Raw genomic sequence first — 48,426 nt, 5'->3', positions numbered from 1 at the left:
AGCCGGAAAGCATGGTCCCAACGATCAGGCACCGCACCCCAAGGGTGGGCGGACATTAATCGGAACGGTGGGCGGGATCAGCTCGGAATCCCGGGCGGGAATTCCTCGGAATGGTGGGCGCGATCACCTCGGAATCCGCAGTATCGCGGGCCGGCACCTGACCTTATGAAGCGGGTCTACATCGTCACCTCCTCGCCAAGCCGCGGCGATGTCGCGCAGATGCTCACGAACGCAACGAATGCCCCCCCGGCGCATTTTGTTCTGTGCTATTGGTTACTCACCACCTACCTGGAGACAGGGGCCGTCGGCTAGGTGATATGTCAACCACAACGCCCAATTTCGCAGGCGACCATCAACCGACACCGGGCGCAGAGCAGCCTCGACCTGAGTGCCAGTCGAACGCCCGCTTTCTGACATAGCGAGACCACGGCGGGAATGGCGGACATCAGGCGCAAACCTGCAAGCGTCAATCGCCAGTCGCCGGGCGCCGCATCGGCTGGCCGGTCAGATGCCTTTTCACTTCGTCGGCCGCAAGCGACTGCAACCGCTCGATCGCTGCGGTCGAATACCACGCAGCGTGCGGAGTCAGGAGCAGATTTGAACAGTCACGTAGGGGCGAGTCGAGCGGTAACGGTTCGGCCTCGAACACATCGAGCGCGGCGGCGCGCAAATGGCCGGATGCCAGTGCGGCAGCCAGTGCCTCAGGGTCAATCAGGCCACCGCGGGCGGTGTTGACAAGCGCCGCGCGATCCCGCTTCCGCGCCAGTCGCGCCGCGCTTACCACATGGTGTGTGTCGGGCGTCAGCGGGCAATGAAGCGTGATGACGTCCGCACGGTCGAACAGCGTGTCGAGATCAACGGCCTCGGCCCCCAATTCTACAAGCAGGTCCTGATCGACATAGGGATCAGCGACGATCCCTTGAAAGCCGAACGGTTTCAGGCGCGCCAACACCTCACGCCCGATACGGCCGAACCCCACGAAGCCCACCGTCGTCTCGGGAAAGGCACGCAGCGCGCCGGCTACGCCGACCGCATCCCATTTCCTTTCGCGCACCGAGCGGTCGAGCGGCGCCACGCAGCGCAACGTCGCAAGAATCAGCGTCGCAGTGTGATCTGCCACCTCGCCAGTCGCATAGTCTGGGACATAGGCCACCTTCACGCCGCGCGCCCGCGCGGCCGCCAGATCGATATTGTCGAGCCCGATGCCATAGCGGACGATCAGCGACCCCGGCGCCAGGCGGGCGATCGCGTCCGCGGTCACCTGGGCAAACTGGACAATCAGCACATCGGTGCCATCGGCGGCCGCGACCACGTCCTCGGCGCTGGTGCATTTTGCCTCGATGAACTCGGCGCCGTGCTCGGCGGCGACCGCGCGCTCGTGCGTCAGGGACGGGAAGGTCGCGTCGGTCACGGTGATCTTCATATTCACTCCTCGTGGAAACCGAAAAATCCAGGCTGCGCTTGATCGGGTCGACCGGCTTCCTCAGTCGATCAGGCGGACGACCTGTTGCTGGACGCCCAGACCTTCGATGCCGAGTTCGACACGGTCGCCCGGCTGCAGATAGACCGGCGGCTGCTTTCCCATGCCGACGCCGGGCGGCGTTCCCGTGGAAATTATGTCACCCGGCTCGAGCGTCATGAAGCGGCTGATGTAGGAGACGAGAAAAGCCACTTCGAATACCATCGTCCGCGTCGAACCGTCCTGCATGCGCTGCCCGTTGACATCGAGATACATGGCGAGATCCTGTGGATCGCCCGCATCATCGTGCGTGACGAGCCAGGGGCCGACCGGACAGAAGCTGTCGAGGCTCTTACCCTTCAGCCATTGCCCTGTCCCTTCGAGCTGGAAGCCCCGTTCGGACACGTCGTGGACAACCGTATATCCGGCCACATGATCCAGCGCGTCCGCCTCGCTCACCCGCGTCGCTCGCTTGCCGATCACGACGCCAAGCTCGACTTCCCAATCCACCTTTTTGGCATCGGCGGGAATGCGGATGTCGTCGGTCGGCCCGCACACCGAGGTATTGGCCTTCATGAACAGGACCGGTTCAGCCGGCACCGCCATGTTGGTCTCGGCGGCGTGATCCGAATAATTCAGCCCGACACAGACGACCTTTCCGACACGCGCTATCGGGCAACCGATCCGCACTCCCGCGGCAACGGCGGGAAGATCCACCGGGTTTATCGCGGCCAGCGCCTCGACGGCCCCACCGAAATCTCCGCCATCCTCGCCCGCCACCTGCGACGCATCCCGAATGATGCCGGCATCGTCGAGCAAGCCGTATCGCTCCGCTCCTTCCGGGCCGAACCTTACAATGCGCATATCTGTCCCTTCCGATTATGACTATTGGCTGATCGGCGAGCGGCTCAATAGGTCGCGCGGCCGCCCGAAAGATCGAAAACCGCCGCCGTTGTGAAGGAGTTCTCCGCGGTCGCGAGCCAGCAGATCATCGACGTCGCTTCGACAATATCGAGCATGCGCCCGCGCGGAATCTTCGAGAGAATATAGTCGATATGTTGTGGCGACTGCGTCATCGCGAGCGCGGTTTTCGCAAAGGCGGGCGTGACCGCGTTGACCGCGATATCGTATTCGGCAAGCTCCTTGCCGAGCGACTTGGTGAGTGCGAGCAGGCCCGCCTTCGCCGAGCTGTAGGCGACCGCGTTGGGGTTTCCCTCCTTGCCCGCGATCGAGCTGACATTGACGATCCGGCCATAGCCCGCCTGCATCATATAGGGCACCACCACGCGGCAGCAGTAAAACGCTCCCGTCAGACCGACATTGACCACGTCTCGAAAGGCATCGGGCGGATATTCCCACGTAGGAACATTCGGGCCGACCAGCGCGGCATTGTTGATCAATATGTCGAGCTGGCCGAAATGATCGACCACTTGCCTGGCGGCCGCCTCGACCCCCCCCAGATCGCTTATGTCGACACGCTGGCGCAGCACCGGCGCGCCATCGCCAAGCCGCGCTCCGGCATCCTCGAGCATCTGGCTGTCCCAGTCCCACAGCGCAACCGAGCCGCCGCCGGCGAGGATGCGCTGCGCGACGCCAAAGCCGATTCCCTGCGCCCCCCCTGTGATGACCGCTACGCGGCCCTCGAAATCATAATGGTTCGCGCCAGCGCGGGCGGCGCTGTCGGCGTGGGCGGAACTATGGCTCTCCATCCAACTCTCATTCTATTAATTGCGTATTGATAGCCTTAATAAGTATTATTATATAGCATGTGTCAAGCCAATATTGAAGGTTCAGAAAGTGATTTTGGGAGCATCAGTGGCCGCATCGATGTCCGATTATCGCAAGCTCGCGCGGCGGCGACTGCCGAAATTCCTTTTCGAATATGTCGACGGCGGGTCCTATGACGAGGTCACGCTACGCCGAAATCGCACCGACCTGCAGAATATGGCGCTGCGTCAGCGGGTGCTTCGCGACGTGTCCAATGTCGATCTGGGTATTGAGCTTTTCGGCCGCCGCCAATCGATGCCGATCGCCCTGGGGCCGATCGGGCTGGCCGGCATGCTCGCCCGCCGCGGCGAGCGACAGGCCGTCGTTGCGGCCGAAGACGCCGGCATTCCCTTTTGCCTGTCGACAGTGTCAGCCTGCTCGCTGTCCGAAGTTGCCGACGCCGCGCGCGCGCCCTTCTGGTTTCAGCTCTATATGATGCGCGATCGCGGCTTTGTGCGCGACCTGCTCGCACAGGCACGCGAGCAGGGCTGCAAGGTGCTGGTGTTCACGGTCGACATGCCCGTACCGGGCGCGCGTTATCGCGACTATCGCTCGGGCCTTGCTGGCGCCTCCGGCCTGAGAGGTGCGGTCCGACGCGGGGGACAAGCACTGCGCCATCCCGGCTGGGCGATAGATGTCGGGCTCTGCGGGCGGCCGCACAGCCTTGGCAACGTCGCGCCGCTGCTCGGTCGGAAAACCGGCCTCGACGATTTCTTTGCATGGATGCGCGGAAATTTCGATCCCTCGGTCACGTGGCGCGATCTGGAATTTATCCGTGGCGCCTGGGACGGACCACTTGTCATCAAGGGCATCCTCGATGCCGACGATGCGCGCGCTGCCGCCGATTTGGGCGCCGAAGGCATCGTGGTCTCGAACCACGGTGGCCGGCAACTCGACGGCGTTCCTTCGACGGCTGAAGCACTGCCCGCCATTGTCGATGCGGTGACAGGAAGGCTGAAGGTTCTCGCCGATAGCGGAGTGCGTTCGGGCCTGGATGTCGCACGGCTGCTCTGCCTTGGCGCCGACTGCGTCTTGCTGGGTCGGGCCTGGGCCTATGCACTCGGTGCCGGCGGCGGAACCGCGGTGCGACACATGCTGACGCTGTTCCAGGCCGAACTGCGCGTCGCGCTCAGCCTTACGGGCGTCAATCGCATCGCGGAACTAGATCGTGAGGCACTCGTCGCCTGATCTCCACGCCATGGCGCTCTATATTCGATCATATTTATGTGCCATAAATCGCACGATTCATATGTTGATGGGCGAGCCGAAATCCAATGAAAGCCGTTGAAAGCAAGGGACTGCATGGCCGTGTGATCCAGGATCTGGGCCAGGCCATATTGTCGGGCGAATTTCCGTCGGGATCGACGCTCCCGGGGCAAGAAGAATGCTGCGCCAGATTGGGTGTCAGTCGCACCGTGCTGCGCGAGGCGCTGCGCGTGCTCGCGGCCAAGGGTCTCGTCGATGCACGACCAAAAGCCGGAACCTTCGTGCTTCCGCGCGAAAACTGGAACTTTCTCGACCCCGACATCCTCGAATGGCGGCTGCGTTCGGAGGATCGCGACACGGTACTCGAACAATTGTACGAGCTGCGCCACATGGTCGAGCCGACAGCCGCCTTTCTGGCCGCATCGCGGGCCAAGCTTCAGGACTTCCGGCGTATGGGCGAAGCCTTTGACGCAATGGCCGCCGCGGGGCGCACCCATGACAGCATCGAATCCGATCTCGCCTTTCACCGCGCGATCATCGAAGCGTCGGGCAACGACCTGTTCGCTTCGTTGGGGCGGGTCGTGGAATCGGCGCTGGTCATCAGTTTCCGGATCGGCGCAGACAATCCCGACGGCACCGAACATTCGCTGGCGATGCACAAGGCGATCCTCGACGCCATCGTCGATCGCAACGGCTCCGAAGCGCGTGTCGCCATGCGCAAGCTGATCGATTATTCGAAAGGCACCGTCGCGCGCGTGTCCGAAGCGAAGGGAAGCGAGGCGCGCCGCCAATCGAAGCGTTGACGCTCCGTCACAGCATGTCGCGCGCGTGCCTGGCGCGTAGCCGCTTTGCAATGACAAGCAACGATGCCAGCGCAATCGGCGTCCAGATGACCATCACGAAGACCAGCGACAAACCGATCTTCGATTTGTCCTGCAGCACGCCCTCGGTAAACCAGCTCACCATAGTTGGCCCGATGAACAGCCCCATGACCGACAGGAAGGTCACATAGACCGCGCCGACGCTGGCACGGAGGGATGCGGGCGTCCCGAGCTGCAGGGCCGCCGGTGCGTATCCCGCATAGGTATAGGTAGCACCCCAGAACGCGATAGACGCGGCTAGGAAGGCGGCGGGGCTGCCCGACAGGATGCCGCCGATCATTGCGGGTATCGAAATGCACAGCGCGATCGCCGGAACCTTCGCATGGGCATCGACCATGCCGCGGTTATAGAGACGCTCGACCAGCCAGCCCATCGCAAGCAGCCCAACCACCCCTGCGCCCCCCTGCGTCGCCCCATAGGCGATTCCGACCGTTTCGATCGGCCAGCCATAGGTCCGCGACATGAACGTCGGAGTCCACACATGAAAGGCGGTGACGATGACATTCACCGAGCCGAAGGCAAAAGGATACCCAAGGTAGAATAGCGGATCGGTACGGATCAGCGCCCATAGCCCGGGCGCCGGCTCCGGTTCGCCATTGGTCGAAATCCCGTTCGACGCCGGCCGACGGTTTTCACGCAGGAGCAGGGCCAGCGGCGCCACCAGAACGGTCAGCGCGCCGACAAGCAGAAAGGTCAACTGCCACGGATAGACATGGCCCAGCAGCGGCAGAATGATCGTGCCCTCGCTGGCAAGCTTGTGCACCAGCCAGCCACCGCCGATGATCGCGAGTCCGCCACCGGCGAAGGCGCCGACGGTGTAAAAGGAATAGGCCGTCGCCAGCCGACGACGCGGCACCTGTTCCGCTATCAGCGAATAGGCGGCCGGCGATAGGCCCGCTTCCCCGGCGCCGAGACCGAGCCGGCTGAGGAAGAATATCAGGAAATTGCTCGCCAAGCCCGAAACAGCCGTCGACAGACCCCAGAAGGCGACGACCGCCATGCACAACCAGCGTTTGGAATAACGGTCCATCAACCGGCCAAGGGGGATACCCGCTGCGGCATAGAAGATACCGAACGCCGGCCCAAGTAGCAGGCCCATCTCAACGTCGGTAAAATGAAGATCGCGCTGGATCGGCTCGACCATCAGCGAAATCAGCGCGCGATCGACGAATGACAGGAAATAGAAGAGCATGAGGACGGCCACAAGCGGCCAGCCCGATAGCAGGCCCCTGGTTTGCGGCTGCGGCTCGCTTGTCTCACTCACTCGCCCGCCCCTCGTCGCCATCGATTGATCCGCGATCCCGTCTAGTCATCACCCGCTCGCTCGCAACCGACTATGATCGATTGCGAGCGACGGGGGTTCGCGTCCTAGAGCTTCAGCGAGGCTGTCAGATAGAAAGCCCGGGGCTGGTTCGGCAGGACCGAAAACAGCTGGTTCGGATCTGCCGACACCTGCGCCGGCGTCAACGTCTGCCGATCTAGCGCGGTGAGCAAACTCCCACCCTTCGCCCAACCCATGATCCCGACGGTGTTGAAGAGGTTGGTGACGTTGCCCTGGACGCTGAAATTGCTGTTCACGTCCCAGGCGAAGCCGATGTCGACCGTGCTGAAGCCCGGCAGATACCATGCGTTCCGGCGGTTGGCAGCGCGCTTGCCGAGATAGGAATAGGTGGCAAACAACGACAGGGCCTCGACCGGTCGATAGGTCGCCGTCGTGCGGGCAATAACCTTGGGATTATTATCCGCCGTTCCCGGCGGAACGGTGCTGACGACGTCGTCGCTCCCGTCACCGATGGGGCCTTGTGTGTAGGTGCTGAATCCCTTCGCTTTCGGATTCTGCAGGGTCAGGTCAGCATGAAGATTGAACTGGCTGCTGATGTCGAAATCGCCTGAAATCTCGACGCCATAGGTTTCCACCTGGCCGAACACCGGCGGCGGCGAATAGTTCGTTCCCGCGTTCGGCGTGCCGGCCTTGTAGGTGAAAGTCTGGTTGTCCGCGATGTTCGAATTCTTGCTCCAGAACGGGAAGGCCTGGATGAACATACCATTGTCGCGGTATTTCAGACCCATCTCGATCTGCTGGATCTTCTCCGCCGACGGGAAAATCGTCGCGATCGCCGCGGGAGTCGTGATGCCCGACAAGATGCCAAAGTCCGGCGCCTTCTTCCCGCTGGTGTAGCGGACATAGGCCTGAAATGCGTCGGAGAATTGATAGGCGGCCGACCCCGAGAAAGCAAAATAATCATATTTGCGCTTGAACGGCAGGCGCGCGCCGCGAGCCGTGGTTGCATTGTCGTATAGCGTCAGCGGATTGCCGTCGCGACCGCCCGTGGTCAGCTTGTTTCCGGTAAACGCCGCGGGCAGATAGGTGAAGTTATCGTAGGTCAGGCTTTCGTAGCGCCCGCCAATGTCGATCGTAAGCTTGTCGGTCGCTTCCCAAGTGTCGCCGCCATAGATCGAGATATCGGTCATCTTCGTGCCGCTCTCGCGAATGGCGAGGCCTTGGCCGATCCCGGCCCAACCCGACGAATCGGTAACGAGATAGACCGAGCCGTCTGGGCGCGTCAGTGTCGTGCTGAGCAGAACCGGACGCGGCTCGAGGGTCATGACGCCGCCGCCAGCGCCCGAGAAGCGCTGATGGAACGTCGATTGATCGAAGTAGGCGCCAATCGACAGACGATGGCGGCCAAAGGTGCCCGATAGCGTCAGCTGGTCCTGAAACGTCTCCGACCGGAAATCCGGCTGATAGGCGAGGCCCGCCATGATCCCGCCGGCAAGGACATTCTGGCTGGGCAGATTGTTCACGACCAGCGTGCGCGTGGCGCCGACCTGCGACACCACGGCGGCAATCGAACCGTCCGGCAGCCGATAGGTGTAGGTGCCATCGATTCCGTTGGTGCTCTGGATCGTACGGATCCCCCCGTCGGCATCGGTCAGTGGCGTCGCGAAATTGACCGCGACCGTGTTCCAGTGCGCCTTGTTGCGCGAAAAGCGGAAGCTGTTGCTGATCTGGATATTGTCGGTCAGGTCGTGGCGCCAGTTCACATCGAACGACACCGCCTTGCTGTTGACGAGGTTCGACCCGTCCCAGTCGCGGATCTCGCCCGTTCCGAAATCGACATAGCTGTGCGGCGACGCCGGCGGCAGCACCGAAGACAGATTGGTATAGGGCGCCAGGATCTTCGGATCCTTGAAGTCGCGGGCGGGAAGCGTCTCGAACCAGCCGTTGTGATCGTTGAGATATTTCGCGCGGATCGTCAGCGAACCACCGCCATAATCCCACAGCAGATTGCCGCGAATCTGACCGCCCTTGTTGAGCTTGTAGCCGGGGTAGCGCGCGCCGTCACTGACCCGATAGAACCCACCGATCGCATAATAAACGTCGCTGTCGCTGATCTGGCCGCCGGTATAGGCGTCGAAGCGATAAAGCGGCGATTTTCCGTCCCCTTCCAAGCCGAGCTTGAACTGGAATTGCGTGCCGGGCGCCGATTTTCCGGTTTTCGAGATATAGTTGAAGATACCGCCGGGCGCATTCGCACCGGTCACCACCGCCGTGCCGCCGCGCAGCGCCTCGATGCGATTGTTCATGATATCGAGGCGGCTGAAATAGTCGGGACCGAAATTGGTCGCGGTGACCGGTTCGACGGGCAGGCCGTCCTCCTGCAGCGACACATAGAAATAGCCGCCTGCGGCCTCAAGCGAGCGGGCAGAGACGCCGCGGGAGAAGACGATATTGCGAATTTCGCCCAACGACGAGTTCACGAAAACGCCGGGCACGCTTTTCAGCGCGTCGGCCGAACTGATCGGTGCCTGGCGCTGCAGGACATCTTCGGTGACAGCGGTGATCGAGATGGGCGCCCGCTCAATCGAAGTCGCACTGAAAACGCCGGTGACGATGATCTCCTGATCGTTCGCCCCTGCCCCCGAATTGTCGTTCGCCTGATCCTGAGCGTGCGCAACGCCCGTCAGCGATACCATCGCCATCACAGATCCGGATATGAGTAGCACCTTACGCAACATGCCTTCCTCCCATTTTGGCCGGCCAGTCGCTTCGGCCGATTATCGTTATCTTAAGGCCGCGCAATTCTCATCGCGCCAGCCATAATGGCATATTGTTTATCTATACACAGATCATTTAATATGCCTAGATGTTTTTTGGCGTCAAGCTGCTCCGCCCGATTTCTTGGCGACATGCCCACAAGATCATGAAAACTGGGAGTCGCGCGTGGCCTTACCGGCCTCGAGCCATGCCAGTGCCTGCCTCCACATCCACGGCGTGAAGCGGTGCGCGACGCCGGCTTCGCGCACGACGACAAGCCGCGACCGGTCATCGGCATAGGGATCGCCCAACCTTTCGACGAACGCCTCGCCTCCTTCCGGCGGAACCTGACGATCCTCATCCCCACAGATGAACAACATTGCCGGACGGTGCCGGTACTGTTCGGCATTGGTCAGCGGGTCGAACCGGCGATAGAGAGCCTGCTGCGCTTCGCCTGCCTCCCCCTGCGGCTCAGCCGAGCCCGGACGCAACCAGTCAGGCGTGGCCAGCGCCGCCGCGACGCGGCCGATCCGATGATCATTGCCTGCCGCCGCTACCGCGATATCGCCGCCCATCGACACACCTCCGATGCCCACATCGGGCTGGATGTCGAAATTCCGGGTCGCCCAGTCGATGACGGCCGACACCTCTTCGGTCGCCGCGGCAAGAATGGGCCAGAAATGACGACGCAGATTGCCGCGGACGCGCTGCTTCATCTCGTCGGGGCTCTCGTCTCGCCGTTCGCCGTGCCGAGGCATATCCCAGCTCAGCGCCAGGAAGCCGCGCGCAGCAAGTTCGGCAAGTTGGGGCACGACATCCTCTTTCGTCCAGCTGAAGGCATGGAGCCAGATGGCCAGGGGTCGTCGTTCGACGCCGGCCGGCTCGACCCAGATGAGCGGGATATCCCCTAACTGCGCGGTTTGCAGATTAGGCATCACTGATCGAGTGCGGCGCGATCCTCCGCGATCCATTTGCCCCACATCTCTTCGTCAGGGCGAAGAAACAGGCTGTTGGCGCGCGCTTCGATCAGGTCATCGACACCGAAAAGCCGCATCAGGCGGCGGTCATTACGAGCGCGTGCCGACTCGACGATACGCTGTACCGACGGTCCATTGTGATTGTCGCGCGTCGGCAGGCCGACACGATTATAATAGGTGCTGAAAAAATAACGCGGCTTGCCCGACGTGTTCGGCGTGCCGCTATGCAGCAGCGAACAATGGGTAAAGACCACATCGCCTGCCTTCACGTTCAGCACGGTCTCTTCGGGATGCGGCAAGACGCGGTGCGCCTCGGATTCGATTGTGACCGCGCGCCGGTGCGATCCTTCGACCACCCGCAACGGCCCATATTCGTCGGTCAGATCCTGCAAATAGCAGATCGCGTTGCAGGCAATCGGACGGACATATTGTGGCCCCTCAGGCATCCACCCCCAGCGATCTCGGTGCCAGAAACTCACCTTACCCTCGGCCTCTTCCTTTGGCTCGGACGGAAACGCCATGAAGGTCAGATTATCGAGTTGAACGAAGGGCCCCATTACCCGTTCGGCAAAATCGAGGACGACCGGGTTATTGACGGCCGGCAGCATCAAGCCGGGCTCCTGCTCCAGCGCGCTGGTGACGCGCAACCGCGGCTCGGGCGCGCCCGGCGGCGTATTGCGGCGCACCATATCGTCGTATCGGTCTTTCCATGCCTGCATTTGGCCGGCGTCATATGCACCTTCAAAAATCGTATACCCGCGCTCGCGAAACTCGGCGATACGTTGCTCCAGGACCTTCTCCGACATCCGCCACCTCTCCTCCGTAGCCGAGCGAAACGATATCAATCATATTATTTTTATCAAGAAAAATGTATATAATATTATTATATGTAGCCGCGCCAACCGGGTATCGTCCCGATCACGGGACATCTCCCTGATCGCCAGACACGCCGCGCCAGGCTGATTCCCATGCTTCCAGGTCGGAGCCAACGGCACTTCCTAAGTGGACTGACGGTGCCATTTGATGGCCGAACCGGCGTGATCGGTGCCCAAGAGTTCGTCATCCGCGCGAGCTCGAATTCCGATTGCACCATTGCATCCGACGGATGCCCAATAATTGCCCTTATTTTTATAGGTTTAATAAGTCGATGGCCCGGATGAGGGATTGAGACCTTTTCGCCTTTGAGCATGTACTCGACGCAGCTCATATGGGCGACGCCACCCCGACGATCCCCAAGACCCGCTTACCAGGCCACGCGCCGACCCCGTCCCGGTATATGGCTGAGCACGCTTCGCATCGCCAGACTGGAGTGGATGCGCGCAACCCCAGGGAGGCGCGAGAGGATATTCTTGTGAATTCCCTCATAGGCGGCCGCACTGACTGCCGACGCCCGCAGCAGATAGTCGGCATCGCCGGTCATGAGGAAACACTCCTCGATCTCCGGGTGCTGGCGCACCGCCTCCTCGAACCGGTTGAGATAAGCCTCGGTCTGCCGTTCGAGCGTGATGCGCACGATCGCGATGACGCCCCCTTCTTCGGGCGTCGCGACGATGGCGGTATAGCCGCGGATCACCCCACTTGCCTCGAGATTGCCGACGCGCCGCAAGCACGCCGAGGGTGACAAACCCACCTCTGCCGCCAATTGGCTGTTCGGCACGCGGGCGTTGAGGCGCAAAAGCCTCACAATATTCCGGTCAATCGAGTCCATGACGCAACATCATTCCTTTTGTTTCGCCGAATATTGCTTCTATCATCGAAATTTGCCGAAATGAACCGCAGTTCGATCACATATTCGAGCGATACTTGCGTAGAAGCGACACCGACCGGATGCACCGGCGGGGATCGAGGACATGGGGATCGCTGGCATAAGCGGAGGCCGACTGCGCATCGACCTGGATGCAATCGCCGCCAATTACCGGCTGATCGCCCGGCGCGTCGGCCCTGCCGAGGTCGGTGCCGTCGTCAAGGCAAATGCTTATGGTCTCGGCGCGACCGAGGTAGCGCAGGCGCTATACAAAGCCGGGTGCCGGCTCCTCTTCGTTGCGCATTTGGGCGAGGCCTTGGCGCTGCGGTCCGTCTTGCCGGACGAAACCAGATTGGTCGTGCTCAATGGCCTGCCGACCGGCGCCGAACCGGCATGCGCCAAAGCCGCCGTCATCCCCGTCCTCAATTCGACCGAGCAAGCCTGCCGATGGGCCGATACGGCGCGGCAAGCCGGCACGCGCCTGCCCGCCGCGCTTCAGTTCGACAGCGGCATGGGGCGGCTTGGGATGGCTGTGGAAGACCTCGCGTCGCTCGCAGCCGACACCGGATTTCACGCGGCGGTCGATATCGCCATGATCATGAGCCACCTCGCCTGCGCCGACACACCCGAACATCCCGCCAATGCCGCGCAACTCGCCTGCTTTCAAGCTGCATCAAGGCTGGTTCCGGGCGTCCCCCATTCGCTCGCCAATTCGGGCGGCGCCTTCCTGCCGCCCGACTTCCATGCCGACATCGTGCGAGCCGGCATCGCGCTTTACGGAGGCAGCCCAAACCGCGGCGGTCCCAATCCCATGCAGCCAGTTGTCGGACTTGAAGGCCGTATCATCCAGATCCGAACGGTCGCGGCGGGCAGCCGCGTCGGCTATGGCCATAGTCATTATTGCGAACGGGAAAGCCGTATCGCGACGGTCGGAGTCGGCTACGCAGATGGATTGCCGCGTTCACTCGGCAACCGCGGCGCGGTATGGCACGGCGGACAGCGGCTGCCGATCGTCGGCCGCGTGTCGATGGACAGCATCACGGTCGACGTCACCACTCTTCCGGCGGACCGCATCAGGGCCGGAGACTGGGTCGAGTTGATCGGTCCGCATCAATCGATCGACAGGTTCGCCGACGATGCAGGCACCATCTCCTACGAGATGCTGACCAGCCTTGGTGCGCGATATGATCGGAGCTACATCGATCAGGCGATGGGCGATCGAGGAGAAATCGCATGAAGGTTGTCGTTCTCGGCAGTGGTGTCATCGGCGTCGCATCGGCCTGGTATCTCGCCGAGGCTGGGCACGAGGTGATCGTCGTCGATCGCCAACCAGGCCCGGCGCTCGAAACGAGCTTTGCCAACGCAGGCGAAATCTCCCCCGGCTATGCCTCGCCATGGGCGGCCCCGGGCATCCCGCAAAAGGCGATCCGCTGGCTGATGATGCGGCACGCGCCCCTGATCCTTCGACCCGCCGTCGATCGCGAAATGCTCGGCTGGCTGTTCTCTATGCTCCGCAACTGCACCAGCGCCCGCTACGCAATCAACAAGGCGCGGATGGTGCGGCTCGCCGAATATAGCCGCGACCGGCTCATCGCGCTTCGAGCCGACACCGGCATCACCTATGACGAGCGAATGCAGGGTACGTTGCAGTTGTTCCGAACCCAAAAGCAGCTCGACGGGACCGCCAAGGACATTGCCGTTCTGCGTGCCGGCGGTGTTCCGTTCGAGCTGCTCGACCGCGAGGGCTGCATCGCTGCCGAGCCGGGCCTCGCCCCATCGCGCGAGAAGATCGTCGGCGGCCTCCGTCTTCCCGGCGACGAGACAGGCGATTGTTTCAAATTCACCGGCGCCCTCGCCGCCATGGCGGCCGAACGCGGCGTTCAATTCCACTATGGCGAAGCGATCCGTTCGCTGGTGATCGAGAGCGGGCGTGTCGCCGGAGTCGAAACCGACCATGGCCGGATCACCGCCGATCGTTATGTTCTGGCGCTCGGCAGCCATTCGGCGGCGTTGCTGCGGCCGCTCGGCCTCAAGCTGCCCGTCTATCCGGTGAAGGGCTATTCGATCACGGTCCCGATCGTCGATGCGGCGCTCTCTCCGGAATCGACGTTGATGGACGAAAGTTACAAGATCGCGATCACGCGGCTCGGCCATCGTATTCGCGTCGGTGGAATGGCCGAGATTTCGGGATACAACAATGCGCTGCCGGAACGCCGTCGCGCCACGCTCGTCCATTCACTCACGGACCTTTTCCCGGGCGCCGGCGACATCGACGCTGCCAGCTATTGGTCGGGGCTCAGGCCGATGACTCCGGATGGGACACCTGTCATCGGCAAAACGCCCTATGACAATCTCTTTCTCAATACCGGGCACGGCACCCTTGGCTGGACGATGGCCTGCGGGTCGGGCCGGCTGATCGCAGATCTTGTCAGCGAGCGTCCGACCGACATCGAGGCTGCCGATCTGTCGATCGCGCGCTATGACCCGCGCTGACTCCCCTCATACCAACCACGAGAAAGGAAATGACATGACCATTACCCGCATCCAGCCCGGCCCGCGCATGAGCCAGGCCGTCGTTCACGGCGACACTGTCTATCTGGCAGGACAGGTCGGTGCACCGGGCGAAAGCGTCACGAACCAGACCCAGGCGGTCCTCGCCCAGATCGAGACCCTGCTCGCCGAAGCCGGTTCGGGAAAGGCAAAGATCCTGTCGGCGACGATCTGGCTCGCAAACATGGCGGACTTCGCAGAAATGAATGCCGTGTGGGACAAGTGGGTCGACGGAAAGGACGCACCCACCCGCGCGACCGGCGAAGCCAAGCTCGCGACGCCCGACTACAAGGTCGAAATCATCATTGTCGCGGCGCGCTGACCCGATCAGGGCGGAGACCGGAAGAAACCGGTCTCCGCTGAACAAGGACGCCGCATCTGATCGACAAGGACGCTCGCCGCAGGCGCTACGACAACGCCCATGCCCTTGAACCCCGTCTCCCGAATGATGAATATGGGCGAGCCATCGTCGCCGCGCCGAAACGGCAGGCCCGGCACGATCTTGGCGAGGTCGGCGACGTTGGAAGCGTATGGAAAGCTGGCCGCCCGGACGATGAAATTCGACCAGTCGCGAACGTCACGCTTTCAGTATCAATCGGCCGATTGGCCGCGCCCACGCCTGTCGTTCGACCAACTCACGCCGGCGGACGCGAGTGCGGCAAGAGCCGCGATGCCGAAGGCGGATGAAGATGCCGTTTCGACGATGGCAGCGGAGAGCAAGATCGACGCGGCGAGCGCCCCCGTGACCTGCCCCGCAAGGCGTGCGGTTCCCTGTACTCCCCCAGCCCAGGCGGCGCGGTGAGCGGGAGCGGCGAGAAACATGGTGCGGTTATTCGGGGTCTGAAACAGTCCAAATCCGACCCCGCACAACACGACGCCAAAGACGTGCCATAATATACCGCAAGCCTGAGTTGCCACCGCCAAGGTCAAAAGGCCACATGCGAGGACGAAGGTTCCCGTGGCACAAAGTCGCGCTGGATGGACGCGATCAAGGAGCCGTGCGGTCACCGGCGTTGTCATGAGAACGGCAAGCGGCCAGGGCGTCATCATCAGCGCAGTTCCCCGCGCCGACAGTCCGAGCCGGTCGTGCAACGCGAAGGGCAGCATCAGCAATGCCAGGCTCATAGCGGTAAAGCACAGCACGGACGCCATCACCGACCGGGAGAAGCGCGGCGACCGAAAGAGCGGCAGCGGGAGAAATGGCCTGGTCCGACGACGGTCGCGCCGGACGAGGAGCCCGAAGCCCGTGACGCCTGCCGTCAGCAGCAACGCGGCCACAAGCATCGATTGCCGCGCGATCCCGGCCGCGACCACAAGAGCCGGAACGACCGCGACATATACCAACAGGCCGGTACCGTCGAGTTGCCCACCTACGCCGCGCCGCATCGGCAGTGCAAAAGTCGCGGACAGGGAGATCCCCGCCAGCAGGACGCTGCCCGCAAAGACGAAGCGCCAGCTTCCAAAACCCAGCAGCAAGGCGCCTATCGTCGGTCCGGCGGCGGAAAGGAGGGCGACCGTCATGGCATTCCAACCGATCGCCCTGCCCAACTCTTCCTCAGCGACGATCTGACGGAGCAGCGCCACGCCCAGTGCCATGATGGCAGCAGCGCCGATCCCCTGAAGCGCACGAAGGACGACAAGAAAACCAAAGCCGGGTGCAAATGAAGCACCGGCGGCGCACACTGCGAACAGGATAGTGCCCGCTACAAAGATCGGGCGGTAACCGAAACGCTCGCCGATCGCAGCGAGCGGCAGCAGCCCGGCAACGAGCGCGCCTTGATAAGCGATCACGAGCCACGCCGCGACCGATGGTGCGACGCCGATACCGTTCGCGATTGACGGAAGCGCGATGTTGACGCTGGATGCGTCCAGCACCGCAGCCGCCATCGCGAAGAGCACGCTCGCAATGGCGACACGGCGGTGCTCCACTGCGGGCAAGACCTGGCTGATCGGCATGAGGGCAGCCTCAGGCCGAAGGAACCCAGACGCCGCCGGCATCGGCGTAGCGGACCATTGCCGTCTCGAGGCGAAGATCGCGCGCTGTAAAGCGGAACTGGATCGCTGGACCGCGGACGCAGAGCGTATCGTGGATATCGCCGGGCAAATATACCTGCACGTCTCCCGGCCGTACCAACGTCGAACCGCGCTTGACGAGGCACGGCCCCATGCCCGGCTCCTCGATGCGAGCATAGGTACTCATTTCCATTTCGCCCTGCAGGACCCCATAGATTACCCAGCTCTGACCGTGATCGTGCGGAACACGATACCGCCCTTCGGCTTCCGTATGCGCGAGCAGGACAAAGCCGTGGACCGGATCTCGGTAGAGCTCACGGCTCTCGGGGCGCTCGCAGCAGAGGTCGGCGAGCCACGCCTCGGTCTGCGGCGCCAGAAGCAGTTCGCCAAGGCGTGCGCTGCAATCGGCAATCAGGTCCGAAGTCAGTGCCCCCCAATTGTCGCGAACGCGACCTGCGAAGAGATCGAGTGCTGTTTCAGTCATGACGAACTCCTGTCTCGTTGTGATCGAGACGGAAGATAGGTCGGCGGTCAGATAGCGGAAGACGCATCATTTGCACTCCATCATTGCGTTTGACGCTATGTATAGATGACAGCCTGTGATAAGGGGCGGACATGAGCGGGCCCGACCTCAATCTCCTTTTCACGCTGGACGCCCTTCTTCAGCAAGGCAGCGTCGCAGGCGCAGGGCGCAAGCTGGGATTAAGCCCATCCGCGATGAGCCGCGCCCTCGCGCGACTACGCACGGTGACGGGCGACCCGTTGCTCGTGCGCGCCGGTCGCGGATTGGTCGCAACGCCACGCGCCGAGGCAATGCGGAGCGAAGTTCACCGGCTCGTCGAAGACGCCCGTGCGATCCTGCGCCCTTCCGATTCCGTCGATCTCTATCGCCTCGAGCGGACCTTCGTGCTGCGAACGAGCGATGGCTTTGCGGAGACGTTCGGCCCTGCCTTGATCCAGCGGGTCGCGGAAGAGGCGCCGCGCGTCCGCATCCGTTTCATCCGCAAGCTCGACAAGGACAGTGCGGGTCTCCGCGAGGGTGACATTGACCTCGAGACCGGCGTCGTGGAGAGCATGATCGGCCCCGAAGTGCGCGCGCAATCACTATTTTCCGATCGATATGTCGGCGTGGTCCGCGCCGATCATCCCATGACCTTGGGCGAGATCACCGCTGAACGCTATGCCGAAGGTCGCCACGTCCTGGTAACGCGACAGGGCCTCGATCTGGGCGCGATCGATGACACGCTCGAAACCCTCGGCCTTGCCCGAACGATCGTCACCACCGTCGATGGCTTCGCCGCGGCGCTCGCGCTGGCGCGGGGTTCCGACCTGATCTCCACCGTTCCCGAGAAACACACGCTCGGACTCCGCGACGGGATGGCGACCTTCGCGCTGCCGATAGAGACTGAGCCTTTCACCATATCGCTGCTTTGGCATCCCCGCATGGAAGGCGACGCCGCGCACCGCTGGCTGCGTCACCTCGTCCGGCAGGCCTGCGACGCGGCACTACGCCCCAGGCCGGACGCATAGGCCAAGACGGCATGGCGCCGCGCGCACGGATCAAATGCAGACGAAGCGCCTTCCACCCGGCGGCGAGGCGCGATATCCCGCTGCCGTCGCCGATGACCAAGGGGCGACCCTGCGCCTTGTCGGAAAGGGGGGAATTGTCATGAAAATGATGCACGGATTATTCACCCAGTTGCTGTTGGCGGTCGGAGCGCCGGTGCTGGCATTCGCCGCATTTCCGGCGGCCGCGGTTGCCGCAGAACCGTCTTTTCAGATCGGCTTCGAACAGGCCGCGATGCCCGATCCGGAGCACGCACCGATCTCCGCGATCATCTGGTACCCAACGACCGCCGAAGCCCGCGACGTGCAGGTCGGACCGGTCGCGATCAAGGCGGCTCCCGGGGCGCCCGTCGCCAGATCAGGCCTTCCGATGATCATCATCTCACACGGCACCGGCGCGGGGGCGATCAGCCATATCGATACCGCGATCGCGCTGGCGCAGGCCGGGTTCGTCGTCGTGACGCCGGCCCACACCGGCGACAATTACGCGGACGAAAGCAACGTCGGCAAGCCGGCGTGGTTCGCGGACCGCTCGCGCCACATCGTCCGCTCCGTCGACTTCATGCTCGGGGACTGGCGTGGAGCGGCGGATATCGACAAGAGCAAGATCGGCATTTTCGGTTTCTCTGCAGGCGCGACGACAGCGCTCATCGCCATCGGCGGCGAACCCGACCTTGGCCGCCTCGCCCCGCATTGCGCGGCAGCACCGGAGTTCGCGTGCCGGCTTTTCCCGGCCCCGGAAGCCACAGCCGGAACGCAATCCTTCTCGCATGACCCGCGCATATCGGCCGCCGCCATCGCCGCACCCGGGCTGGGATTCCTGTTCGGACCCGGCAGCCTCGCGAAAGTAAAGGCACCGGTCGAGATTTGGGCGGGAAGTGAGGACGAGGTCGTGCCTTACGCCAGCAATACCGCGAATATCCGTTCACTGCTGCCACGGACGACCGAGTTCCGCGAAGCGAAGGGTGCCGGCCATCTCTCTTTCCTCGCGCCCTGCCCCGATCCGGGCGCGATGCCCGCGATCTGTGCCGACAAACCCGGTTTTGATCGAATCGCATTTCACTCGGAGATGAATGCGGCGCTGATCGCTTTCTTTCGCACGAAGCTGGCGGTGCGTTGAACGCCTTCATCCCGACCCGAGCACGCTTCTGATGGCAACAGGATCGGCCCGACTTGTTTTCGGGCATCGTAAAACCGATCCGGCGGCGGTATCCTGCCAAGGTGCCAGCATGAGGAGAATTCCATGGACCGGATCGAAACCGAAGCTTCGGGCGGATGCCAATGCGGTGCGGTGCGATGGCACCTCACAGCGGTTCTCGACACATCGCACATCTGTCATTGCCGGATGTGCCAGAAAGCCGGGGGCAATTTCTTCGCCGCGCTGATCGGGGTGCCGCGCGATGCATTGACATGGACGCGCGGTGCGCCCGCGACGTTCAACAGTTCGAACAAGGCGGCGCGCGGGTTCTGCCGCGACTGCGGCACACCGCTCACCTATGACTATCACGAGAGCCGGCACATCAACCTGACGACGGGATCGTTCGACCAGCCCGAACGCTTCCTGCCCAAGGTCCAGTTCGGCATCGAGGCCCGCCTTCCCGTTTTCGACGAATTGCCGCTGACAGCCGAGGGCACGACCGAAGAAACCATGGCCGCCCAAGTCGCGGCGATACGGAAGAGCAACCATCAGCATCCCGATCACGACACCGAAAGCTGGCCTCCCCAAGCCGCATGATCTTGGCCTATCGTTCGAGTTCCAGCAGATATTTCTTGGCATCGAGCCCGCCGGCAAAGCCGGTGAGCTTGCCGTCAGATCCGACAACGCGATGGCACGGCGCAATGATCGAGATGGGATTGCGGCCGTTGGCCGCGCCAACCGCCCGCGACGCGGCAGGGTTGCCGATCTGATGCGCGATCTCTCCGTAACTTCGGGTCTCGCCGAATGGAATGGTCAGCAGTGCCCGCCAGACACGCTGCTGAAACGCGCTTCCCGAAAAGAACAACGGCACATCGAATGCCCGGCGCCGGCCCCCGAAATATTCGCGAAGTTGCCGTTCGGTTTCGACCAGCACCGGGTGCGCGACATCGGCGGCGAGAGCCCCCAACCGGACGCGCCCGGGCCGGTCGTTTTCCCACAATATGGCCGCAAGACCCCTCGCCTCGGCCACAAGAGTCAATTCACCGACGGGCGACCGGATGGTTTTGAAGGCGTGAGTCATGGGTCGATCCTGTCATTCGCTGTCGCGCTTTGGCGACGACCTTCCTATGGCGAATAAGGGGTGGTGATGCGCCCCGAATCTTGCGCCCGACCTCGATAGAAAGCCAGCCATGACTCCTACCGCGAAAATCCTGCTCCTCGGTTCGGGCGAACTTGGGCGCGAGTTCACGATCTCGGCAAAGCGGCTCGGTTGCCAGGTGATCGCGTGCGACAGCTATGACGGTGCCCCGGCGATGCAGGTTGCCGACGAGCGGGAGATATTCTCGATGCTCGATGGCGACGCGCTGCGCGCGGCGATCGAACGGCATCGGCCCGACCATATCGTCCCTGAAATCGAAGCGATCAGGACTGAGGTGCTCGCCGAGATTGAGCGGGAGGGCTTCCATGTCGTCCCGTCGGCGCGCGCCGCGCAGCTCACGATGAACCGCGATGCGATCCGCGACCTTGCGGCCGGCGAACTCGGTCTTGTGACCTCGTCCTTCGAATATGCGACAAGCCGCGAGGAACTGCACGAAGCCGCGGCCCGCATCGGATTTCCGCTCGTCGTGAAGCCGGTGATGTCCTCGTCCGGCAAGGGGCAAAGCACCGTAAAGGGAATCGCGGACGTCGATAGCGCATGGGACTATGCCGCCGCCGGGATGCGCGGTGATCGCCTGCGCGTTATAGCCGAGGCGTTCGTCGATTTCGATTATGAGATCACGTTGCTCACCGTCCGGCACAAGGATGGCGTGACCTTCTGCCCCCCGATCGGACATCGGCAGGAGCGTGGCGACTATCGCGAAAGCTGGCAGCCCGCGTTGATGTCGGATGCCGCGCTGCGGGCGGCGCAGGAGATGTCGACCAAAGTCGTCGACGCGCTTGGCGGGCACGGCATCTTCGGCGTCGAGTTTTTCGTGAAGGGCGATGCCGTCGTCTTTTCCGAGCTGTCGCCGCGTCCGCACGATACCGGGATGGTGACGCTGATTTCGCAGGCGCTATCCGAGTTCGACCTGCACGCGCGCGCGATCCTTGGCCTGCCGATTCCCGTGGTCGAGGTTCCGCAGGCGAGCGCCAGCGCCGTGCTGCTTGCCGACCGCGATGCACAGGATTTCACGATCGCCGGCCTTGCCGAAGCGCTTGCGTCGCCGAACGCCGCGACCGCCATCGACGCCCGCATCTTCGGCAAGCCGGTGACGCGGCCTTATCGCCGCATGGGCGTCGCGCTGGCAAAGGTCGCCGGCGGAACCACCGACGATGCCCGCGCCGCAGCGGTCGCGGCGGCCGGCAAGCTGCGGATAGACTATGCACGATAGCCCAGCGCCTCCTGCCCAAACGCCAACGCTCCGACGCGAACATAGCCAGGGTCAGGACCCTAGGCCGCCCGCACCTCCCCTGCTACACCGCCCGTCATGTCCGATAAGAATCATCTCTATCTGGTCGATGGCTCCAGCTACATCTTCCGCGCCTATCACCGCCTGCCGCCGCTGACGAACCCGAAGGGCGTGCCCGTGGGTGCGGTCTATGGGTATACGACGATGCTCTGGAAGCTCGCCAAGGACCTGCACGATGCCGACGGGCCGACGCACCTTGCGGTGATCCTCGACCATTCGAGCCAGTCGTTCCGCAACGAAATCTATGACCAGTACAAGGCGAACCGGCCCGAACCGCCGGAGGACCTGCGCCCACAATTCCCCCTGATCCGCGACGCGACACGCGCCTTTTCCTTGCCGTGCATCGAAATGGAAGGGTTCGAGGCCGACGACCTGATCGCAAGCTATACCGAAGCGGCGGTGGCCGCCGGCTGGGACGTGACGATCGTGTCGTCGGACAAGGATCTGATGCAGTTGATCCGCGAACCGGCGGGCGATGCGCCGCAGGTCGACATGCTCGACACCATGAAGAACGTTCGGCTGGGGCTGGACGCGGTGAACGAAAAGTTCGGGGTTACGCCCGACCTCGTCGGCGACGTCCTCGCGCTGATGGGCGACAGCGTCGACAATGTTCCCGGCGTGCGCGGGGTCGGGCCGAAGACCGCGACCAAGCTGATCCAGGAATATGGCAATCTGACCGCCGCGCTCGACGGCGCGGAGACGATGAAAGCCAGCAAGCTGCGCGAAAACCTCATCGAACATCGCGCGATGGCCGAACTGTCGCGCATCCTCGTCGAACTGAAGCGCGATGTGCCATTGGTCGACGCGCTCGACGACCTGAAGCTGGGTTCGATTCCACCCGAACCGCTCAAACTCTTCCTCGACGAACATGGCTTCCGCTCCCTGTCGGCAAAGCTCGACCTTGGCGCGACCCCCGGCGGGCCGCCAACCTTCCCGCGCGCGAACGCCGCGCCGACCACCGCACCCGCCGCGCCGTCGACGCCAACGCTGGCGGCGATGCCCGCCATCGATCGTTCGGCGTATGAATGCGTCACCACCGTCGAGGCGCTCGACCGATGGATCGCCGAAGCCCGCGCCGCGCATGTCGTCGCGATCGACACCGAAACGGCCAGCCTCGACAGCGTGACCGGTCGCCTCGTCGGCGTCAGCCTGGCGACCGCGCCCGGAAAGGCTTGCTATATCCCGCTCGGCCACGGCGGGACCGACATGTTCGCCGAAAAGCCCGAACAGATCGCAATGGACGACGCGATCGCGCGCCTCCGACCCCTTTTGGCCGACGATGCGGTGCTGAAGGTCGGGCACAATCTGAAATATGACATCGGCGTCCTCGCGCAGCACGGGCTGACCGTGGCGCCCTATGACGACACGCTGGTGATCAGCTTTGCGCTCGACGCGGGCAAGCATCAGCACGGGCTCGACGAGTTGGCGAAACTGCATCTCGACCACGTCTGCCTGTCGTTCAAGGACATGTGCGGTTCGGGCAAATCGCAGATCAGTTTCGCCGAAGTGCAGCTTGACCGTGCGACCGAATATGCGGCCGAAGATGCCGATGTCGCGCTGCGGCTGTGGAAGCTGCTGAAACTGCGCCTGCCGATCGAAGGCGGAACGCGCGTCTATGAAATGGTCGACCGCCCGCTCGCATCGATCGTCGAAGGCATGGAGCGCGCAGGTATCATGGTCGACCGCGAGTATCTCGCGCGACTGTCCGGCGAGTTCGCGACCGAGATGCTGCGCATCGAAGGCGAAATCCATGGCCTTGCCGGACAGCCTTTCGCAATCGGCAGCCCAAAACAGCTCGGCGAAATCCTGTTCGACAAGCTGGGCCTGAAGGGTGGCCGCAAGGGCAAGTCGGGCGACTGGTCCACCGACCAGAGCGAGCTGGAGCGGCTTGAACGCGACGGCGTGCCGATCGCCCGCAAGATCCTGGAATGGCGCCAGCTTGCCAAGCTGAAGTCGACCTATACCGATGCGCTGCAACAACAGATCAACGCTACGACTGGCCGCGTCCATACCAGTTACAGCCTTGTCGGCGCCCAGACCGGACGCCTGTCGTCGACCGACCCGAACCTACAGAACATCCCGATCCGCACCGAGACCGGTCGCCAGATCCGCGATGCTTTCATCGCGGCGCCGGGCCATGTGCTGATCGCGGCCGACTATAGCCAGATCGAGCTGCGGCTCGCGGCGCACATGGCGGACGTTCCCGAACTCAAGGAAGCCTTCGCCCAGGGGCAGGACATCCACGCCGCGACCGCCATCGAGCTGTTCGGCGAGGTCAATCGCGACACGCGCGGCAAGGCAAAGACCGTCAACTTCTCGATCCTTTACGGCATCTCGCGGTGGGGGCTGGCCAACCGCCTGGAAGTGTCCCCCGACGAGGCACAGGCGCTGATCGCGCGCTATTTCGAACGCTTCCCCGGCATTTCGGACTATATCACCGACACGCTCGAAAGCGTGCGCGCAAAGGGATATACCGAAACGCTGTTCGGCCGGAAAACATGGTTCCCTCGCATCAAGGCCGCCAACCAGAATGAACGCGCGGGCAGCGAACGCGCCGCGATCAACGCCCCGATCCAGGGCACGAGCGCCGACCTGATCAAGCGCGCGATGGCGCGCATGCCGGACGCGCTCGATCAGGCGGGCCTCGGCGACGTGAAAATGCTGCTACAGGTCCACGACGAACTTGTCTTCGAAGCGCCCGAGGGCAAGGCCGAAGCCGCCGGCGAAGTGATCCGCCGCATCATGGCGGGGGCGGCCGAACCGGTGCTGACGCTGTCCGTACCGCTGGAAGTCGAAATCGGCACCGGCAAGAGCTGGGGCGAAGCGCATTGATCGGGGCCCTGTTGCTGTCGGCTGCGCTCGCCGCCGATCCGCTTCCGGCGGCGTCCCCCGCACCCGCCGCAATCGCCGTCCCGATCATCGCCGACACCGACATTCGCGAATATGCCGCGGTTGCCGGCCGCAAGGTCGCGGGGCGTCCGGTCGGCGGGCCCTATCCCAATGCCGACAAGGTGCTGCTGATCGCGCGCGATGGCAAAGGTTATCCGACCGTCGCCGCCAGCATCGGTTTTCCGACACGCCAGTCGCTTCCCGCCCCGCCCGTCGGCACGCTGGCGATCATCCGGCTGCACCAGCGGTCGGAAAACATCGTTCCGGGACCGACTGCCGACGATCTGGCGTTCGTCGCCGCGAACCGGATGTCGCTGTTCGTCATCGGCGAATGGGCGCGACCCGCGCCGATGTGGGAGGTCGCGTGGGTCGATGACGCGGTACGCTATCGCGCTATTGGCGATGTCGGCGAAATCGGACCCTGGCAGGACTGATCCGGCCGCATGTTCGCGCTTCCGGTTGCGGGCGCCGGCTGTCCCCCTTGCCACGCATTGCGAAGCACGAACGCTCCGAAGACACGAAGAACCGCCTAGTCGGGCGGCGCGCCGAAGCGGTTGGAATCGTCGGTTCCCGCACGCACCAGTTCGACGAAAAGCAGCAGCAGAACGAAGCCGCAGCCAATGGCCGCCCAATCCGGACCGGCACTGGCCCGCGCGGCCCACGTCATCAGTTCGGTCGGATCGACCGTGGCGCCCCGGCTCATCTCGGCCAACTGCGCGGGGAGATGCTCGACCATCGCGGCCGTTCGGCGCGCTTGCGAGTGGGTGATCACCAGAATGGCGGGCGGCAGTACGCAAGCCCACCACCCGCTGCGTCCGCGATCGTGGAGCCGCCGCGCCGTCGCCGTGAGCAGCAGCGCAGCCCCCAGCAGGAACAGGCCGATATTCAGAAAGGCCGCCTTGGCCGCGCCCTGCATCTGATATTGGAAAAGCCTTTGGGCAAATTGCGGGTCATTGGGCTCCGCTTTCATCAGCATGTCGAGCGGGGGAAAGGTCAGCACGACCTGTGCCACCATCTGCACGACGATCAGCGGCGCAAAGACCAGCGCGCAATAGATCCAGAACTGCATGCGATCGTCGCGGCCGCGTGCATCGAAGAGGCCGCCAAAGCCGCGACGCGCAGCGCGCACGATCGAAAAATCCGCCATGAAACCTCCCTGCCCGGCACCTCCCTATCCGTCGGGCCCGCGCGTGCCAACCGCGCAAACACCCCGCTTTGGCGGCAAACAGCGGCGACTCGCGTCGGGTGGCGTGCCTCTCTCTTCCCTGCACCGCGCTTTGGTTCTATGACGCCGCCGTGACATCCCGCTGGCATTTTTGCGACAGCGGTGACGAAAGGCATTCATGACGACTCCCCCGGCGGCCAGTGCGCCGATCCGCATCCAGCAGAATTTTCTCGCGCGCCACGAACGCCGCCTGCTCAACTGGATCTGCCCCCGCCTTCCCGCGTGGACGACCCCCGACCAATTGACCGCGCTCGGATTCCTGGGCGCGATCATGGTCGCCGCTGGCTATATGCTGAGCTGGATCGACGACGAATGGCTGGGGCTTTGCCTCGCGGGCTACCTCGTCAACTGGTTCGGCGACTCGCTCGACGGCAGCCTCGCGCGCTGGCGAAAGATCGAACGACCCAATTATGGCTATTTCGTCGATCACAGCGTCGATGCGGTGGCCACCCTGCTGATGGTCGGATCGATCGGGATGAGCCCCTATATGCGGCTCGACGTCGCCTTGATGGCCGTGATCGGATATTTCCTGCTGTCGATCCACACCTTCATCGCCGCGAAAGTCGTTGGGGAATTTCGCCTGTCCTACATGGCCGGCGGCCCCACCGAACTGCGGCTGATGCTGATGACGATGACCGCGCTGATGCCACTGGTCGGCGGCGGCGACATCGGCGGCATCAACTTTTCGGGCTTTGATCTGTTCGCGCTCGTCATCGCCAGCATCCTGATGACGCTGTTCGTCGTGCAGAGTTTCGCAACAGCCCGGGCACTCCGTTCGCGCGGCGCCTGAAGGCCGCCCCTTCCCGAGTCGCGCGGTGATCTCTCCGCCGCGGCCGCGCGTCAGGGCCGCAGCCGCGCCTGCGGATAGGTCCCGAGCAGGCGCAACGACTTGGTCTGGAAATCCAGCTCTTCCAGCGCCCGATCGATCGCTTCGTTCCCCGGCGCGCCGACGATATCGGCGTAGAATTTGGTCGCCGCAAAGCTGCCGCCGACCTGATAGCTTTCGAGCTTGGTCATATTGACCCCGTTGGTCGCGAAGCCGCCGAGCGCCTTGTAGAGCGCGGCGGGAATATTCTTCACCTCGAACACAAAGGTCGTCATCAGCGGCACCTCCGCAGGCGCGCCGGCCAGCGGTTCGCGCGCCAGGACGACGAAGCGGGTCATGTTGTAATCGGCATCTTCCATGCCGGTGCCGTGCAAGGTCAGGCCGTAGAGCCCCGCGGCATGCGGCGGGGCCAGCGCGGCAAGGCCGACCTCGTCGCTGTCGGCGACCCAGGCCGCAGCGCCGGCCGTGTCGCTGTGCGCCACTGGCGAGATATTATGGGCGCGCAGCCATTTCCGGCACTGGCCTAGCGCCTGCTCATGACTCATCGCGCGGGTGACCGGGCCGAGATCGCGGCTCATCAACCCGTAATGGATCGGCAGGAAATGCTCTCCGACAATGTGCAGACCGGATTCGGGGAGCAGGAAGTGAATGTCCGCGACGCGGCCGTGCAGGCTGTTTTCGATCGGGATGATCGCGCGATCGACGCGGCCGTCGCGGACGGCATCGATCGCATCTTCGAACGAATAGCAGGGCAGCGGCAGCGAGTTCGCGTCATATTCGCGCGCCGCAAGGTCGCTGTTGGCGCCGGGAGCGCCCTGAAAGGCAAGGCCGCGGGCGGGATCGGCCAGCGCCGCCGCCTTCATGTCGTCCACCAGCCTTTGTGCCGAAGCCGAGTAACTACCCATTGCCTGCGTCCGCCTGCCTTCCACCCCAGAGCCGCGGCGCATAGCGGCCGCGTCTCACCCGCGCAACCGGCCTCAAGCCATTTCATCCTCTTGCGCCGCGCACCGCGCCCCAGTAAGGGAGCGACCAAATCAAAGAGGCGTCCACGGGCGGGCGCGAGCGAACGGGGCTGCAAGCATGGACAATCGCAACAACACTATTGCCGGCTGGGTACTGTTCGCTGGCATTTGCGCACTGGGTCTGTCGATCGGATCGGGCATGTTGTTCGCCAGCCACAACCCCGAAAAGCCGGGCTATCCGATCGAGGATGCCGGTGGCGGCGAAGGCGGCGGCGCGGCAGCCGTTCCGCTTCCGAACCTGCTTGCCGCGGCCGACGTCGCAAAGGGCGAAGCGGTGTTCGCAAAGTGCGCCGCCTGCCACACCATCAACTCGGGCGGCGCCAACGGCATCGGCCCCAATCTTTACGGTACGATGGGTGAAGCCATCGGCCAGGGCAAGGGCGGCTTTGCCTTCTCGGACGCGCTGAAGAATGTTGGCGGTTCGTGGGACTTCGAAAAGATGGATCACTGGCTCACCAGCCCGCGCAAGTTCGCCAATGGCACCAAGATGTCGTTCGCCGGCCTGTCGAGCGCCGAGGATCGCGCCAACCTGATCGTCTATCTGAACGCACAGGGTTCGAACCTGCCGCTGCCCGCTGCCGAAGCCGCTCCGGCAGCCGATGCACCGGCCGAAGGCGCCGACGCGGCAGCGGCCGATGCTGCGGCTCCCGCCGACGCTGCGGCCGCGCCGGCTGAAGCCAAGAAATAATGCGCCTCCTGCCCGTCGCACTGGCGGGCGCGATATTGCTTGCTGGCTGCGGCAAGGCCGAACAGCAGCCGGCCAGCGACGTCCCCGGCACGGCGGTACCCGCCGAACCCGCTCCGGCGATCGAACCGACGGCGGCGATGGGCGAACAGGTCTTCAAGCGCTGCGTCGCCTGCCACACGATCGAGAAGGATGGACCGAACGGTATCGGCCCCAACCTTCACGACGTGGTCGGCCGCGCCGTCGCCACGCACGCGGGGTTCAACTATTCAGCGGCGCTGAAGGCGAAGGGCGGCAATTGGGACGATGCGAAGCTCGACCGGTTCCTCGAAGCGCCCATGAAATATGCACCCGGCACGCGCATGGCGTTCGCGGGCGTGATCGACGCGGCGGACCGCCGGGCGCTGATCCTCTACCTCGAAAGCCAGAAATAGCATCTCGCTGCCGCGCCGCGGATCACAGCATCAATGATGCTCGGCGTTCGCGTAGAAATCCTGGATGATCGCCCAGGCTTCCTCGGCCGTCTCGACAAACCGGAACAGGCCAAGGTCGCGGGCGCTGACCACGCCTTCTTCGACCAGCGCCTCGAAGTTCACGACGCGCTGCCAGAATTCCTTGCCGAACAGCACGATCGGAATCGGCTTGATCTTGCCGGTCTGGATCAGGGTCAACAGCTCGAACATCTCGTCGAACGTACCGAAGCCGCCGGGGAAAACCGCGACGGCGCGCGCGCGGAGCAGGAAGTGCATCTTGCGAAGCGCGAAATAATGGAACTGGAAGCTCAGCGACGGCGTCACGAAGCGGTTCGGCGCCTGCTCGTGCGGCAGCACAATGTTGAGGCCGATCGATTCGCGCCCTTCATCGGCGGCGCCACGGTTGGCGGCTTCCATGATCGATGGTCCGCCGCCCGAACAGACGACGAAGTTCCGGTTGCCATCGGCATCGCACGGAATCTGGCTGGCGATGCGGGCGAGTGCGCGCGCTTCGTCATAATATTTGGCCTTGGCCTTCAGGTGCCGCGCAATGTTGCGCTGGACGTCGTCGGTCGCGGCCGTCTCGAGCGCGTCGGCGGCGTCGGGTTCGGGAATTCGCGCCGACCCGTAGATGACCAGCGTCGACTCGATCTTCGCTTCGTCGAGCAGCAGTTCGGGCTTCAGCAGTTCGAGCTGGAAGCGCACGGGCCGCAGATCCTCGCGCAGCAGGAAATCCTTGTCCTGAAAGGCAAGCTTGTAGGCCGGATCGGCGGTCTGCGGCGTGGTAGTCGCCTGCTTGGCGAACTGCGCGTCGTCCTTGGCCTTGTGGAAACGCGAACGATGGGGCTGTTTGTCTTTTGTCATTACCGAGCGGCTAGCCGTTTCGTGCGACTTTGCCAAGACACGCCCATGTCTCCACACCGCCGTCATTGCGAGGAGCCGCAGGCGATGCGGCAATCCACAGGGTGCCAGTCAGCCCCAAACTGATGGCTGGAGATTGCTTCGCTGCGCTCGCAATGACGCTGCTAGCGGCAATATCCGTTGCCGCTCATGTCCATGTGGAAATGGTTGTAATGCGCCGCATTATAGTCGGGGCTGAGGACGGTGCCAAAGCGCCGGCACGCAGATTTGTGCAGCGCGCGCAGAAAGTCCTGCGACGTCTTGTCGCCGTTCCAGCCGCCGTCGAGCATGATGCGCCGTCCGTCGGCCAGCACAAAACCCGACACGTCGATCGCGTTCGAAGAGGCATGCTGCGACAGCCGCCCCGAGCGTCCACCGTAGATATTCCGGCAGCTATAGGTGCCATAGGTTTCGATCTTCACGACCTCCTGCCCGAAATATTGCCGCGCCGCGGGCTTCACCGCGAACTGCGCCCAGGCGGCAAAGCTCTTTGCGAGCGGACAGGTCATCGCGCCGAGATTGGTCACCGGCGTACCGATATCGAGCAGCTTGACCGAATCGATCGAACTGCAACCGCCGCCATGATCCTGGTTAGGCAACGGCGTGAAACGTACGCCCGCCTGTTTCAGGTCGAACGCGCACTGCTGTGCTTCGGCGCTGGTGAAGGACGGGGTTCCGACGACCTGCGGCCGGGTCGGCTTGCTGGCTGTCGTCTGCTTGCCGCTCCCCCGTTTCATGACGTCGGGGGCGCCGAAACAGGCCGAAAGAGCCAGCGCCGCGGTGGCGGCGAACAGGACCCGGGGCCTCAGGAAAGACGGGATCGGCATAGGCGTCAATTTATCGACAATATGGTTAACAAGCCGCTAACTTTTGAACTCGGCTCGTCCAGATTTTCGCCCGGCCCACGCAATTTGTTTGACAGTTGCGCGTCCGTCCCTAAAGGCGGCGCCGGGCCACGCGGTCCCAACGCCGCGCGAGCTCTCTGCAAGGAGAGACTATGATGAGTGAAGTGCCGACGCCACAAGTGCGCCCGACGCGCCCCTATTTTTCCTCCGGTCCCTGCGCAAAGCCGCCCGGATGGGACGCCTCCAAAATTTCTGTCGAATCGCTGGGCCGCTCGCACCGCGCCAAGATCGGCAAGACGCGCCTGCAATATTGCATCGACCTGATGCGCGAGATGCTGCAGCTTCCCGACACCCATCGTATCGGCATCGTACCCGGATCGGACACCGGCGCCTTTGAAATGGCGATGTGGACGATGCTCGGCGCCCGCCCGGTCACGACGCTCGCCTGGGAAAGCTTCGGCGAAGGTTGGGTTACCGATGCGGCAAAACAGCTCAAGCTCGACCCGACGGTCATCCGCGCCGATTACGGCCAGCTTCCTGACCTGACCCAGGTCGACTGGTCGACCGACGTGCTGTTCACCTGGAACGGCACCACCAGCGGCGTCCGCGTTCCCGATGGCGACTGGATTCCCGCCGACCGACAGGGACTGGCCTTTGCCGACGCGACCAGCGCGGTCTTCGCTTACGACCTGCCGTGGGACAAGATCGACGTCGCGACCTTCAGTTGGCAGAAAGTGCTGGGCGGCGAAGGCGGGCACGGCGTGCTGATCCTCGGCCCCCGCGCGGTCGAGCGCCTCGAAACCCACACCCCCGCCTGGCCGCTGCCCAAGGTGTTCCGCCTGATGGCAAAGGGTGCGCTGGCGGAAGGCATCTTCAAGGGCGAGACGATCAACACTCCGTCGATGCTCGCCGTCGAAGACGCGATCTTCGCGCTCGAATGGGCAAAGTCGCTGGGCGGCCTCGACGGCCTCAAGGCGCGCAGCGACGCCAACGCGGCGGCACTCGACACGATCGTCGCCGAACGCGATTGGCTCAGCCATCTCGCCGTCGACCCCGCCAGCCGGTCGAAAACCTCGGTCTGTCTGTCGGTCGCCGGGGCGGACGCGGATTTCATCAAGAAATTTGCCGGCCTGCTCGAAAAGGAGGGCGCGGCCTATGACATCGCGGGCTATCGCGATGCGCCGCCGGGCCTCCGCATCTGGTGCGGCGCGACCGTCGATGCCGCCGACGTCGCGGCGCTCGGTCCCTGGCTCGACTGGGCCTACGCCAGCCTTTCGGCCTGACCTTTGCGTTCCCCGGCGAACGCCGGGGTTCCCCTTCCCATTCCGCCACAGATCCCGGCATTCGCCGCGATACGGAGACATAAAATGACCGCACCCAAAGTTCTGATTTCCGACAAGATGGACCCGAAAGCCGCCGCGATCTTCAAGGAACGCGGTATTCAGGTCGATGAAATCACCGGCAAGACCAAGGAAGAGCTGATCGCGATCATCGGCGATTATGACGGCCTCGCCATCCGCTCGGCCACCAAGGTCACCCCCGAAGTCCTGGCTGCCGCGACGAACCTCAAGGTCGTCGGCCGCGCCGGGATCGGCGTCGACAATGTGAACATCCCGGAAGCGTCGAAGAAGGGCGTGATCGTGATGAACACGCCGTTCGGCAACAGCATCACCACCGCCGAACATGCGATCGCGATGATGTTCGCGCTGGCACGCCAGATCCCCGAGGCCAATACGCTGACGCAGGCCGGCAAATGGCCGAAGAACGACTTTATGGGCGTCGAGCTGACCTCGAAGACGCTCGGCCTCATCGGCTGCGGCAATATCGGCAGCATCGTCGCCGAGCGCGCGTTGGGGCTGCGCATGAAGGTCGTCGCCTTCGACCCCTTCCTGACGCCCGAACGCGCCGTCGAACTGGGCGTCGAAAAGGCCGATCTCGACACTCTGCTCGCCAAGGCCGACTTCATCACGCTGCACACGCCGCTGACCGACCAGACGCGCAACATCCTGTCGGCCGAGAATATCGCCAAGGCCAAGAAGGGCGTCCGCATCATCAACTGCGCACGCGGCGGCCTGATCGACGAGGCGGCGCTGAAGGACGCACTGGATAGCGGCCATGTCGCGGGCGCCGCGCTCGACGTGTTCCAGACCGAACCGCCGGCTGCCGATCATCCGCTGTTCGGCGCGCCGAACTTCATCTGCACCCCGCACCTCGGCGCATCGACCGACGAGGCGCAGGTCAATGTCGCCATTCAAGTGGCCGAACAGATCAGCGACTATCTTCTCACCGGCGGCATCACCAACGCCCTGAACGTGCCCAGCCTGTCGGCCGAGGAGGCGCCGAAGCTGCGCCCCTATATGAGCCTGGCCGAAAAGCTCGGCAGCCTGGTCGGCCAGCTTGCGCACGATAATCTGACCACGATCTCGGTCGAGGTCGAAGGGGCCGCGGCCGAACTCAATCTGAAGCCGATCACCGCTGCGGTACTCACCGGCCTGATGCGCCGCTATTCGGACAGCGTGAACATGGTCAACGCCCCGCACCTGGCGCGCGAACGCGGGCTCGACGTGCGCGAAGTTCGTCACGATCGGGACGGCGACTATCACACGCTTGTTCGCGTGACCGTCGCGACAAGCGACGGCGACCGATCGGTCGCGGGCACGCTGTTCAGCAACGGCGACCCGCGCCTCGTCGAAATGTTCGGCATCAAGGTCGAGGCCGATCTCGACGGCCACATGCTGTACATCGTCAACGAGGACGCGCCGGGCTTTATCGGGCGCATCGGCACCGCGCTTGGTGAAGCCGGGCTTAACATCGGCACCTTCCACCTCGGCCGCCGCGCCGCGGGCGGTGAAGCGGTGCTGTTGCTCAGCCTCGACTCGCCGATGCCCGAACCGCTGCTGTGGCAACTTTGCCAGCTTCCAGGTGTGAAGACGGTAAAAGGTCTGAAGTTCTGAGCGATCATCCCCTCCCGCTTGCGGGAGGGGACTATATTGAACTCCCCTTTCCACCCGCCTAAAGGCCGCAATCGATGACCAAGGCCCCTGCCCTGCTACCCGAAGGACTCCGCGATCGCCTGCCCGTGCAGGCGGAAGCCGCGTCGCGCGTGACGCGCGCGCTTGTCGATGCGATGCGCGCGCACGGCTATGGCCGGGTGTCACCCCCGCTCGCCGAATTTCGCGAAACGCTGGGCGGCGATGACGATCGTTCGGCGCGCGACCTGCTGCGCTTCACCGATCCGGTCTCGCAACGCACGCTGGCGCTTCGCCCCGACATCACGCGGCAAGTCGGCCGGATCGCGACCTCGTTGCTGGCCCGGGAGCCGCGCCCGCTGCGGCTTTGCTACGCAGGTCAGATCGTCAAACTGCGCGCCAGCCAGCTCCGCCCCGCGCGCGAAATGCTACAGGTCGGCGCCGAACTGATCGGCAGCGACAGCGTGGTGGCGGCGCGCGAAATCGTAACGGTCGCGATCGACGCCCTCGACGCGGCGGGGATCGGCCCGGTGACGATCGATTTCACCCTTCCCGACGTCGTCGACCTGCTCGCGGGCGGACCGCTGCCCGTCGAGGCCAGCATCGACACGCTGCGCGACGAACTGGACGCGAAAGACGCGGGTGCGCTCGTCCGTATCGGCGCCGACGCCTATCTGCCTTTGCTGCGCGCGACCGGCCCGTTCGACCGCGCCATCGCAGATTTGCGCGCTTTCGACAGCACGGGCGCCCTTACCAGCCGTATCGACGCGCTCGAGGAAATCGCCGCGCCGATCCGGGGCCGCGTGTCGTTGACCCTCGATCCGACCGAGCGCCACGGCTTTGCCTATCAAAGCTGGTTCGGTTTCCAGATTTTCGTCCCCGGCCAGGGCGACGCGATCGGCCGCGGCGGCGGCTACGCCATTCCGGTCGGCGAGGATCGCGAAGAGCCTGCCGTCGGCTTTTCGCTTTACCCCGACCCGTTGATCGACGACGGCCTGGGCAGCGACGACGATGCCGAGCGTCGCATCTTCCTTCCGCTCGCCCACGATCCCGCGCTGGCCGCAAGCCTGCGCGCTGACGGCTGGCAAACGGTTGCGGCGCTCACCGCCGGCGAGGACGCACAGCGCCTCGGCTGCGGCTTCGTCCTCGGCCCCGACGGACCCGTTGAAGCCTAGAAATCCGAAATCCCGAAGCGCGGGATGCCCTGATTGACCCCCGGCGGATCGAGTACGGTCACGTCGAGTTCGACCGGCTCGCCAATCCAGTGTGCGAGGCTGGTATGATCCGCAAGGTCATCGTCGGTCAACGGATGGACGAGCGCCCGAAGCCCCGCCATCTCGATCGCCGCGACCACGGCAGGTCGATGGCTGGCCAGAAAATGCACCTCATATTGCGCAATCGGATGCGGCCCCGCCGCGCCATCGGTCAGCGCGCCCACGAACAGGATCGCGGGGTCGGCGCCAAACTCATCGCGAAGCGAGACGGCTGCTGGCCGCTCGGCGGGATCGCAATAGATATGCGCGTGATAAGGCGCGTCTGGGTTCGTCATACAGGCATCGCCTTCCTGGTCACGTCGCGCCGGACTTGATCCGGGCCTGCTTCATTAAGAGGAGATGGCTGGTCCCGGGTCAAGCCCGGGGTGACAAGCGTCAGGCAACGCCTGGAAGCAACCGAAGGCTCCCCCCAAACCAGCCGCCCGCCTACCGCGCGGAAAACACCCGCTTCAACCACGCATCGACCGTCGCCGTTGGCGCATAGGCCGGATCGCCCAGCCGCCGGTTGATCTCGGCATGCCCCTGCAAGCCTTCGCCCGGAAAGCTCGCTCGCTCGACCTTGCTGCCCCCCGCTGTCAGCGCTTCGCCCAGTGCCTCGGCCTGCCGCACCCCGTCGGGCCGATGGACATGGAGCAGCAGGAATTGCGGCGCATTCGGTGCAGCGGCCTGCAACGTCGGGGACAGCGTCCGCTGCCGCGCGGGATCCGCCCCGAAGGCCTGTCTGTAGGTCGCCTGCATGATCGCCGGCCCATCCTTCATCTGCGCGGGAACGTCATAGGCGGCACCGTCGATCGGGATCACGCCCGCGATACTGGCGAAAGACAGGCCCGCGCCGCGAAGATAGCGCTCATCGGTTCCGACCAGCGCGACCAGATGCGCACCCGCGCTGTGTCCCATCAGCACAATGCGCCGCGGGTCGATGCCCAGACCGTCGGCGCGATCGACCAGCGCCCTGACCGCCGCCGCCACGTCTGCCGCCTGCTGCTCGACCGTCGCACCGGGTACGAGGCGATAGTTGATCGACGCGAAAGCATAGCCCTCGCCCGGATAGTGGACTGGCTTGAACCGGCCGGTCGCATTGTCCTTGCTGCCGTGCTGCCAACCGCCACCGTGGACGAAGACGACGAGCGGCGCCGGCCCCTTCGCGTCCTTCGCGCGCCACACATCAAGGCTTTGCAGCGCGTTGCTGCCATAGGAAATCGCCTCGCTGCCCGGCACCTTCGGCCCCTCGTCGGCACCCATGCGCTCGGCCATCCGATCGCGCACGCGGTCGCGAATCTTCTCGCGCGCACCGCTCGTCGCGACGCTTCCGGCGACCAGGGCCGTCGCCGCGATCATTCCGATCCAGTATCTTTTGCCCATCGATCGACTCCATCGCCTCCCGGCGTCATCGGTGTTGCCCGCAATTGTCGCAAAATCATCCCGCTTTGGGTTGCCTCTCCGGCCAAATCCGCTAAGGCCGCGCCGGGCTCGCGCGGTGGGTTTTCGGGCCGGTTCAGCAGGACAGCATCATGGCAAATGTCACCGTCATCGGGTCGCAATGGGGCGACGAGGGCAAGGGCAAGATCGTCGACTGGCTTGCCAGCCGCGCCGACGCCGTCGTCCGGTTTCAGGGCGGTCACAATGCCGGCCATACGCTCGTCGTCGGCGAACAGGTGTACAAGCTGTCGCTACTCCCCTCGGGCATCGTCACCGGCACGCTGTCGATCATCGGCAATGGCGTGGTTCTCGATCCCTGGGCGCTGCGCGACGAAATCGCCAAGCTGCGCGGCCAGGGCGTCGTCATCAATGCCGACAATTTCGCCATCGCCGACAATTGCGCGCTGATCCTGCCTTTCCACCGCGACCTCGATGCGCTGCGCGAAACCGCCGCGGGCGCGGGCAAGATCGGCACCACCGGTCGCGGGATCGGCCCGGCTTATGAGGACAAGGTCGGTCGCCGCGCGATCCGCGTCTGCGACCTCGCGCATCTCGATAAGCTCGATCCGCAGCTCGACCGCCTGACCGCGCATCACGACGCGCTGCGCGCCGGTTTCGGCGAACCGCCGATCGATCGCGAACGCCTGATCGCCGACCTGTCCGAAATCGCCGACTATGTGCTGGAATATGCGCAGCCGGTGTGGAAGCGCCTGAAGAAGGTCCGCAAGGCCGGCGCGCGCATCCTGTTCGAGGGCGCGCAGGGCGTGCTGCTCGACGTCGACCACGGCACCTATCCCTTCGTCACCAGCTCGAACACCGTCAGCGGCACCGCGGCGTCGGGTTCGGGTCTCGGCCCCTCGGCCGTCGGTTTCGTGCTGGGCATCGCCAAGGCCTATACGACGCGCGTCGGCAGCGGGCCCTTTCCGACTGAACTGGAAGACGAGATTGGCCAGCGGCTGGGCGAGCGCGGGCATGAATTCGGTACCGTGACCGGGCGCAAGCGCCGCTGCGGCTGGTTCGACGCGGTACTCGTACGCCAGAGCTGCGCCGTGTCGGGCGTCACCGGCATCGCGCTGACCAAACTCGATGTGCTCGACGGCTTCGACACGATCCGCATCTGCACCGGCTATCGCCTGCGCGGCAAGATCCTCGACTATTTCCCGGCCCATGCCGCCGACCAGGCCGAAGTCGAGCCGATCTACGAGGAAATGGACGGCTGGCACGAATCGACCGCCGGAGCGCGTAGCTATGCCGACCTGCCGGCGCAGGCGATCAAATATATCCAGCGCGTGCAGGAGCTGATCGAAACCCCGATCGCGCTGGTTTCGACCAGCCCCGAACGCGAAGATACGATCCTGATCCGCGATCCGTTCAGCGACTAGGCAAGGCGGCGGTAGCGGTCGATCTGCCGCAGCCGCCCGATCAGCGTCAGCATCAGCGCAAGCTGGACGAGTCCGGTCGCGAGGATCCCCGTGCCGTCGGGCCCGCCAAGCGCGGGCAGCGCGCGGAGCAGGCTGGCGGTCGTCGAAACCCCGATCGCGATGGCTGCGAAGACCAGTGGCGCACGCATGCCGGATGCCGCTTGCGAATGCCCGCGCCGCCATGCGACGATCAGCGCCGCCGCGCCGACCAGAAAGCCCGCGCCGTCGATCACGCCCAGCAAGGTCGGATGGGAAAAGCTCTGAAGCCCGAGCTGCATCGAGCGCCAGCGCATGAACAGAAAGGTCGCGAGCGCAAGCCAGCCCGCGACGCCGAGCGTCTGGCGCAACCGCTTTGGCAGTGCGGCGCTGGCATAGGAGCGAGCAATGTCCTGCACGTCGCCGAAGCGCCGTTCGGCCTCGGCGGAGTCGAGCCCCGCATCCGCCATCTCGTCCAGATATTCGGCCAGGTCTTCGCGGGCGCGATCCGCCAGTTGGCGGTCGAAACCGAGTTCACGCTCGAGCGCGCCCGCATAGTCGCCGGTCAGGCGGGCCATGGCTTTTCGGGTTCCAGAAAAGCACCGACCGCGCGTGAGAATTCCGCCCAGCCCTCGCGCCGCTCCCGGAGCGCGCCAGTTCCCGCCGGGGTCAGCGTATAGACGCGCTTGCGCCGCCCCGCATCGGGCGTCACCCAGTCGCTCGCGAGCAGCCCCGCGATTTCGAGCCGGTGCAGCGCGGGATAAACCGTTCCCTCGGGCAGGTCGAAACGGCCGCCGCTTCGCCGCCTGATCTCCTCGATCACCGCATAGCCATGCGCCGGACCGCGCTCCAGCGTCGCGAGAATCACATTGTCCAGATGGCCCTTGAGCATTTCCGCATTCATCCCGCGAAATTACCCCTTGCGTAGCTAGGGGTCAAGCTGTACCCTAGCGACACTAGGCATATGGAGGAACATATGGCAACGCGGGCAAGAGGCGGAATCGAAGGCGGACGGTTATGGCTGCTGCTGGCCGCCGCGGTGACGGCGATGGTCGCGATCATCCTCGCCATGGACAGCGGCGTCGAAGGCGCGCGCCTCGCGGTTCGGGCCACCGCACGCAGCTCGTTCGCCCTGTTCCTGATTGCCTTCACCGCAAGTTCGCTCGTCCGGCTCTGGCCCGGCGACACGACGCGCTGGCTCCTCCGCAATCGCCGCTGGTTCGGCCTCGGCTTCGCCTGGTCTCACCTGCTTCACCTGATCGCGATTCTGTGGCTGTTCGGCAATTATGCCGGACAGGTCCCCGCGCCACCGATGGCGACGATCGTCGGCGGCGGCATCGCCTATGTCTTCATCGCCGCAATGGCGGCAACCTCGTTCGACGGCGCGGTGCGCTGGATGGGCGCAAGGAACTGGCAGCGGCTGCACAAGGTCGGGGTCTGGTACATCTGGATCGTCTTCATGACGAGCTACGGCAAGCGTGCCGTCGTCATGCCCGAATATATCCCGCCGGTGCTGCTCTTGATCACGGCCGCTGCGCTCCGCTTCGCGTGGAAGCGGGCGCGGAGGCCTGCCTAGCCCGCTGTCGCCACCTCGCGGATTGCCGCGACGAAGCCTGCCGGATCGTCTTCCTGAATGAAATGCCCGCCGCGCAGGGTGCTGTGCGTCACGCGCGCGGCTCCCGGCACCCGCGCCGTGAACAGCGCGTCACCCCCGCGCGTGATCGGATCGCCGTTCGAAAAGCAGCACAGGAAGGGCTTGTCGAAACGCTCCAACGCCGCCCACGCCCGCTGCTGGTCGGGGACCGCGACATTGGGGCCCAGCGGGACGAGCGCGGGGAATACCCGCGTCGCCACCTTGGACGCCCGCGTCGGAAAGGGCGCGTCATAGGCGGCGATTTCGGCGGCGGAAAGGTCGCGCCGCGTTCCCGCATTGATGATCCGCCCAATGGGAAACACCGGACTGTACAGCGCGAACATCCGCCAGATGGCAAAGGCGCGCGGCGCCGCCTGCCCCTCGGGCAAGCCGCCATTCGACAAGGCTACGCCCGCAAAGCGATCTGGCATTTCGGCGACCAGCCGCAGACCGATCAACGACCCCCAGTCCTGACAGACGAGAATGATGTCGCGCAGGTCCAACGCCTCGACCCATTGCCGCATCCACGCGACCTGCCCGGCATAGCTGTAATCGCCGCGTCCCAGCGGCTTGTCCGACCGGCCGAATCCGACCAGGTCGGGCGCCAGCGCACGAAAACCGGCGTCCGCGACCGGGCCGATCATGTGGCGATACAGATAGGACCAGCTGGGTTCGCCATGCAGCATCAGCACCGGCTGGGCATCGGCGGCCCCTTCGTCGACATAATGAACGCGAAGACCGCCCTCGATCTCGACATATTTCGGCGCGTACGGCCAGTCGGGCAGCCCTTCGAAGCGCGCCTCCGGCGTGCGATAAATCCGCATCTATTCCTCCCTTATCCCCCGGGGCAACTTAGAGCATGGGCGATGCTTGTCCATGGCCGCCGAATGCCTATGGTGCGGTATGCGCGCCGCTTTCATCCTGTCCGCTTTCCTTCTCTCTGCCTGCGGATCGGCGCAGTCCCAGCCGCCGGCGGGCGGCGCGATCGTCGATCGGTTGCTCGTCGACAAGAGCGAGCGGGTGCTGATCGGCTATGCGAACGGCCGGGAGGTCATACGCTTCACCGGGCTTCGCTTCGGCAATGCGCCAGTCGGGCACAAGCGGTTTGAAGGCGACGAACGCACCCCGGAAGGCGACTATGTCATCGACGGGCGCAACCCGGCGAGCGCCTATCATCTGTCGCTCCGCATATCTTATCCCAACGCCGCCGACGCCGCCTATGCCGAAGCACGCGGCCGCTCGCCGGGCGGTGACATCTTCATCCACGGCCAGCCGAACCGCTGGACCGGCCCGACGATCTCGCGCGACTGGACCGACGGGTGCATCGCATTGCCCAACGCCGCCATCGCGCAACTCTGGGACGTCGTGCCCGACGGCACACCGATCAGAATCCGTCCCTGACTCTTCCATCTGTCACATGGTCGTGGCACGATGCGCGCATGGCACGCGACATTCTTGTCTTCTATGGCAGCTACCGCCGCGACCGGCAGGGCATCAAACTCGCCCGCTGGATCGTCGACACCCTTTCCGCGCGCGGCGATGCCGCAGAACTGATCGACGCGAAAGCGATCGATCTGCCGATGCTCGACCGCCGGTTCAGCGACTACCGGGACGGCGAAGCACCGCCCGCGATGGCCAACCTCGCGGCGCGGATCGCCGCGGCCGATGGCTTCGTCTTCGTCACGGGCGAATATAATGGCGGGCTTCAGCCGGGACTGAAGAATCTGACCGATCATTTCCTCGAACAATATCATTGGCGGCCCGCCGCGATCGCCTCCTACTCCGCCGGGCCCTTCGCCGGGATCAAGGCGGCCACCGCGTGGCGCGGCACGCTGGCGGTGCTCGGAATGGTCGTGACATCGACATCGCTGTCACTGGCGCGCATCGGCGGTGCCTTCGATGCCGAAGGCCGGCCGGCCGGCGAGGATGGCGCACGGCTCGAAAAGGCATTTCCGCGCTTTGCCGACGACCTTGAGTGGTGGATCGACGCCGCCGCCGCGCAGCGTGCACGGCAGGCGCCACCCTTTTAACCCGACTTGAGTTCGCGGCCGAGGCGCAGGCTCGCGCGCCAGAAGAAAAAAGCCGGGATCAACCCAAGCCACGCGGCGCCATAGAGGACGTAGCGCACGCTCTCCTGCCCATAGGTCGGCGCGAGTTGATCCGACAGCACGCCGAACAGGAACGGCCCAAAACCCAATCCGATCAGATTTTGTCCAAACAGCATGATGGACGCCGCGACCGCGCGCGCTTGCGGGCGGACCAGCCCTTGCACGCAAGCATAGGCCGGGCCGTAATAGGCCGAATTGAGGATCGTCGGAATGATCAGCAACGCCACTGCGACGCGCCAGTCCTCCATATAATAGCCAAGGAATAGGATCGGCGCGGCCACAGCCATGCCATAGGCGGGAAAGGTCAGGATGTGCCGCTTGTCGCGGACGCCGAATATATCGGCCATCTTGCCGCCGAGCCAGGTCCCGAACACCCCGGCCAGCCCCAGCACGACCGCCATCGACAGCCCCGCCTCGGTCGTGGATAGCCCGTGACTGCGGATGAAGAAACTGATCGTCCACAGCGCCTTGCCATAGCCGAGGAAAGCGACAACCGACGACGCGATCAGGATGTAGACAAAGGCGCGCGAGGCGAAGATTTCGCGCATCGCCTCTCCCGTCGACATCCGCGCGGGGGTCATCACCGCGGCGGTATCCGCGGGACGCAAATGACGCGGTTCGCGCATGAAGAAGAGAACGACGAGCGCAAGGAGCAAGCCCGGTGCACCGACGAGCATCAGCGCGACGCGCCAGCCATAGAGGTCGTTGACGATCCCCCCGATGATGAGCCCCAGAAGCGAGCCGATCGGCACGCCAAGCCCGTAGAAAGCGATCGCCGAAGGCCGCTTTTCCGGTGCCACGCTGTCCGAAATGAGCGAATGCGCGGCAGGCGTGCAACCTGCCTCGCCTATCCCGACGCCGATGCGGGCAAAAAGCAATTGCACAAAATTCTGCGCAAGCCCGCACACCGCCGTCATCGCCGACCAGATGGCCAGCGACAGCGCGATCAGACGAACGCGGTTCGATCCCTCCTTGTCGGCGTAGCGCGCGATCGGAATGCCCAGCAGAGCGTAGAAGACCGCAAAGGCCGGCCCCGCCAGCAAGCCGAGTTCGGTATCGCTGAGACCCAGGTCGCGCTTGATCGGTTCGGCCAGGATATTGACGATCTGCCGATCGAGAAAGTTGAAGATATAGACGACCAGCAGGATCCCCAGCATCGTTCGCGTGTGCCGCGCGGCGCCGTCGGGAAGAGCCGCTTCGGTACCGGCGACAAGGGCATGTTTGTCCGTCATTTTTCTCTCCCGGACGCCGAGGGTGCAGAGGACCATCCCGCCTGTCAACGCCGGAGCGGCCAGCCGAAACAACGGACTTGCAATTGGCGCCGTGGCTGGCAGCTTCGGCCCATGCAAAAGCTATCCATGGTCGCCGCCTCGCTTCTCGCCGTCACACCCGTCGCGGCGATGCCGCCGCCACTGCCGCCGATCGAGGGCAAGGACGTCGGCGCGCTCCAGGCCGAAATGGAAAGCGGCCGGATGGACGAGGGTCTGATCGCGACTCTCTATCTCGACCGGATCGCGAAACTCGACGATCATGGGCCGAAACTCGACGCCGTCATCGCAACCTTTCCCCAAACCGACATCGACGCGGAGACGACACGGCTGGACGCCGAACGGCAGGCCGGAAAGCGGCGCGGGCCTCTCCATGGCATTCCGATACTGCTCAAGGACAATATCGAAACCGCGGGGCCGCTGCCGACAACGGCGGGCAGCCTTGCGCTCAAGGACAATGTCACGGGCCGCGACGCACCGATTGTCGCGCGGTTGCGCCAGGCCGGCGCGGTGATCATCGGCAAGACCAATCTCAGCGAATGGGCCAATATCCGGTCGGGCAATTCGACAAGCGGATGGAGCGCGGTGGGCGGGCTGACCAAAAACCCGCACGCGCTGAACCGCAACGCCTGCGGTTCCTCGTCGGGCAGCGGCGCGGCCGTCGCGGCAAGCTTCGCACCGCTGGCGATCGGAACGGAAACCGACGGATCGATCACCTGCCCTGCCGCCATCAACGGCATCGTGGGGTTCAAACCGACCGTAGGATTGGTCAGCCGCACCTTCATCGTGCCGATCAGCCACAGCCAGGACACGGCAGGACCGATGGCGCTGACCGTACGCGACGCGGCGCTGCTGCTCGGCGTCATTGCGGGAAGCGACCCCGCCGATCCGGCAACCGCCGAGGCCGACACGCACAGGACCGACTATGTCGCCGCACTCTCGCCCGCCGCGCTCAAGGGCAAGCGGATCGGCGTGCTGCGCGACCGGATCGGCGGCCGCGCCGACATTGCCGCGCTGTTCGACACGGCGCTGAAGGCGATGGAAGGCGCCGGCGCGACGATCGTCGAGATCAAGGACAGCCAGTCGGATCAGGGCGATCTGGGCGCCGCCGAACTCGACGTGCTGATGACCGAACTAAAGGCCGATATGGCGGCTTATCTGGGCTCGCTGCCCGCGAAGAACGGACCAAAGACGCTTGCCGATCTGATCGCCTTCAACAAGGCACATCCTGAGGAACTACGCTGGTTCGACCAGTCGCTGTTCGAACTGGCCGAAACGAAGGGCGGGCTCGACGGCAAGGAGCATATCGACGCAAGGGCAAAGGCCGCGCGGCTCGCGGGGCCGGAGGGCATCGACCGGCTGCTCGCGGCGAACAAGGTCGATTTCCTTGTCGGCGTGACCAACGGTCCCGCCTGGACGACCGACCTCGTCAACGGCGATCACTATACCGGCCCCAGCGTCAGCCAGATGCCCGCCGTCGCAGGCTACCCGCACCTGACGGTGCCGATGGGCGCGGTCGAGGGGCTGCCGATCGGGCTCTCGATCATCGGGCCGAAATGGAGCGACGCCGGGGTGCTGGCGGCGGGCTACGCCTATGAGCAGGTCAGCAGGAAGCGCATCGCTCCGACCTTTCGCGCGGAATAACCCTCCCTGCCACGCAGCGATGGGAAGGATCGACCGGTCAGCGGCGCTGACGCTTTTTCCAACCCATCTCTTCCAGTTCCAGCAATTCCATCGGGACGTGGATCGTCCGGATCGCCAGCCGCACCTCGATCAGGAACAGCGCGAGCGACAGGAGCAAAAGCAGCATAGCCGCCGCGAATACCCAGGCCGCGGCCAGTCCAAGGTCGAAGCCCGCAACCGCCTGTGTGAACAGCAGCGCGACGAGCAGGCAGACGACGATGCCGCACGCTACCGCCGCGGCGATCGAATTGTTGATCACGTCGATGCGGCGATCGACGACACGCAGCTCGGCGACGATCCGTTCATGATCCTGCCCCTCGGTTTCGGACCAAAGCTCCATCAGCCGGCGTGACCGGTCGACGACCCGCGCAAGGCGCCCGGTGAAGACATTGAGCAAGCTGCCGGTCGCCACCAGCAGGAACACCGGTGTGACCGACAGTTGGATGGTCTCGGCAATGGCGCCGAGGCCGGAACTCATTAGCCGCCCGCCGCCACCGACGGCGTATTCACGCCGTGCATGGCCAGGAATTTGCGGATGTTGCGCGCGGCCTGCCGGATGCGCTGTTCATTTTCGACCATCGCGATGCGGACATAGCCTTCGCCGTCCTCGCCATAGCCGACGCCCGGCGCCACCGCGACCTTGGCGTGGGTGAGCAACTGCTTCGAAAATTCGAGGCTGCCCATCTCCTTGAGCGCGGGCGGCAGCGGCGCCCAGGCGAACATCGATGCGGGCGGACTCGGAATGTCCCAGCCGGCGCGGCCAAAGCTTTCGACCATCACGTCGCGGCGCTTCTGGTACAGTTCGCGGTTGCGCTCGACGATATCCTGCGGCCCGTTGAGCGCGGCGCACGCTGCAGCCTGGATCGGCGTGAAGGCGCCGTAGTCGAGGTAAGATTTCACGCGCGTCATCGCCGCGATCAACCGCTTGTTGCCAACCGCAAAGCCCATGCGCCAGCCCGCCATCGAATAGGTCTTAGACATCGAGGTGAACTCGATCGCGACGTCCTTCGCTCCCGGAACCTGCAGGATCGAAGGGGTCGGATTGCCGTCGTAATAAAGCTCCGAATAGGCAAGGTCCGACAGGACCCAGACCTTGTTCTCCTTCGCCCACGCGACAAGGCGCTCGTAAAAGGCCAGATCGACGGCTTCGGCAGTCGGATTCGACGGATAGTTGACGACGAGGATCGACGGACGCGGCACGGTGAACGCCATCGCGCGGTCCAGCGCGCGCCAGTAATCCTCGTTCGGCGTCGTCGGCACGCTGCGGATCGTCGCCCCGGCAATGATGAAGCCGAAAGTATGGATCGGATAGCTGGGGTTCGGCGCCAGCACCACATCGCCCGGCCCGGTGATCGCGGTCGCCAGGCTGGCCAGCCCTTCCTTCGACCCCATTGTCACGACGACTTCGGTTTCGGGATCGAGATCGACGTTGAAACGGCGACCATAATAGTTTGCCTGGGCCTTGCGCAGCCCCGGGATTCCCTTCGACTGCGAATAACCATGCGCGTCGGGCTTCATCGCCACTTCGCACAATTTTTCGATCACATGGGCGGGCGGCGGCAAATCGGGGTTGCCCATCCCCAGGTCGATGATGTCCTCACCCGCGGCACGCGCGGCCGCACGCATCGCATTGACTTCGGCGATGACATAGGGCGGCAGGCGCTTGATGCGATAGAATTCATCTTCGGACATGGGAAACTAGAACAACTCCTTTTCGTTATGGTAGGGTCTGACCCTTGGGTTGACGCGAGCGGCAGCCTCGCCAGCCGCATCGCGGCTCGTTATAGGCATAATATCCGCACTGACCAGCAGGAACGAGCATGACCGACGCAGGCAAGAACGACACGACGGAGGCGCCAAATCCATTCCTGCCGTCGCCCGACGACCTGCAGCATTGGGCCAGCGTCATGGGCCGGGCGCAGCAGATGATGCTCGAATATGCATTGGGCCAAGCGAACGACGGAAACAACGCCGCCGCAAGCCTGTTCGACCCCGCAAGCTGGCTGCAAAATCCAACGACGGCGACCTGGGCGGAGCAGTCGTCGCAGCTATGGGAACAGGGTACCCGTTTCTGGACCTCGCTCGCGACGCTCCAGCCCCCCTTCGCGCCCGCCGCCGACGCGCCAAGGGACAAGCGGTTCGCCGATCCCGACTGGACCGCGAACCCCGCCTTCGCGCTGATCCGCCAGACCTATGGCCTGCTCACCGATCAGCTTCTGACCACGACGCGCACGATGCCCGGCCTCGACGAGCCGGCTCGCACCAAGATGGAATTCGCCGCCAGAAACATGGCAGAGGCGCTATCGCCGTCGAACCTCGCGATCACCAACCCCGAAGTGATCAAACGGGCGGTCGAAACACGCGGCGAAAGCCTGCTCAAGGGCCTGAAGCACATGCTCACCGACCTGTCGCGCGGGCAGCTCAGCCACGTCGATCCCGATGCGTTCGAGGTCGGCGTCAATATCGCGACCACCCCCGGCAAGGTCGTCCATGAAACCGATCTCTATCAGTTGATCCAGTACAGCCCGACGACGAAGGATGTCTTCACCGTCCCGCTCGTGATCTTCCCGCCGTGGATCAACCGCTTCTATATCCTCGACCTCAATCCGGCGAAGAGCTTCGTCGCCTGGGCCGTCGAACAGGGGCTGACGGTGTTCATGGTCTCGTGGAAATCGGCCGACGCCTCGATGAAGGATATCGTCTGGGACGATTATATTGCGGCGCAGGTCGACGCGATCGACACCATCCGCGACCTGCTGGGCGTCCGGCATGTCCACACGATCGGCTATTGCGTCGCGGGAACCACGCTTGCCGCGACGCTGGCGATGCTGGCCGCAAGAGGCGAAGCGGACAAGGTCCGTTCGGTGACCTTCTTCACGGCGCAGGTCGACTTCGAGCTGGCGGGCGACCTCAAACTGTTCGTCGACGAAAGCTATCTGGCGCTGCTGCAGCAACTCTCGGCTCCCGGCTTCCTCGACGGCCGCTACATGGCGGCGACCTTCAACAGCCTGCGGGGCCGCGACCTCATCTGGAATTACGTCGTCGGCAATTACCTGCTCGGCAACGACTATCCGCCGTTCGACCTGCTATACTGGAACGGCGACGTCACCAACCTGCCCGCAAAGTGGCACCGGCAATATCTGGTCGACCTCTACCGCGACAACCGGCTGGTAATTCCCAACAGCCTGTCGGCGCTGGAAACGCCGCTCGATCTCAAGAAGATCAGGACCCCTGCCTATATCCAGGCGGGGCGCGAGGATCATATCGCACCCCTCGTCAGCGTCTGGCGATTGATGGACCATCTGTCGGGTCCCAAGACGTTCCTGCTTGCGGGATCGGGGCATATCGCCGGCGTCGTGAACCCGCCCGCCGCCGGCAAATATCAATATTGGACTGGCGACAACGACGCCGCGACGCTGGACGAATTCGTCGCGGGCGCGACCGAGACAAAGGGTAGCTGGTGGCCGCACTGGATCGGCTGGATTTCGGAACAGGACGCCGCAAAAACGTCTGCCAAGGGCTCGCGCATCCCCGGGAAGGGCGCTAAAAAGGCGATCGAGGATGCGCCTGGCCGCTACGTCAAACAACGGTAATAGAGCGCGAATATACCGGCCTTGGGCCGGCAATCCGAATATTTTTGTGCGCTGCAACATTTTTCCCTTGAAATCGCCGATCCACTCCTATATTGTGCACTGCAACATAAAGGAGTTGTTCCGATGGCTACAAAGATGGATAGTGCCGAAAAGGCCTTCGAAGCCGCGACGCTGGAAACCGCTGCCAAGCCGGTAGCCGCTCCCGCCGAGCAGGCCCCGATCGCTGCCCCCGCGGCAGTGAAGGCTCCGGCCCCCGCAAAGATCAAGACGGTGAAGGCAAAAGCCAAGCCGGCCGCGAAAAAGGCTGCCGCTCCCAAGGCGGTCGCCAAGAAGGTTGCCCCGAAGAAGGCGACCGCAAAGACCATTGCCCCCGCCACCAAGAAGGCAGCGCCGAAGCCGGCCGCCGTCCTCAACAAAGGAATCAAGA

47 protein-coding genes (1 of these 47 only partly in view) are annotated in these 48,426 nt (G+C 64.2%); 24 read left to right on the top strand and 23 right to left on the bottom strand.

The genetic code is table 11. From position 1 onward, the window contains the following. Positions 1 to 466 precede the first annotated feature (466 nt). The 3 genes from JNM03_RS16235 to JNM03_RS16225 are packed head-to-tail and all read right to left on the bottom strand — an operon-like array spanning position 467 to position 3,168. Positions 467 to 1,423, bottom strand: a complete 957-nt coding sequence (locus JNM03_RS16235) for a C-terminal binding protein (RefSeq protein WP_294038185.1) — start codon at positions 1,421 to 1,423, stop codon at positions 467 to 469. Positions 1,424 to 1,483: 60 nt separating this feature from the next. After that, the gene (locus tag JNM03_RS16230; protein ID WP_294038183.1) at positions 1,484 to 2,323 is read right to left on the bottom strand and encodes a fumarylacetoacetate hydrolase family protein; all 840 of its coding nucleotides are present in this window, start codon (positions 2,321 to 2,323) and stop codon (positions 1,484 to 1,486) included. A 44-nt stretch (positions 2,324 to 2,367) separates the two neighbouring features. Beyond that, positions 2,368 to 3,168 (bottom strand): SDR family NAD(P)-dependent oxidoreductase, encoded by an 801-nt coding sequence (locus JNM03_RS16225; protein WP_294038181.1) that lies wholly within the window; start codon positions 3,166 to 3,168, stop codon positions 2,368 to 2,370. A gap of 118 nt (positions 3,169 to 3,286) precedes the next feature. Here JNM03_RS16225 and JNM03_RS16220 point away from each other — a divergent pair, with 118 nt between their 5' ends. Both JNM03_RS16220 and JNM03_RS16215 read left to right on the top strand, forming a co-directional pair. Further along, the gene (locus tag JNM03_RS16220; protein WP_294038192.1) at positions 3,287 to 4,414 is read left to right on the top strand and encodes an L-lactate dehydrogenase; all 1,128 of its coding nucleotides are present in this window, start codon (positions 3,287 to 3,289) and stop codon (positions 4,412 to 4,414) included. An 86-nt stretch (positions 4,415 to 4,500) separates the two neighbouring features. Next, entirely contained in the window at positions 4,501 to 5,235 is a 735-nt protein-coding gene (locus tag JNM03_RS16215) for a FadR/GntR family transcriptional regulator (protein WP_294038179.1), read from the top strand. 7 nt (positions 5,236 to 5,242) lie between these two features. On the opposite strand, the gene JNM03_RS16210 is transcribed toward JNM03_RS16215, so the two are convergent. The 5 genes from JNM03_RS16210 to JNM03_RS16190 form a co-directional block, all read right to left on the bottom strand. Then, the gene (locus JNM03_RS16210; RefSeq protein ID WP_294038177.1) at positions 5,243 to 6,577 is read right to left on the bottom strand and encodes an MFS transporter; all 1,335 of its coding nucleotides are present in this window, start codon (positions 6,575 to 6,577) and stop codon (positions 5,243 to 5,245) included. A gap of 104 nt (positions 6,578 to 6,681) precedes the next feature. Continuing rightward, positions 6,682 to 9,297, bottom strand: coding sequence for a TonB-dependent receptor (locus tag JNM03_RS16205; protein ID WP_294038175.1), 2,616 nt, complete (start codon positions 9,295 to 9,297; stop codon positions 6,682 to 6,684). 219 nt (positions 9,298 to 9,516) lie between these two features. Then, positions 9,517 to 10,287: a prolyl oligopeptidase family serine peptidase gene (locus JNM03_RS16200; RefSeq protein WP_294038174.1), complete on the bottom strand. Its 771-nt coding sequence runs from the start codon at positions 10,285 to 10,287 to the stop codon at positions 9,517 to 9,519. Then, positions 10,287 to 11,135 (bottom strand): phytanoyl-CoA dioxygenase family protein, encoded by an 849-nt coding sequence (locus JNM03_RS16195; RefSeq protein ID WP_294038172.1) that lies wholly within the window; start codon positions 11,133 to 11,135, stop codon positions 10,287 to 10,289. The genes JNM03_RS16200 and JNM03_RS16195 overlap by 1 nt, the downstream gene beginning before the upstream one ends. A 437-nt stretch (positions 11,136 to 11,572) precedes the next feature. Next, positions 11,573 to 12,037: an Lrp/AsnC family transcriptional regulator gene (locus JNM03_RS16190; protein WP_294038170.1), complete on the bottom strand. Its 465-nt coding sequence runs from the start codon at positions 12,035 to 12,037 to the stop codon at positions 11,573 to 11,575. Positions 12,038 to 12,179: 142 nt separating this feature from the next. Between JNM03_RS16190 and alr the strand changes: the two genes are divergently transcribed. Genes alr through JNM03_RS16175 form a run of 3 tightly spaced genes read left to right on the top strand, consistent with a single transcriptional unit; the run spans position 12,180 to position 14,945 of the window. After that, positions 12,180 to 13,310, top strand: coding sequence for an alanine racemase (gene alr / locus JNM03_RS16185; RefSeq protein WP_294038168.1), 1,131 nt, complete (start codon positions 12,180 to 12,182; stop codon positions 13,308 to 13,310). After that, the gene (locus JNM03_RS16180; RefSeq protein WP_294038166.1) at positions 13,307 to 14,566 is read left to right on the top strand and encodes a D-amino acid dehydrogenase; all 1,260 of its coding nucleotides are present in this window, start codon (positions 13,307 to 13,309) and stop codon (positions 14,564 to 14,566) included. The genes alr and JNM03_RS16180 overlap by 4 nt, the downstream gene beginning before the upstream one ends. 34 nt (positions 14,567 to 14,600) lie before the next feature. Further along, entirely contained in the window at positions 14,601 to 14,945 is a 345-nt protein-coding gene (locus JNM03_RS16175; protein ID WP_294038165.1) for a RidA family protein, read from the top strand. Between the two features lie 269 nt (positions 14,946 to 15,214). Here JNM03_RS16175 and JNM03_RS16170 read toward each other — a convergent pair whose 3' ends face one another. Both JNM03_RS16170 and JNM03_RS16165 read right to left on the bottom strand, forming a co-directional pair. Then, a complete protein-coding gene (locus JNM03_RS16170; protein ID WP_294038163.1) occupies positions 15,215 to 16,579 on the bottom strand; it encodes an MFS transporter in 1,365 nt (454 codons plus the stop codon). 10 nt (positions 16,580 to 16,589) lie between these two features. Next, on the bottom strand, positions 16,590 to 17,120 hold the full coding sequence (locus tag JNM03_RS16165) for a hypothetical protein (protein ID WP_294038161.1): 531 nt from the start codon (positions 17,118 to 17,120) through the stop codon (positions 16,590 to 16,592). Positions 17,121 to 17,251: 131 nt separating this feature from the next. Here JNM03_RS16165 and JNM03_RS16160 point away from each other — a divergent pair, with 131 nt between their 5' ends. The 3 genes from JNM03_RS16160 to JNM03_RS16150 all read left to right on the top strand — a co-directional run bounded on the left by JNM03_RS16160 (position 17,252) and on the right by JNM03_RS16150 (position 19,937). Next, entirely contained in the window at positions 17,252 to 18,166 is a 915-nt protein-coding gene (locus JNM03_RS16160) for a LysR family transcriptional regulator (protein ID WP_294038159.1), read from the top strand. A 139-nt stretch (positions 18,167 to 18,305) separates the two neighbouring features. After that, positions 18,306 to 19,322 carry a dienelactone hydrolase family protein gene (locus JNM03_RS16155; RefSeq protein ID WP_294038158.1) on the top strand — a complete coding sequence of 339 codons (1,017 nt, stop codon included), beginning with the start codon at positions 18,306 to 18,308 and terminating at the stop codon, positions 19,320 to 19,322. A gap of 123 nt (positions 19,323 to 19,445) precedes the next feature. Next, a complete protein-coding gene (locus tag JNM03_RS16150; protein WP_294038157.1) occupies positions 19,446 to 19,937 on the top strand; it encodes a GFA family protein in 492 nt (163 codons plus the stop codon). 7 nt (positions 19,938 to 19,944) lie between these two features. Here the strand turns inward: JNM03_RS16150 and JNM03_RS16145 are convergent, their stop codons facing one another. After that, a complete protein-coding gene (locus JNM03_RS16145) occupies positions 19,945 to 20,421 on the bottom strand; it encodes a methylated-DNA--[protein]-cysteine S-methyltransferase (RefSeq protein ID WP_294038155.1) in 477 nt (158 codons plus the stop codon). A 109-nt stretch (positions 20,422 to 20,530) separates the two neighbouring features. Here JNM03_RS16145 and purT point away from each other — a divergent pair, with 109 nt between their 5' ends. The 3 genes from purT to JNM03_RS16130 all read left to right on the top strand — a co-directional run bounded on the left by purT (position 20,531) and on the right by JNM03_RS16130 (position 25,113). Then, a complete protein-coding gene (purT, locus tag JNM03_RS16140) occupies positions 20,531 to 21,712 on the top strand; it encodes a formate-dependent phosphoribosylglycinamide formyltransferase (RefSeq protein ID WP_294038153.1) in 1,182 nt (393 codons plus the stop codon). A gap of 96 nt (positions 21,713 to 21,808) precedes the next feature. Next, positions 21,809 to 24,622: a DNA polymerase I gene (gene polA / locus JNM03_RS16135; RefSeq protein WP_294038151.1), complete on the top strand. Its 2,814-nt coding sequence runs from the start codon at positions 21,809 to 21,811 to the stop codon at positions 24,620 to 24,622. Beyond that, the gene (locus JNM03_RS16130; RefSeq protein ID WP_294038150.1) at positions 24,619 to 25,113 is read left to right on the top strand and encodes a hypothetical protein; all 495 of its coding nucleotides are present in this window, start codon (positions 24,619 to 24,621) and stop codon (positions 25,111 to 25,113) included. Before polA ends, JNM03_RS16130 begins: the two co-directional genes overlap by 4 nt. Before the next feature lie 95 nt (positions 25,114 to 25,208). Here JNM03_RS16130 and JNM03_RS16125 read toward each other — a convergent pair whose 3' ends face one another. Next, a complete protein-coding gene (locus tag JNM03_RS16125) occupies positions 25,209 to 25,826 on the bottom strand; it encodes a DUF805 domain-containing protein (RefSeq protein WP_294038148.1) in 618 nt (205 codons plus the stop codon). 196 nt (positions 25,827 to 26,022) lie between these two features. Here JNM03_RS16125 and JNM03_RS16120 point away from each other — a divergent pair, with 196 nt between their 5' ends. Then, a complete protein-coding gene (locus JNM03_RS16120) occupies positions 26,023 to 26,694 on the top strand; it encodes a CDP-alcohol phosphatidyltransferase family protein (protein ID WP_294038146.1) in 672 nt (223 codons plus the stop codon). Between the two features lie 50 nt (positions 26,695 to 26,744). On the opposite strand, the gene JNM03_RS16115 is transcribed toward JNM03_RS16120, so the two are convergent. Continuing rightward, positions 26,745 to 27,635 carry a prephenate dehydratase gene (locus tag JNM03_RS16115; protein WP_294038145.1) on the bottom strand — a complete coding sequence of 297 codons (891 nt, stop codon included), beginning with the start codon at positions 27,633 to 27,635 and terminating at the stop codon, positions 26,745 to 26,747. Positions 27,636 to 27,810: 175 nt separating this feature from the next. Between JNM03_RS16115 and JNM03_RS16110 the strand changes: the two genes are divergently transcribed. Together JNM03_RS16110 and JNM03_RS16105 are read left to right on the top strand one after the other, a co-directional pair. Continuing rightward, a complete protein-coding gene (locus JNM03_RS16110; RefSeq protein WP_294038143.1) occupies positions 27,811 to 28,440 on the top strand; it encodes a cytochrome c family protein in 630 nt (209 codons plus the stop codon). Further along, a complete protein-coding gene (locus JNM03_RS16105; RefSeq protein ID WP_294038141.1) occupies positions 28,440 to 28,871 on the top strand; it encodes a cytochrome c family protein in 432 nt (143 codons plus the stop codon). The genes JNM03_RS16110 and JNM03_RS16105 overlap by 1 nt, the downstream gene beginning before the upstream one ends. 30 nt (positions 28,872 to 28,901) lie before the next feature. Here JNM03_RS16105 and JNM03_RS16100 read toward each other — a convergent pair whose 3' ends face one another. Both JNM03_RS16100 and JNM03_RS16095 read right to left on the bottom strand, forming a co-directional pair. Then, positions 28,902 to 29,774 carry an LOG family protein gene (locus JNM03_RS16100; protein WP_294038140.1) on the bottom strand — a complete coding sequence of 291 codons (873 nt, stop codon included), beginning with the start codon at positions 29,772 to 29,774 and terminating at the stop codon, positions 28,902 to 28,904. Positions 29,775 to 29,935: 161 nt separating this feature from the next. Continuing rightward, a complete protein-coding gene (locus JNM03_RS16095; RefSeq protein ID WP_367235959.1) occupies positions 29,936 to 30,547 on the bottom strand; it encodes an extensin family protein in 612 nt (203 codons plus the stop codon). A 263-nt stretch (positions 30,548 to 30,810) separates the two neighbouring features. Between JNM03_RS16095 and JNM03_RS16090 the strand changes: the two genes are divergently transcribed. From JNM03_RS16090 to JNM03_RS16080, 3 genes are all read left to right on the top strand, one after another. Then, positions 30,811 to 31,938, top strand: coding sequence for a phosphoserine transaminase (locus tag JNM03_RS16090; RefSeq protein WP_294038190.1), 1,128 nt, complete (start codon positions 30,811 to 30,813; stop codon positions 31,936 to 31,938). An 84-nt stretch (positions 31,939 to 32,022) separates the two neighbouring features. Further along, positions 32,023 to 33,609, top strand: coding sequence for a phosphoglycerate dehydrogenase (gene serA, locus JNM03_RS16085; protein ID WP_294038137.1), 1,587 nt, complete (start codon positions 32,023 to 32,025; stop codon positions 33,607 to 33,609). Between the two features lie 74 nt (positions 33,610 to 33,683). Beyond that, a complete protein-coding gene (locus JNM03_RS16080; RefSeq protein ID WP_294038136.1) occupies positions 33,684 to 34,799 on the top strand; it encodes an ATP phosphoribosyltransferase regulatory subunit in 1,116 nt (371 codons plus the stop codon). Here JNM03_RS16080 and JNM03_RS16075 read toward each other — a convergent pair. Continuing rightward, complete coding sequence (locus tag JNM03_RS16075; RefSeq protein WP_294038134.1) at positions 34,796 to 35,173, bottom strand: DOPA 4,5-dioxygenase family protein; 378 nt, start codon at positions 35,171 to 35,173, stop codon at positions 34,796 to 34,798. The genes JNM03_RS16080 and JNM03_RS16075 overlap by 4 nt on opposite strands. Positions 35,174 to 35,324: 151 nt before the next feature. Then, positions 35,325 to 36,152: an alpha/beta hydrolase gene (locus JNM03_RS16070; RefSeq protein WP_294038188.1), complete on the bottom strand. Its 828-nt coding sequence runs from the start codon at positions 36,150 to 36,152 to the stop codon at positions 35,325 to 35,327. Between the two features lie 257 nt (positions 36,153 to 36,409). Here JNM03_RS16070 and JNM03_RS16065 point away from each other — a divergent pair, with 257 nt between their 5' ends. Then, positions 36,410 to 37,699 (top strand): adenylosuccinate synthase, encoded by a 1,290-nt coding sequence (locus JNM03_RS16065; RefSeq protein ID WP_294038131.1) that lies wholly within the window; start codon positions 36,410 to 36,412, stop codon positions 37,697 to 37,699. Here JNM03_RS16065 and JNM03_RS16060 read toward each other — a convergent pair. Together JNM03_RS16060 and JNM03_RS16055 are read right to left on the bottom strand one after the other, a co-directional pair. Next, positions 37,696 to 38,292, bottom strand: coding sequence for a hypothetical protein (locus JNM03_RS16060; RefSeq protein ID WP_294038130.1), 597 nt, complete (start codon positions 38,290 to 38,292; stop codon positions 37,696 to 37,698). The genes JNM03_RS16065 and JNM03_RS16060 overlap by 4 nt on opposite strands. Further along, on the bottom strand, positions 38,280 to 38,618 hold the full coding sequence (locus JNM03_RS16055) for a PadR family transcriptional regulator (protein WP_294038129.1): 339 nt from the start codon (positions 38,616 to 38,618) through the stop codon (positions 38,280 to 38,282). The genes JNM03_RS16060 and JNM03_RS16055 overlap by 13 nt, the downstream gene beginning before the upstream one ends. Before the next feature lie 72 nt (positions 38,619 to 38,690). Here JNM03_RS16055 and JNM03_RS16050 point away from each other — a divergent pair, with 72 nt between their 5' ends. Beyond that, positions 38,691 to 39,290, top strand: coding sequence for a ferric reductase-like transmembrane domain-containing protein (locus JNM03_RS16050; protein WP_294038127.1), 600 nt, complete (start codon positions 38,691 to 38,693; stop codon positions 39,288 to 39,290). On the opposite strand, the gene JNM03_RS16045 is transcribed toward JNM03_RS16050, so the two are convergent. After that, the gene (locus tag JNM03_RS16045) at positions 39,287 to 40,171 is read right to left on the bottom strand and encodes a haloalkane dehalogenase (RefSeq protein WP_294038125.1); all 885 of its coding nucleotides are present in this window, start codon (positions 40,169 to 40,171) and stop codon (positions 39,287 to 39,289) included. The genes JNM03_RS16050 and JNM03_RS16045 overlap by 4 nt on opposite strands. A gap of 79 nt (positions 40,172 to 40,250) precedes the next feature. On the opposite strand from JNM03_RS16045, the gene JNM03_RS16040 reads away from it, so the two are divergent. Together JNM03_RS16040 and JNM03_RS16035 are read left to right on the top strand one after the other, a co-directional pair. Continuing rightward, entirely contained in the window at positions 40,251 to 40,748 is a 498-nt protein-coding gene (locus JNM03_RS16040; protein ID WP_294038123.1) for a L,D-transpeptidase family protein, read from the top strand. A gap of 38 nt (positions 40,749 to 40,786) precedes the next feature. Beyond that, the gene (locus JNM03_RS16035; protein WP_294038101.1) at positions 40,787 to 41,377 is read left to right on the top strand and encodes an NADPH-dependent FMN reductase; all 591 of its coding nucleotides are present in this window, start codon (positions 40,787 to 40,789) and stop codon (positions 41,375 to 41,377) included. On the opposite strand, the gene JNM03_RS16030 is transcribed toward JNM03_RS16035, so the two are convergent. Continuing rightward, positions 41,374 to 42,687 carry an MFS transporter gene (locus tag JNM03_RS16030; RefSeq protein WP_294038099.1) on the bottom strand — a complete coding sequence of 438 codons (1,314 nt, stop codon included), beginning with the start codon at positions 42,685 to 42,687 and terminating at the stop codon, positions 41,374 to 41,376. The two genes, JNM03_RS16035 and JNM03_RS16030, sit on opposite strands and share 4 nt — an antisense overlap. 111 nt (positions 42,688 to 42,798) lie before the next feature. Between JNM03_RS16030 and JNM03_RS16025 the strand changes: the two genes are divergently transcribed. Further along, positions 42,799 to 44,367: an amidase gene (locus JNM03_RS16025; protein ID WP_294038097.1), complete on the top strand. Its 1,569-nt coding sequence runs from the start codon at positions 42,799 to 42,801 to the stop codon at positions 44,365 to 44,367. 37 nt (positions 44,368 to 44,404) lie between these two features. On the opposite strand, the gene JNM03_RS16020 is transcribed toward JNM03_RS16025, so the two are convergent. Beyond that, positions 44,405 to 44,884 (bottom strand): DUF2721 domain-containing protein, encoded by a 480-nt coding sequence (locus tag JNM03_RS16020; protein ID WP_294038095.1) that lies wholly within the window; start codon positions 44,882 to 44,884, stop codon positions 44,405 to 44,407. After that, positions 44,884 to 46,098: an LL-diaminopimelate aminotransferase gene (locus JNM03_RS16015; RefSeq protein WP_294038093.1), complete on the bottom strand. Its 1,215-nt coding sequence runs from the start codon at positions 46,096 to 46,098 to the stop codon at positions 44,884 to 44,886. Before JNM03_RS16015 ends, JNM03_RS16020 begins: the two co-directional genes overlap by 1 nt. 128 nt (positions 46,099 to 46,226) lie before the next feature. On the opposite strand from JNM03_RS16015, the gene JNM03_RS16010 reads away from it, so the two are divergent. Both JNM03_RS16010 and JNM03_RS16005 read left to right on the top strand, forming a co-directional pair. Next, the gene (locus JNM03_RS16010) at positions 46,227 to 47,999 is read left to right on the top strand and encodes an alpha/beta fold hydrolase (RefSeq protein ID WP_294038091.1); all 1,773 of its coding nucleotides are present in this window, start codon (positions 46,227 to 46,229) and stop codon (positions 47,997 to 47,999) included. Between the two features lie 123 nt (positions 48,000 to 48,122). Beyond that, positions 48,123 to 48,426 carry the beginning of a phasin family protein gene (locus JNM03_RS16005; RefSeq protein WP_294038089.1) on the top strand. It continues 449 nt past the right edge of the window, so 304 of the gene's 753 nt are visible here — the first part of the coding sequence; the start codon lies at positions 48,123 to 48,125; its stop codon lies off the right edge, out of view.

Source organism: Sphingopyxis sp. (assembly GCF_016793825.1).
Taxonomy (GTDB): Bacteria; Pseudomonadota; Alphaproteobacteria; order Sphingomonadales; family Sphingomonadaceae; genus Sphingopyxis.
Note: the sequence above shows the minus strand (reverse complement) of the source record. Positions and strands in the feature narration are given on the sequence as shown.

What these genes read in the sequence shown, in the direction of transcription:
- JNM03_RS16235 (WP_294038185.1), bottom strand. Translation starts at nt 1,423, where the DNA reads ATGAAGATCACCGTGACCGACGCGACCTTCCCGTCCCTGACGCACGAG.
- JNM03_RS16230 (WP_294038183.1), bottom strand. Translation starts at nt 2,323, where the DNA reads ATGCGCATTGTAAGGTTCGGCCCGGAAGGAGCGGAGCGATACGGCTTG.
- JNM03_RS16225 (WP_294038181.1), bottom strand. Translation starts at nt 3,168, where the DNA reads ATGGAGAGCCATAGTTCCGCCCACGCCGACAGCGCCGCCCGCGCTGGC.
- JNM03_RS16220 (WP_294038192.1), top strand. Translation starts at nt 3,287, where the DNA reads ATGTCCGATTATCGCAAGCTCGCGCGGCGGCGACTGCCGAAATTCCTT.
- JNM03_RS16215 (WP_294038179.1), top strand. Translation starts at nt 4,501, where the DNA reads ATGAAAGCCGTTGAAAGCAAGGGACTGCATGGCCGTGTGATCCAGGAT.
- JNM03_RS16205 (WP_294038175.1), bottom strand. Translation starts at nt 9,297, where the DNA reads ATGGCGATGGTATCGCTGACGGGCGTTGCGCACGCTCAGGATCAGGCG.
- JNM03_RS16200 (WP_294038174.1), bottom strand. Translation starts at nt 10,287, where the DNA reads ATGCCTAATCTGCAAACCGCGCAGTTAGGGGATATCCCGCTCATCTGG.
- JNM03_RS16195 (WP_294038172.1), bottom strand. Translation starts at nt 11,135, where the DNA reads ATGTCGGAGAAGGTCCTGGAGCAACGTATCGCCGAGTTTCGCGAGCGC.
- JNM03_RS16190 (WP_294038170.1), bottom strand. Translation starts at nt 12,037, where the DNA reads ATGGACTCGATTGACCGGAATATTGTGAGGCTTTTGCGCCTCAACGCC.
- alr (WP_294038168.1), top strand. Translation starts at nt 12,180, where the DNA reads ATGGGGATCGCTGGCATAAGCGGAGGCCGACTGCGCATCGACCTGGAT.
- JNM03_RS16180 (WP_294038166.1), top strand. Translation starts at nt 13,307, where the DNA reads ATGAAGGTTGTCGTTCTCGGCAGTGGTGTCATCGGCGTCGCATCGGCC.
- JNM03_RS16175 (WP_294038165.1), top strand. Translation starts at nt 14,601, where the DNA reads ATGACCATTACCCGCATCCAGCCCGGCCCGCGCATGAGCCAGGCCGTC.
- JNM03_RS16170 (WP_294038163.1), bottom strand. Translation starts at nt 16,579, where the DNA reads ATGCCGATCAGCCAGGTCTTGCCCGCAGTGGAGCACCGCCGTGTCGCC.
- JNM03_RS16165 (WP_294038161.1), bottom strand. Translation starts at nt 17,120, where the DNA reads ATGACTGAAACAGCACTCGATCTCTTCGCAGGTCGCGTTCGCGACAAT.
- JNM03_RS16160 (WP_294038159.1), top strand. Translation starts at nt 17,252, where the DNA reads ATGAGCGGGCCCGACCTCAATCTCCTTTTCACGCTGGACGCCCTTCTT.
- JNM03_RS16155 (WP_294038158.1), top strand. Translation starts at nt 18,306, where the DNA reads ATGAAAATGATGCACGGATTATTCACCCAGTTGCTGTTGGCGGTCGGA.
- JNM03_RS16150 (WP_294038157.1), top strand. Translation starts at nt 19,446, where the DNA reads ATGGACCGGATCGAAACCGAAGCTTCGGGCGGATGCCAATGCGGTGCG.
- JNM03_RS16145 (WP_294038155.1), bottom strand. Translation starts at nt 20,421, where the DNA reads ATGACTCACGCCTTCAAAACCATCCGGTCGCCCGTCGGTGAATTGACT.
- purT (WP_294038153.1), top strand. Translation starts at nt 20,531, where the DNA reads ATGACTCCTACCGCGAAAATCCTGCTCCTCGGTTCGGGCGAACTTGGG.
- polA (WP_294038151.1), top strand. Translation starts at nt 21,809, where the DNA reads ATGTCCGATAAGAATCATCTCTATCTGGTCGATGGCTCCAGCTACATC.
- JNM03_RS16125 (WP_294038148.1), bottom strand. Translation starts at nt 25,826, where the DNA reads ATGGCGGATTTTTCGATCGTGCGCGCTGCGCGTCGCGGCTTTGGCGGC.
- JNM03_RS16120 (WP_294038146.1), top strand. Translation starts at nt 26,023, where the DNA reads ATGACGACTCCCCCGGCGGCCAGTGCGCCGATCCGCATCCAGCAGAAT.
- JNM03_RS16115 (WP_294038145.1), bottom strand. Translation starts at nt 27,635, where the DNA reads ATGGGTAGTTACTCGGCTTCGGCACAAAGGCTGGTGGACGACATGAAG.
- JNM03_RS16110 (WP_294038143.1), top strand. Translation starts at nt 27,811, where the DNA reads ATGGACAATCGCAACAACACTATTGCCGGCTGGGTACTGTTCGCTGGC.
- JNM03_RS16105 (WP_294038141.1), top strand. Translation starts at nt 28,440, where the DNA reads ATGCGCCTCCTGCCCGTCGCACTGGCGGGCGCGATATTGCTTGCTGGC.
- JNM03_RS16100 (WP_294038140.1), bottom strand. Translation starts at nt 29,774, where the DNA reads ATGACAAAAGACAAACAGCCCCATCGTTCGCGTTTCCACAAGGCCAAG.
- JNM03_RS16095 (WP_367235959.1), bottom strand. Translation starts at nt 30,547, where the DNA reads ATGAAACGGGGGAGCGGCAAGCAGACGACAGCCAGCAAGCCGACCCGG.
- JNM03_RS16090 (WP_294038190.1), top strand. Translation starts at nt 30,811, where the DNA reads ATGAGTGAAGTGCCGACGCCACAAGTGCGCCCGACGCGCCCCTATTTT.
- serA (WP_294038137.1), top strand. Translation starts at nt 32,023, where the DNA reads ATGACCGCACCCAAAGTTCTGATTTCCGACAAGATGGACCCGAAAGCC.
- JNM03_RS16080 (WP_294038136.1), top strand. Translation starts at nt 33,684, where the DNA reads ATGACCAAGGCCCCTGCCCTGCTACCCGAAGGACTCCGCGATCGCCTG.
- JNM03_RS16075 (WP_294038134.1), bottom strand. Translation starts at nt 35,173, where the DNA reads ATGACGAACCCAGACGCGCCTTATCACGCGCATATCTATTGCGATCCC.
- JNM03_RS16070 (WP_294038188.1), bottom strand. Translation starts at nt 36,152, where the DNA reads ATGGCCGAGCGCATGGGTGCCGACGAGGGGCCGAAGGTGCCGGGCAGC.
- JNM03_RS16065 (WP_294038131.1), top strand. Translation starts at nt 36,410, where the DNA reads ATGGCAAATGTCACCGTCATCGGGTCGCAATGGGGCGACGAGGGCAAG.
- JNM03_RS16060 (WP_294038130.1), bottom strand. Translation starts at nt 38,292, where the DNA reads ATGGCCCGCCTGACCGGCGACTATGCGGGCGCGCTCGAGCGTGAACTC.
- JNM03_RS16055 (WP_294038129.1), bottom strand. Translation starts at nt 38,618, where the DNA reads ATGAATGCGGAAATGCTCAAGGGCCATCTGGACAATGTGATTCTCGCG.
- JNM03_RS16050 (WP_294038127.1), top strand. Translation starts at nt 38,691, where the DNA reads ATGGCAACGCGGGCAAGAGGCGGAATCGAAGGCGGACGGTTATGGCTG.
- JNM03_RS16045 (WP_294038125.1), bottom strand. Translation starts at nt 40,171, where the DNA reads ATGCGGATTTATCGCACGCCGGAGGCGCGCTTCGAAGGGCTGCCCGAC.
- JNM03_RS16040 (WP_294038123.1), top strand. Translation starts at nt 40,251, where the DNA reads ATGCGCGCCGCTTTCATCCTGTCCGCTTTCCTTCTCTCTGCCTGCGGA.
- JNM03_RS16035 (WP_294038101.1), top strand. Translation starts at nt 40,787, where the DNA reads ATGGCACGCGACATTCTTGTCTTCTATGGCAGCTACCGCCGCGACCGG.
- JNM03_RS16030 (WP_294038099.1), bottom strand. Translation starts at nt 42,687, where the DNA reads ATGACGGACAAACATGCCCTTGTCGCCGGTACCGAAGCGGCTCTTCCC.
- JNM03_RS16025 (WP_294038097.1), top strand. Translation starts at nt 42,799, where the DNA reads ATGCAAAAGCTATCCATGGTCGCCGCCTCGCTTCTCGCCGTCACACCC.
- JNM03_RS16020 (WP_294038095.1), bottom strand. Translation starts at nt 44,884, where the DNA reads ATGAGTTCCGGCCTCGGCGCCATTGCCGAGACCATCCAACTGTCGGTC.
- JNM03_RS16015 (WP_294038093.1), bottom strand. Translation starts at nt 46,098, where the DNA reads ATGTCCGAAGATGAATTCTATCGCATCAAGCGCCTGCCGCCCTATGTC.
- JNM03_RS16010 (WP_294038091.1), top strand. Translation starts at nt 46,227, where the DNA reads ATGACCGACGCAGGCAAGAACGACACGACGGAGGCGCCAAATCCATTC.